At 63.9% G+C, this 57,671-nt stretch carries 43 protein-coding genes (1 of these 43 running past the window's edge); 21 read left to right on the top strand and 22 right to left on the bottom strand.

Features of this window, described 5'->3' with window-relative positions; translation table 11 throughout:
• From FHS94_RS06895 to FHS94_RS06885, 3 genes are all read right to left on the bottom strand, one after another.
• Positions 1-269, bottom strand: the beginning of a protein-coding gene (locus FHS94_RS06895) for an OmpA family protein (RefSeq protein ID WP_184056067.1). The gene continues 409 nt to the left of window position 1, outside the view; only the first 269 of its 678 coding nucleotides appear in the window; it begins with the start codon at positions 267-269; the stop codon falls past the left edge of the window.
• Positions 269-658: a YsnF/AvaK domain-containing protein gene (locus tag FHS94_RS06890; protein ID WP_184056065.1), complete on the bottom strand. Its 390-nt coding sequence runs from the start codon at positions 656-658 to the stop codon at positions 269-271. Before FHS94_RS06890 ends, FHS94_RS06895 begins: the two co-directional genes overlap by 1 nt.
• A gap of 305 nt (positions 659-963) precedes the next feature.
• Complete coding sequence (locus FHS94_RS06885) at positions 964-3,303, bottom strand: TonB-dependent receptor (RefSeq protein WP_425506167.1); 2,340 nt, start codon at positions 3,301-3,303, stop codon at positions 964-966.
• Positions 3,304-3,684: 381 nt separating this feature from the next.
• Between FHS94_RS06885 and FHS94_RS06880 the strand changes: the two genes are divergently transcribed.
• Entirely contained in the window at positions 3,685-4,623 is a 939-nt protein-coding gene (locus FHS94_RS06880; protein WP_246348418.1) for a 2-hydroxyacid dehydrogenase, read from the top strand.
• A gap of 131 nt (positions 4,624-4,754) precedes the next feature.
• Complete coding sequence (locus FHS94_RS06875; protein WP_184056061.1) at positions 4,755-5,105, top strand: MmcQ/YjbR family DNA-binding protein; 351 nt, start codon at positions 4,755-4,757, stop codon at positions 5,103-5,105.
• 160 nt (positions 5,106-5,265) lie between these two features.
• On the opposite strand, the gene FHS94_RS06870 is transcribed toward FHS94_RS06875, so the two are convergent.
• The 3 genes from FHS94_RS06870 to FHS94_RS06865 form a co-directional block, all read right to left on the bottom strand.
• Positions 5,266-6,849, bottom strand: a complete 1,584-nt coding sequence (locus FHS94_RS06870; protein ID WP_221234618.1) for a bifunctional AfsR/SARP family transcriptional regulator/alpha/beta hydrolase — start codon at positions 6,847-6,849, stop codon at positions 5,266-5,268.
• Between the two features lie 190 nt (positions 6,850-7,039).
• A complete protein-coding gene (locus tag FHS94_RS19130; RefSeq protein WP_221234617.1) occupies positions 7,040-7,216 on the bottom strand; it encodes a hypothetical protein in 177 nt (58 codons plus the stop codon).
• Positions 7,217-7,485: 269 nt separating this feature from the next.
• Positions 7,486-7,620: an entericidin EcnA/B family protein gene (locus FHS94_RS06865; RefSeq protein ID WP_221234616.1), complete on the bottom strand. Its 135-nt coding sequence runs from the start codon at positions 7,618-7,620 to the stop codon at positions 7,486-7,488.
• Positions 7,621-7,832: 212 nt separating this feature from the next.
• Between FHS94_RS06865 and FHS94_RS06860 the strand changes: the two genes are divergently transcribed.
• The 4 genes from FHS94_RS06860 (at position 7,833) to FHS94_RS06845 (ending at position 16,518) form a co-directional block, all read left to right on the top strand.
• The gene (locus FHS94_RS06860; RefSeq protein WP_184056059.1) at positions 7,833-12,098 is read left to right on the top strand and encodes a hypothetical protein; all 4,266 of its coding nucleotides are present in this window, start codon (positions 7,833-7,835) and stop codon (positions 12,096-12,098) included.
• A 336-nt stretch (positions 12,099-12,434) separates the two neighbouring features.
• Complete coding sequence (locus FHS94_RS06855) at positions 12,435-13,655, top strand: hypothetical protein (protein ID WP_184056057.1); 1,221 nt, start codon at positions 12,435-12,437, stop codon at positions 13,653-13,655.
• A gap of 68 nt (positions 13,656-13,723) precedes the next feature.
• On the top strand, positions 13,724-15,262 hold the full coding sequence (locus tag FHS94_RS06850; protein ID WP_221234615.1) for a Dyp-type peroxidase: 1,539 nt from the start codon (positions 13,724-13,726) through the stop codon (positions 15,260-15,262).
• Complete coding sequence (locus FHS94_RS06845) at positions 15,259-16,518, top strand: cytochrome P450 (RefSeq protein ID WP_184056053.1); 1,260 nt, start codon at positions 15,259-15,261, stop codon at positions 16,516-16,518. The genes FHS94_RS06850 and FHS94_RS06845 overlap by 4 nt, the downstream gene beginning before the upstream one ends.
• A gap of 9 nt (positions 16,519-16,527) precedes the next feature.
• Here the strand turns inward: FHS94_RS06845 and FHS94_RS06840 are convergent, their stop codons facing one another.
• From FHS94_RS06840 to FHS94_RS06810, 7 genes are all read right to left on the bottom strand, one after another.
• Positions 16,528-18,549 carry a M15 family metallopeptidase gene (locus FHS94_RS06840; RefSeq protein ID WP_184056051.1) on the bottom strand — a complete coding sequence of 674 codons (2,022 nt, stop codon included), beginning with the start codon at positions 18,547-18,549 and terminating at the stop codon, positions 16,528-16,530.
• Positions 18,546-19,739: a hypothetical protein gene (locus FHS94_RS06835; RefSeq protein WP_184056049.1), complete on the bottom strand. Its 1,194-nt coding sequence runs from the start codon at positions 19,737-19,739 to the stop codon at positions 18,546-18,548. Before FHS94_RS06835 ends, FHS94_RS06840 begins: the two co-directional genes overlap by 4 nt.
• 29 nt (positions 19,740-19,768) lie before the next feature.
• Positions 19,769-20,107: a hypothetical protein gene (locus tag FHS94_RS06830; RefSeq protein ID WP_184056047.1), complete on the bottom strand. Its 339-nt coding sequence runs from the start codon at positions 20,105-20,107 to the stop codon at positions 19,769-19,771.
• 15 nt (positions 20,108-20,122) lie between these two features.
• Positions 20,123-20,476, bottom strand: coding sequence for a hypothetical protein (locus tag FHS94_RS06825; RefSeq protein WP_184056046.1), 354 nt, complete (start codon positions 20,474-20,476; stop codon positions 20,123-20,125).
• Positions 20,477-20,863: 387 nt separating this feature from the next.
• The gene (nagA, locus tag FHS94_RS06820) at positions 20,864-22,000 is read right to left on the bottom strand and encodes an N-acetylglucosamine-6-phosphate deacetylase (protein WP_246348417.1); all 1,137 of its coding nucleotides are present in this window, start codon (positions 21,998-22,000) and stop codon (positions 20,864-20,866) included.
• Positions 22,000-23,037 carry an SIS domain-containing protein gene (locus FHS94_RS06815; protein WP_184056042.1) on the bottom strand — a complete coding sequence of 346 codons (1,038 nt, stop codon included), beginning with the start codon at positions 23,035-23,037 and terminating at the stop codon, positions 22,000-22,002. Before FHS94_RS06815 ends, nagA begins: the two co-directional genes overlap by 1 nt.
• Before the next feature lie 4 nt (positions 23,038-23,041).
• Entirely contained in the window at positions 23,042-23,782 is a 741-nt protein-coding gene (locus FHS94_RS06810) for a GntR family transcriptional regulator (protein ID WP_184056040.1), read from the bottom strand.
• Positions 23,783-23,972: 190 nt separating this feature from the next.
• Between FHS94_RS06810 and FHS94_RS06805 the strand changes: the two genes are divergently transcribed.
• Genes FHS94_RS06805 through nagE form a run of 4 tightly spaced genes read left to right on the top strand, consistent with a single transcriptional unit; the run spans position 23,973 to position 33,176 of the window.
• Positions 23,973-26,732 carry a TonB-dependent receptor gene (locus tag FHS94_RS06805; protein ID WP_343055202.1) on the top strand — a complete coding sequence of 920 codons (2,760 nt, stop codon included), beginning with the start codon at positions 23,973-23,975 and terminating at the stop codon, positions 26,730-26,732.
• A gap of 38 nt (positions 26,733-26,770) precedes the next feature.
• Positions 26,771-29,005 (top strand): family 20 glycosylhydrolase, encoded by a 2,235-nt coding sequence (locus FHS94_RS06800; RefSeq protein WP_184056036.1) that lies wholly within the window; start codon positions 26,771-26,773, stop codon positions 29,003-29,005.
• Positions 29,002-31,419 carry a phosphoenolpyruvate--protein phosphotransferase gene (gene ptsP, locus FHS94_RS06795; protein WP_184056034.1) on the top strand — a complete coding sequence of 806 codons (2,418 nt, stop codon included), beginning with the start codon at positions 29,002-29,004 and terminating at the stop codon, positions 31,417-31,419. Before FHS94_RS06800 ends, ptsP begins: the two co-directional genes overlap by 4 nt.
• Positions 31,416-33,176 (top strand): N-acetylglucosamine-specific PTS transporter subunit IIBC, encoded by a 1,761-nt coding sequence (gene nagE, locus FHS94_RS06790; protein ID WP_184056032.1) that lies wholly within the window; start codon positions 31,416-31,418, stop codon positions 33,174-33,176. Before ptsP ends, nagE begins: the two co-directional genes overlap by 4 nt.
• A 53-nt stretch (positions 33,177-33,229) precedes the next feature.
• Here nagE and FHS94_RS06785 read toward each other — a convergent pair whose 3' ends face one another.
• The 4 genes from FHS94_RS06785 to ahpC all read right to left on the bottom strand — a co-directional run bounded on the left by FHS94_RS06785 (position 33,230) and on the right by ahpC (position 38,711).
• Positions 33,230-33,988 carry a Crp/Fnr family transcriptional regulator gene (locus FHS94_RS06785; RefSeq protein WP_184056030.1) on the bottom strand — a complete coding sequence of 253 codons (759 nt, stop codon included), beginning with the start codon at positions 33,986-33,988 and terminating at the stop codon, positions 33,230-33,232.
• A gap of 212 nt (positions 33,989-34,200) precedes the next feature.
• Positions 34,201-35,343 carry an MlaA family lipoprotein gene (locus FHS94_RS06780; RefSeq protein WP_184056028.1) on the bottom strand — a complete coding sequence of 381 codons (1,143 nt, stop codon included), beginning with the start codon at positions 35,341-35,343 and terminating at the stop codon, positions 34,201-34,203.
• Between the two features lie 1,159 nt (positions 35,344-36,502).
• Positions 36,503-38,083, bottom strand: coding sequence for an alkyl hydroperoxide reductase subunit F (gene ahpF, locus FHS94_RS06775; RefSeq protein WP_184056025.1), 1,581 nt, complete (start codon positions 38,081-38,083; stop codon positions 36,503-36,505).
• A gap of 64 nt (positions 38,084-38,147) precedes the next feature.
• A complete protein-coding gene (ahpC, locus tag FHS94_RS06770; RefSeq protein WP_184056023.1) occupies positions 38,148-38,711 on the bottom strand; it encodes an alkyl hydroperoxide reductase subunit C in 564 nt (187 codons plus the stop codon).
• A gap of 64 nt (positions 38,712-38,775) precedes the next feature.
• Between ahpC and FHS94_RS06765 the strand changes: the two genes are divergently transcribed.
• A complete protein-coding gene (locus tag FHS94_RS06765) occupies positions 38,776-39,579 on the top strand; it encodes a hypothetical protein (protein WP_184056021.1) in 804 nt (267 codons plus the stop codon).
• A gap of 530 nt (positions 39,580-40,109) precedes the next feature.
• Here FHS94_RS06765 and FHS94_RS06760 read toward each other — a convergent pair.
• On the bottom strand, positions 40,110-41,609 hold the full coding sequence (locus FHS94_RS06760) for a DUF4153 domain-containing protein (protein WP_184056019.1): 1,500 nt from the start codon (positions 41,607-41,609) through the stop codon (positions 40,110-40,112).
• Positions 41,610-41,964: 355 nt separating this feature from the next.
• Here FHS94_RS06760 and FHS94_RS06755 point away from each other — a divergent pair, with 355 nt between their 5' ends.
• Both FHS94_RS06755 and FHS94_RS06750 read left to right on the top strand, forming a co-directional pair.
• Positions 41,965-43,662 (top strand): PQQ-dependent sugar dehydrogenase, encoded by a 1,698-nt coding sequence (locus tag FHS94_RS06755; protein ID WP_184056017.1) that lies wholly within the window; start codon positions 41,965-41,967, stop codon positions 43,660-43,662.
• A 359-nt stretch (positions 43,663-44,021) separates the two neighbouring features.
• Complete coding sequence (locus FHS94_RS06750) at positions 44,022-44,801, top strand: TSUP family transporter (RefSeq protein ID WP_184056015.1); 780 nt, start codon at positions 44,022-44,024, stop codon at positions 44,799-44,801.
• Positions 44,802-44,893: 92 nt separating this feature from the next.
• On the opposite strand, the gene FHS94_RS06745 is transcribed toward FHS94_RS06750, so the two are convergent.
• Positions 44,894-45,898, bottom strand: a complete 1,005-nt coding sequence (locus FHS94_RS06745) for a LacI family DNA-binding transcriptional regulator (RefSeq protein WP_184056013.1) — start codon at positions 45,896-45,898, stop codon at positions 44,894-44,896.
• A 100-nt stretch (positions 45,899-45,998) separates the two neighbouring features.
• Here FHS94_RS06745 and FHS94_RS06740 point away from each other — a divergent pair, with 100 nt between their 5' ends.
• The 7 genes from FHS94_RS06740 (at position 45,999) to FHS94_RS06710 (ending at position 53,111) form a co-directional block, all read left to right on the top strand.
• Positions 45,999-47,240 carry an MFS transporter gene (locus FHS94_RS06740; RefSeq protein ID WP_184056011.1) on the top strand — a complete coding sequence of 414 codons (1,242 nt, stop codon included), beginning with the start codon at positions 45,999-46,001 and terminating at the stop codon, positions 47,238-47,240.
• Positions 47,237-48,298: a sugar phosphate isomerase/epimerase family protein gene (locus tag FHS94_RS06735; RefSeq protein WP_184056010.1), complete on the top strand. Its 1,062-nt coding sequence runs from the start codon at positions 47,237-47,239 to the stop codon at positions 48,296-48,298. Before FHS94_RS06740 ends, FHS94_RS06735 begins: the two co-directional genes overlap by 4 nt.
• Entirely contained in the window at positions 48,298-49,434 is a 1,137-nt protein-coding gene (locus FHS94_RS06730) for a Gfo/Idh/MocA family protein (RefSeq protein WP_184056008.1), read from the top strand. Before FHS94_RS06735 ends, FHS94_RS06730 begins: the two co-directional genes overlap by 1 nt.
• 95 nt (positions 49,435-49,529) lie before the next feature.
• A complete protein-coding gene (locus FHS94_RS06725; protein ID WP_184056006.1) occupies positions 49,530-49,916 on the top strand; it encodes a c-type cytochrome in 387 nt (128 codons plus the stop codon).
• A gap of 84 nt (positions 49,917-50,000) precedes the next feature.
• Positions 50,001-50,564 carry a gluconate 2-dehydrogenase subunit 3 family protein gene (locus tag FHS94_RS06720; RefSeq protein WP_343055200.1) on the top strand — a complete coding sequence of 188 codons (564 nt, stop codon included), beginning with the start codon at positions 50,001-50,003 and terminating at the stop codon, positions 50,562-50,564.
• Entirely contained in the window at positions 50,561-51,403 is an 843-nt protein-coding gene (locus FHS94_RS06715; protein ID WP_184056004.1) for a sugar phosphate isomerase/epimerase family protein, read from the top strand. Before FHS94_RS06720 ends, FHS94_RS06715 begins: the two co-directional genes overlap by 4 nt.
• Before the next feature lie 22 nt (positions 51,404-51,425).
• The gene (locus FHS94_RS06710) at positions 51,426-53,111 is read left to right on the top strand and encodes a GMC family oxidoreductase (RefSeq protein ID WP_184056002.1); all 1,686 of its coding nucleotides are present in this window, start codon (positions 51,426-51,428) and stop codon (positions 53,109-53,111) included.
• 24 nt (positions 53,112-53,135) lie between these two features.
• Here the strand turns inward: FHS94_RS06710 and FHS94_RS06705 are convergent, their stop codons facing one another.
• Positions 53,136-53,396, bottom strand: a complete 261-nt coding sequence (locus tag FHS94_RS06705) for a hypothetical protein (RefSeq protein WP_184056000.1) — start codon at positions 53,394-53,396, stop codon at positions 53,136-53,138.
• Positions 53,397-53,667: 271 nt separating this feature from the next.
• On the opposite strand from FHS94_RS06705, the gene FHS94_RS06700 reads away from it, so the two are divergent.
• Positions 53,668-54,504 carry a hydroxypyruvate isomerase family protein gene (locus FHS94_RS06700; protein WP_184055999.1) on the top strand — a complete coding sequence of 279 codons (837 nt, stop codon included), beginning with the start codon at positions 53,668-53,670 and terminating at the stop codon, positions 54,502-54,504.
• Positions 54,505-56,122: 1,618 nt separating this feature from the next.
• Here FHS94_RS06700 and FHS94_RS06695 read toward each other — a convergent pair.
• Entirely contained in the window at positions 56,123-56,827 is a 705-nt protein-coding gene (locus FHS94_RS06695; RefSeq protein WP_184055998.1) for an anti-sigma factor, read from the bottom strand.
• On the bottom strand, positions 56,817-57,398 hold the full coding sequence (locus tag FHS94_RS06690; protein ID WP_246348416.1) for a sigma-70 family RNA polymerase sigma factor: 582 nt from the start codon (positions 57,396-57,398) through the stop codon (positions 56,817-56,819). The genes FHS94_RS06695 and FHS94_RS06690 overlap by 11 nt, the downstream gene beginning before the upstream one ends.
• Between the last annotated feature and the right edge of the window lie 273 nt (positions 57,399-57,671).

Raw genomic sequence — 57,671 nt, 5'->3', positions numbered from 1 at the left:
CTTGAGTTTGAAGTGCTCGCGACCATCGAACCCGCATTGTCCGGTGACGGGGCAACAACAGGCCCGGCCACTGCGGCGTCGTTGGTAACAGCGGGCGCAGTCGCTTTCCCGTCATCTCGATCGCAGCGGCTCAGCGCGAAAAGCAGCGCCAGAATACCGGCCAGCAGCGCCAGCCAGGCAAGCCAGTTCACGCCCTTACTGTGGTGCTCGGGGCCAACATGGACCTGCCTGGGCCGCGCGCCCTCATTGGGTCGGTCGGGGTCTGCCATCAGTGGTCCTCCTGTGGGTGGACGGCGTCGCGGTTCACCTCGACCCGGGTCCGCTTCAGCGTTGTCGGTACTGCAACCTCGGTCCGCTCGACCTGGCGATGGAGGTGGAGTTCCTCGACCAGGAACAGCCGCTTTTCGACAACCAGTCGCTCTTCGACAACTGGCACAATGGTGACGTCGCCCTCCGTCCGGATTGCCGGCACCTCGAAGATTTCGCGGTCTACTGCCACCCGGACCACGTCGACATGCTCTCGGCTCAGATGCTCCCGGACGATGACGTCCTTTTCTTCAGGCCGAGTGCGGACCGTCACGCGTTCGGTATCGACCACGCGCTTGGTGACGCGGGCCTGCTCCTCTACGATGGGTATACGTAGGACGTCGTCGGACATGACCAGCCTAGCAGTAGGCAGGTCCAACGTGACCGAATCTGGAAGTGTCCCATTGTTGCACACCCGCAATGACGGGGGTGCTAGTGCGGGACTACCACGCCCACAGGTGCTCCGCTTCCTAGAGCGGCTCATGGGTGCGCGATAAGGCCGTCGTTCCGCCTCGTCGAGAACCCGGCTGCCCGGGCGACGGAGCGGGTCACGAGTGAGAAGCCAGGCCGGCAGCCTAGTGCAGATAGCCCTCTCGCCTCAGCGATGGGCATGGCTCTGGGCTGGGGCGGAGCAATGCGCCCCGCCCCTGTTCGTTCTTATCGAATCTTCCCGGACAACGACACGCCGATCACACGCGGTTCGTTGAACACAGCCGCCATGTAGTTCTCGATGACGCCTTTCAGGTTCTTCTCGTTCGTCAGGTTGCGCGCGAAGGCCGACACCTCCCAATCCCCGCCTGGCGCTGCGTAGCCGACACGGAGGCCAAGCTCGAAGTTGCCGTCGGCGTAGAACTCACGCGTCTTATAGAGCACGAAATTGGTATAGCCCTGGATGTTGCCGTCGGCCGCCAGGAACACACTGCTGTCGTCTTTCAGCGGCAGGTCATAGCGGGCTGTCGCGTCGAGCGTCCATTTGGGTGCGTTAGGCAGCGGATTGCCGTCAATCGACGCGAAATAGGTCCGGCCCGTCCCAGCGCCGCGGGTGAAATACGGGTCGAGCACGGTGCACACAAGCACGCCGTTCAGGCCACATGCCTGGGCGTAGACGCGCTTGTCCTTGATCTTGCTCCTGAGGGCACTGGCCCCGGCGGTCAGAGTCAGGTTGCGGAATGGGCGGTACTCCGCGTCGAGTTCCACGCCCCAGGCGCGCGCCTTGTCCGCGTTGAACAGCACACCGTTTCCATTGGTGTCGTTGCCGTTCAGCTGGATGTCCTTGACCGTGTAGGTGAACAGGGCTGCATTCAAGCGCAGACGATTATCGAAGTACGTGCCCTTCGACCCAACCTCGTAGGACGTGATCGTTTCACTGTTCGCGGTCGTGAAGTCGGCGTTGAACACCGCCGAGCGGCCCTGGATCGTCGGACCTCGGAAGCCGCGAGCAACACGGGCGTAGACGCTGTTCGCCGGATCGACCTGATACAGCGCCGACAGGTCCCAGCTTGGCGTGGTGTCGGACAATCGGACGTGGCGGCGGCCGGTATAGGTGGCCAGATTGGCGGCCGTGTTCGCCGTTTTCACAAGGTCGGTCTTTTTGGTGTCGTCCGTCTCACGCGCGCCAGCGGTGATGATGAAGTCGGGCGTGATCTTGAAGCTCGCCTGACCGAACACCGCCCAACTCGTGTTGGCGTCATGCAGGCGGACCCAGTTATTCGGGTTCCGTGCGGTGCCGGTCAGGAAGAAAGCGCGCTGATAGAAGTCGGTGACGTCTGTCTGGTTGAAATAGAAACCGCCGACCTGCCATGTGAAGCGCTGATCAGCCGGGCTCGCGAGCCTGACCTCCTGGGTATATTGGTCCAGATCGCGGATGTTGCCCTGGCTTTGGCCAAAGCCGTTCGGCACGCCGTTGAACGGGAAGTTGGCCGCTGCACCGCCGTCCGTGTCGCCGCGCGAATAGCCCGACGTGGTCTCATAGGCACTGATGGACGTGAGGGTGACCGGCCCGAAGTCGATGCTGGAATTCACCGATCCGCCATAGGTGTTGTACGCTTGAGGGTTGTTCTGCGCTTCATCATAGGCGACGCGATCGCGGGGCTCGGCAGACGCGTCTTTCGAACCCTTCCGCAACGCATTGCGATGGAACAGGGTCGAGGTGCCGTCATAGTCACGCGCATGGGCGGAGACGTTGACCGACACACGGTCGCTCGGCGTCAGCAGTACCTGCAAGCGCACGTTCCGGTCGTCAAAGCCGCCCATTGCCTTTCTGGCCGGGGCCGCAGTGCCGTCGGCGCTTACACCCGAGAAGCTGTTGTCGATCCAGTTCTCGCGATGCTGAACCAGCGCGGACAAGCGAACGGCGATCTTGTCGGCCACAATCGGACCGCCAATGCCGGCATCGAACGTCGCGGTGTTCAACTCGCCGTACGAGGCGGTGGCGCGCCCTTTCAGGGTTTGGGACGGGCGGATCGTGTCGAACTTGATGATGCCCGCCGTGGTGTTGCGTCCGAACAGCGAGCCCTGCGGTCCGCGCAGCACTTCCACCTGGTTTACGTCGAACACCGGGTTGGACTTCAGCACGACGTGTTCCAGCACGACATCGTCCTGGATGATCGACACCGGCTGCGACGCGCCGAGGTAGAAGTCGACGTTACCCAGGCCACGGATATAAAAGCGCGGGAAGATACGGCCGGTCGTCGTTTCCGCATAAAGGCCCGGAACTCGGCCCGACAGCGCAAGGATGTCCTCGCCCGCCGCCTGGAAACTGCGCAAATCGCCGCCGCCGACCACTGCGACTGACACGGGAACGCGCTGCAAATTCTCTGACCGGCGCTCCGCGGTCACGACGACGTCCGTCAGTTCGCCGGTCTGGGCATCGCCGGTGGCTATATCCTGAGCCTGGGCATGGTCGGGTCCGGGCTGGGCGGTTTGCGCGGCGGCCATCGACGGCAGGGACGCTATGCCCAGCAGCAGGACGGACTTGAGCAACAAGGTCTTCGGCACAGAAATTTCCCCCAACAACGACAGGGGGGTAGCCGCGGCGGCATGGTGCCACGACGGTACGCGGCTTGCGACCGGCAAACGCTTCCCCCTTGGCTCGGCGCGGTAGCCACGCTTTGTTTCGGTTTTGTGATACTAGGTTTCCAGCGCAAGCGCTCCTAGCCGGACGTTTCCGTTGTGGATTAGCGACCTGACGTGGTCCGCGACTACAGCAGTTATACGTTGGTCCGCCTAAATCCTCGGGACATATGCACCCCGCGAGTGGCCAGCGCGCGTGTAGCTGATGTACTTGGCTGGCGCTCGACTCTGGCCAGTGGTGCAAGAACCTGCGTTCCGCGCTAGATGAAACCGGTGCCCCAAGCCCAGATCCTCATGCCCTCGCCCATGCCTGCCAGCGTTATCGCAGCACTGGAGGAGCGGTTCGTCCTTCACCGACTTTGGGAGCAATCCGACCCCGACGCTTTCCTTGCAGCGGTCGGACCGGACGTTCGGGGCATGGCGGCCAGCACGCTTGCCGGCACCATCGACGCGAGGTGGTTCGACCGCCTGCCGGCGTTGGAAATCATTGCCAGCTTCGGTGTCGGTTACGACAAGGTAGACGCAAACGCTGCTGCCTCGCGCGGCATCGTCGTGACAAACACTCCGGGCGTTCTCGACGAGGAAGTTGCCGACCTTGCCGTCGGGCTGTTGCTCGCGACCCTGCGGCGTATCCCGCAGGCCGACCGCTTCGTCCGGGAGGGACGCTGGCCAGCAGGCCACTTCCCGCTCTCGCCCACGTTGCGCGGCCGGCGGGTCGGCATCCTTGGCTTAGGCGCGATCGGCAAGGCGGTAGCACGGCGACTTGACGCGTTCGGAGTGCCGGTCGCCTATCACGGCAGATCGCCGCAGAAGAGCGTGAGCTACGAATACCACGCCACTCTACCTGCGCTGACGGCCGCGTCGGACGTCCTTATCGCTGTCGTGCCCGGTGGGTCGGGAACGCGGCACCTTATCGACGCGACGGTGCTGGAGGCGCTGGGAAAGAATGGCGTGCTGATCAACATCTCCCGCGGCAGCGTGGTGAACCAAGACGCTCTGGTCGCCGCGCTGCAAGCCGGCACGATCGGCGGGGCGGGCCTGGACGTTTTCGATGATGAACCGAACGTACCAGAGGCACTGATCGCAATCGAGAATGTCGTGCTGCTGCCGCATATCGGATCCGCTTCGGACGCAACGCGCACAGCGATGGGCCAGCTGGTCGTGGACAACCTGCAGGCCTGGTTCGACGACACACCCGCGATCACGCCTGTACCGGAGTCCCTGCATCTGGCTCGTCGACGGTAGAAAGCAGCAACATCGTTTCAGCGAATATCAAGCCATGACTAGGCGCCCTCGGCTGGCCCGCACACATATGCGGGTGTGGTTGGAAGCCGGGCGTTCATCCGGTAGAATTAGAGCCGGTCGGGCGTCAGGAGATGGCGGTGAAGGACTGGGAAGCCGTCGTGCATGCATGCGCCGCCCTGCACGGGGTTGAACAGGGCACCGCCTACGGCAAGCCCGCGCTCAAGTTTCGCGGCAAGACACTCGCGTCGACGACCGCGCCCGATCCCAACAGCTTCGTTCTTCACGTCAGCATCGAAGACAAGGAAGTGCTGACCGAAACGGACCCGGACACCTTTTGGGAAACTGACCATTACCGCGGCTGGCCCGCCGTCCTCGTTCGCTACGGCAGTGCCAGCACGGACCGGATAGCGCTCATGCTGGCCCGAACATGGTGGGACCGGGCTACCGCTGTCCAACGCTCGCAGTTTGGCGAGCGGCCTTGATCATTGGCGCGCTTCGATCAGGAGGTGGTACGCGTAGTGCATGACGGCGCCCTACTTCACATTCGCGGGATGGCTTAATTGCGCCGGCTGCGACCCAACGTGAAAGTACAAGGTCAGACGGCTAGATGCAGGTTGGTGCAGAGCCCATCCCGGCGCGCGATCAGTCTATGAACTGGCGGACGTGGGCGACGAATTCCTCGGACGCAGCTTCCCGGCCAAGAAGAATGTGATTGTCGCTGTGGAGCATCACGAACTCTGCATTCGGGATGCCTGCAGCGAGTTCCAGGCCGGTCGTCACCGGAATGCGTCGGTCACCCTGCGAATGCATCACCAGGGTCGGCGCTGCGACACGGGACAGCAGCGGGCGGACGTCGATCCCCCCAAACACCTCGAGGAAGCGCGCGGCGTTGCGTGGAGAAGTTGTCCGGCGCTGAAACTCGTTGAACCAGGTAAGCTCCTCCGGGGTCGCTGCTGGCATGAACGTAGCGGAGAAGATCTGGCGGTAGACGGGATCGTCTCGTCCCCAGCCCTCCCGAACCAGCGTGATGACGGCCTCCCGCTCGGCCCGCACTTCCTCGCTGGCGCCCGCTCGCCAACCCGCGGCATAGCCGCCCATCAGGATCAGGTGGCTGACCCGGTCGGGATTGTGAACCGCGTAGTCAATCGCGACCGCACAGCCCTGTGATATGCCGATCAAGGGAAAGCGCCCGAGCCCTGCCGCGTTCACGACGGCCTCAAGGTCGCTTACGAATGCTGGGAAACTCAGGTCTGAAACATTCCAGTCCGACAAGCCGTTGCCGCGCTCGTCATAGCGGATGAAGCAATGATCGCGCGCCAGTTCCCGGAACAACGGCGCCCAGATTGGCGCATCCCAGTCGAGTTCCAGATGATTGAGCCAGTTTGCGGCCTTGACCAGCGGCGGTCCACCGCCGACCGAGGCATAGGCAATCCTGGCGCCATCGCTTGCGGTGCAGAACGCTATCTTTTGGCGCTGGAGTAGCTGCCTGTTGTGGTCGGACGGGCGGGATGGCGGGTGGCCCAGATCATCAACCGACGTCGCATCGACCCCGGCAGCTGCGGCCGCCGCCTTGAACGCGGCCGCGAACTCGCTCGCCTCACCAGCCTTGCCCAGCGGGACTAGCGCGTGGACGAGGGCGCTGGCTGCTATCGCGCTGAGTGGCTCGCACGACACCCACTCACGACACCACGAAAGAACCTGTTCGGGGGCATCCTTTAGCCGGTCCACGATCGCCGCCAGAAAACTGCAGCGCAAGCGCTCGACCTCATGCCGCTCCGCGACAAGCCACGCCTGATAAGCATGATGCTGGGGCAGATCGAGCCCGGCGAGCATCGGCTGACGCAGCAACGCTGCGCCATGTATCAGCTCCGCAAGCGTCGCCTGACCCAAGTTGCTTCCGAGTTGTTGCAGGGCATGCAAGTCAACGTCGACTGATGTCAGATCAAGCGAGACACGCTCACGATCCGCGACTAGTCGGGCATGAGCATCGTCGTTGACGATGCCGCGCAGCTTGCTGAGGGCCCAGCGTAAAGCGCCCCGTGGATCGTCGGGGATATCCCAGAACAACTCGCACAAGCGATCGCGCCGTTGAGGTCGACGGGTTTCGATCAGGAAGGCGAGTAGCGCCCGGGTCTTCTTCGAAGCTGGCAGGGCGATCGGCTGGTCACGTCGAACCTGAAGTTCGCCGAGCATGTTGATTATCAGCGATCCTTGTACCGCCGCCATGACGAAGCTCCGATGGGAGAGCTGCGATCAGCATCGATCGCGACGATCCTCTCGCATCGTGGCGGCAAAGTCTATCGGGAGCGCGCTATGCCAGCGCCTTCCCGTCCGGGACGGTCACACGCCCACCCAAGCGCCCGGAACAGTTGCCTCGTTCGGGCACCGCGTTCCAGGCGCTGGCGGTTCGCGCAGGTCACGCCGCGCGTGCGATCGCGGTCTGCGGAGACGCCGACCCATCGTTGAATATGGCGGTGGTTCCGCCCAGCACTGAACAGGTGCAAACGAAGGAAAGGAAAGCGGCAGCGAACGGGCGATCGGTCAGAGGCTTGCGTGCGACCTTGGGCGTTGGAAAGAGAGTCTTGAGGAACATGGGTCAACTCCGATGAACGGTGCGCCAGCCTGGCGCATGGAGTTGATGGACCTCGTACGTGGATGTCAGCGTCGTAGAGACCGTGGAATCAGTCGCTCGAAACGTGGAATTTGAGGGCTCGGCTGCAAAGGATCGTATGCCTTGACGGCGTACGTTCAGCCCCCGGCGGTGGAACTGGCCGGCACCTAAGCCATGGCCAGTTCCACCGCCGTCTTTGCCTCGCCCCCGTATGGAGGGCTGATGACCTTAGAGTGTCGGTCCTACCTGCCCTATTTGCCGTCTGTCGACTTCTCGACGGACTTGCTAGCGGAGTTTACGTCTTCCTTGGCCCCACGCATTGTGTTGCACGCCGACAGCAGCACTGCCGTCGCCAGCATACCGGCGATCGCTACCTTGCGAATCATTGAAACCTCCTGATCTCGCTTGAGGCGAGACAATGCCAATGCTCTCAGGGCACCAGTGTTCCGACTACGTCATGAGCCGGGTGGCACAAGAATCCGTCACATCGGCGCCTCCCTCCGTAGATCACCCCGCTGGGTGGCGTGGGCCATGTCTCTTATGATCGGCTCAGGGCCCGGTGGCGAAAGGCGCAGCGCGGCAGTTCTGGAGCGGCACCATGACGGGACAGGGTCAGGTCCCCGCGCCGGCCGCGAGCCCATCCGCAAAGCGAGCGCCCTCACGCTGGGCTTCCACCATTCTGATTGGCGGCGCTGCCCTGTTCGCCGCGTTTTTGTTGTGGACGCTTCTCCTCGGCCAGCGAATGAGCGCGGGCGAACATCGGCGCAACACCCACGACCTGGAGATTGTTGCGCAAAGCGTCGCTGCATGGCCGTCGAACATGCGGACCATTGCGCGGGCTAATCTGATGGCTTCGCGCCTGGCCGCGCCGCCAGCACTCGAAAAGTCGGAAGGCTGGCAGGGGCGCAGCACTTCTTACCACCCCTTGCTCGGCGATGTAGTCGTGGATTACGCGATCGCCCCTACCGAAAGTGCCTGCCCCACGCCGAGAGCGGAGGAGGCTGCGATCCTGAACGGCGGCGGCCTCCATGTCAGGGGATCGATGCGCCTCGATGGTATCCTGTTCGAGGACGCCCGCCAGCGGCCTGGCGGCGAGCCGGCGTCAACCGCTGCCGCTATCGTCAACATCCTGAACAGGCCAAGGCCCGCACGCGCAGCGCTCACCCTTCCGCCCGGCAAGTTGACAGACGCGGTGCTGTGTTACCGCACCAATCTAGACCTCGGGGACGTGGTGGATTTGGGACAGGCAGCGCCGCGTTTCCGTCACGTTCTGTTTATGCGCTCGGACGGCGTCATCGTTGCTCAGCTTGGACGCGAACACCTGCCGGTCAGAACGCTCAGGGACCTTCGACCACCGGACTCGGTGATCAGGGCTCTGAGCGCCGCGTTAGGAAAGGGAGGCGCGGCGGCGGTCAGCCCGCAGGTGGACGCTGGTGTGGAGTTGGCCCCCTTTCGCATAACGATAGGTGGCCAACGTTTTGTCGCGTACCAGCGGCCACTCTTCCCCGCAGGGATGCGGTACCGGCCGCCAGAAGAGCTGAACGCGATCGGCCTGGTTCCCGACACTGCCGGGGCCGGCGGCCTGCGCTCGCTGCCCCAGGCCGGCATCACCGCCTTTGCCCTGATACTCGGGATTCTACTAGCACTTGTGCCTGTCCTGAAGCTGCGCCTGATCGGGCCAGGTGAGGCAATCACGCGGGTTGAGGTTTGGGCGATCGGGCTGGGGCTGATCGCCGCCACGGCGACCGCGACCATGGCGTATCGCTTCGCTTGGACCACGGCCGCCAATAGGGCTGCCACTGATCGCCAGGCTGAGGTCACCGCGAACCGGATCGCGCACCAGTTTCGCCGGGAGCTGTGCCGGTCACTGTGGTGGACGAACAGGTCGATCGAGAGCGGCTCTTTGACCCCGGCGGTAAATCCGCTGGACGTCTCGCCTGTTCCCCGGCGCATGACCGTTGCGCCAGAGACGGCGCCCGACGGCAAGCGCGTTCGTTTCCCGTTGCCGCCACTCGAGTCCTTGCTGGTAGCCGATCAGAGCGGCCTTATGGTGCCGGGAACGCGCGTAACTGTCTGGCGCGACGACGCCGGCGGACGCCCGCAGATCGCCGGGCGGACATATTTCAGGCAGGCGGCGCGTGGCGAATTGCTCGAAGGCTATCTCTCGACCGGTAACCCTCCCACTTTCAGGGTCGGCGACACGCAATGGCGTTTCGTGCCCGGCTACGCGCTGGAGCAGGTGCGCTCGCAAGCTGATGGCATCTCAAAGACGATCATGGCCTTCTCCGTCGTTCCCGACGTAGCAGACCCATCGATCGCGGCGAGGAGTGATGACAGCGTGGCGCGGCCGACGGTTGCGACGGCGGTCACGGTCCTGCCCTCGCTGGTGTCGCCGGTCCTACCCCCGCCCCTCCAGTTCGCGATCGTCGACGCCGCTCGGCCTGGCTGGCCCGTGATCTTCCACTCCAATCGCTATCGGGCAGGAGTGGAGCAGCTTCGCGACGAGCTCAATTCCCGCACCGCCGATGTAGCGCTGAACGTCTTGGCTGCCCGACCTGCACCTCCGCAATCGTGCCACGACCGCTACAATGCGCCAGCACCGGTCAACTTCGGCGGCCTGTACGACGGACGGCGCTGGAAATTCACAGCACAAACGCTGCCGGGGACCTCCTGGGTCCTGATTGTGTCCGCGGACCTAGCCACCCTTGATCGTACTGCAGCGCGCACGGTGCAGTTTGCGCTAGCCCTGTGGTTCGGCATCGTCATCCTGGTCTTGCTGATCGTTCTCCTGTTGCGGCAACCGCTGTCTCAGCTGCACCGGCGTGAGGACGTCCAGCGCTTGATGCCGCGACGCAGGTCCTATGAGCGACCCATCATCGTGGCGGCAGCAGGACTGGCGCTGGCGCTACTCGTCTGGCTCGTGCCCTCTCCTGCGATACGGATCATCGCCACGCTCACGGCACTGCTGATCGGATTGCGCGCCGTGATCTTCTCGCTTCCCAGGCGGTTGGTGCAGCCGCTTCTCACCACCAGTGCGCCAGCCGGGGGGCAAAGGGCGGAGCGCCGCCACGCGCGCTCCGCCATCGCGGCGCTGATGCTGGTAGGCGTCGTTCCCGCCTCTGCTCTTTACAGCGATGCTGCGGCCTTTGTCGCGAACCAACGCGCGGTGGACGACACGCTGAAAGCAAAGGAGGACGCTGCGCGAAGCCACTCTGACCTCGCCGCCGCCGTGCGGGCGTTCGACGTCGACTACCGGCGCAACCGTGCAACCGTGGACTGGGGACGCTGGCCGTGCCAACCCGGCTTGCCCGGCAGGGCCGGTAGAAACGGCAAGCCGTTCGAGCCGGGGGTGCCCGGTATCTTTTTGGACACGATTTCTCTGCCTTCTCACTCCGGCGGACCGGCAGACGGAGCACTAACCCGAACCGCCTGGCATTATCTTCGGGACAGCGCCCAGCCGCCTGATAACCCCTGCACCTCCGCTGTCGGGACCGCCGCCGCTGTCACTCCATCGTTATTCCTGCTTCCTCCACCACGCCCGGCCACGCCGCCCCTTCCCTGGATCGCCTTGCTGCTGGTCGTCGGCTTGGTACTGGGCCTGATGCTATGGACGGCGTCGCATGTTGTTCTGCGGGACCTGTTCGGCTTCGGCGTGCCGCACGCCGTGGTTCCTTATCCGACGCTTACAACAGACGCGAACGGCCGAGCGAGGCTTCCGCCAGGCCAGCTTACCATGGTCGTCGGTGCTCCGCTGGGGCTGCAGCAGGACCTGCTCCGCCAATGCCATGCCGCCGACATGTCAGTGGCGACTGACGCTGATGTCGACCAATTGCGCCGGGCGATTGGAAACGGCGAGGTCGTGACCTGTGGCGTTGCCGTGTTCAACCTGGAGATGACATACCGGGATCCCGTGCGTCGTCGCCAGGCGCTCGGGTATTTCGAGCAGCTGGTAGCGGCCTTCGATACGGCAAACGACGTGCCAGGCGCGCCGCCAATCGCATTCGTGTTCCTAGTCGAATTGGCGCCGCTGGACCGATTGCTCCAGGCCTACGAACGAGAGGAAGACGACTTCTATGCGAGCCAGGGGGGCAGCCCCGCAGCGGACGGCGACCAGGCCCGGGAGAGCGCCAAGTTCCGGGAAGCCCTGCGCTGGAGCAGACTATTGGAGCGCTTCCATACCTACATGTTTCGGGCGGAACGCCACGTGACGCCGCTTAGCGCCCATGCTTCTCCAGGCGAGCGTACCGCGGTCGAAGAACTCGCCTTCATGCCCGAGCATGTCATCGCCTCCCTGCTCGAAACACCGCCCGTGCCGCCCCGCCCAGCACCGGGCGGGCCTTATCGACTCAGCCAGTCCGATTACGCCCGCGTCTATGACGAGCCGGTCAAAAACTGGGCTGCCGGTCTTAGCCGCTACGCGCCGTCTGACATCATCGACTTCCTCCGCTCGCTGCTGGTCGAGCACTATGAGTATCGGTGGGCGGTTTCGAGCTGGGCTGAGCGGCTGGTCCTGCACCACCTTGCTCATGGCCGCTTCGTCAATGTCAGCCAGGCGACCGCCATCGCCTCGCTGGTGCGGCGGGGATTGGTGGTCCTGCACCCGGCACCCCGGCTAGTGAATGATAGCTTCGCGCTGTTCATCCGGCAAACCGAGAAGCCCAAGGCAATCCAGAGGTGGCGCGCGAACATGGGCCAGGATGCCTGGCGATTTGCGCGCTGGCCGGTACTGGCCGTGGCCGGGGTAGCGGTGCTGGCCCTGACCGTGGTCCTTATCCGCTCAAACGAGCCCCTGCTGCCGCTGTTGCCTTTGTTGATCGCAGCCGGACCCGCCTTGCTCCAGATGCTGGGGCTGACGAAACGTTGATCGTTCACGGCACTTCATCGCCAATATGTGGCCCTGCTAATCAGTCAGGCTTTTCGCGCACCAGGATTACCCGGACAGTATTCCACACCTTGAGAAGCAGGGCCCCAAGCTGAACAACCTTCACTGACATGCTTGCCATCGTTTGGCTTGTGCTTGGGGGGGGGCGGGTTCGGAGTGAAACAGGTCACACTCTGTGTACCGCTTGAGGTTAAGCCGGAGTCGTGCAGCAGGCTGACTGCAGCCATCGAAGACCTGAAACGGCAGGAAGACAAGTCGGCCGATCCGAACTCCCCAAACTTCTGGCGGCTGCGCGAGCGTATTCCGACGCTGCATTTCATGTCGATCAGCGTCTTCCCGGCGCACGACTATGATCCAGTATTCATCCTTGAGGCCAATTTCGACGGGCCGGAAGGCGCTTTCTGGAACGATCTGACGGCGGTCGTGGGGGAAGAGCTGCGGGTGATGATCCGTTGCTGCAAGCGCCCGAGCGATGGCACAGGGGCGCTGTATGACGCGGTGACGGCGCTGGCGTCAAAACGCAGCGTTGCACCGTACTTTGAGGCGCGGACGCAGCGGCCCAGCGTCTTTCACCACGGGAACCGCGGCTTGGCGTGCCAGCAGATCCTGCGCGATCACAGCGTCTTTCTTGAGACGGTGGAAGAACTCGACCGTCGCGCACCGCAGCTTTATCGCGGAGAGGCGCCCGCCAAGGTTCATGCTGACCTTCGCACCGCGCTCCTCCCCAACCACCGCTGGCTTGACGATCAAGCGCCTGAGCGCATTTCGCCGGCTGAACGCATTACGGACTGGGCGGCTTTGACCCTGTTCGTCCTGCTGCTGCTGGCCGTTGCCGCTGCACCCGGGCTGCTGCTGGCTGGCCTCGGAGTAGCGCGTGACCATTTGGTCGCGATGGCGCTGGCGAGCGTGGTTGCAACGGCGGCGGCGCTGTTGTTCTGGGTTCGCCATCTGGAAGTGCGCGACAGCTCACATGATCGCCCTCGACAGGACGAGCGGATGCTACGTGAGATGATCCGGCGTGAGGACTGGATCACCCAGAACCACATGGGATCAATCGTCCTCATCAAGCCGGGTGTCCTGCGTACCGTCATCGTCCGCGCGGGGCATCGGGGCCTCCACCTCGCCCTGCGTGCGCTTCGGGCCTCTCGCGCCGGCTACCTTGGCAGCATGCGCACTGTTCACTTTGCGCATTGGGCGTTTCTGAACAACCATAGCCGGCTGCTGTTCTTTTCGAACTTTGACCATAGCTGGGACTCCTATCTCGATGACTTCATCGAGAAGGCGCATGGCGGCCTGACCCTGGCCTGGGGATGCGGCGTCGGATTCCCGACCACACGTTATCTGGTCGGCGAGGGTGCCGAGCATGGTCGTCAGTTCAAGGCCTGGGCTCTCGCCAGCCGGACGGTGAGCCGCTTCTGGTACAGCGCCTATCCCGACCTGACTGTGGATCAGATCGAGCGAAACCACCGCATTGCCAACGGACTGCGCAACAAGTCGCTGGACGACAGTGCAGCCGAAGCCTGGATGCTGGACCTGTGAGCACCTCTAGATCGTCGTCGAGCTGGAAATTGGCACCTGATGCTGCGGCCAAGACGCAAGGTCTGGTCGTGAGCGGCTTTGGCGCCCTCCGCTTTGGTCGCGCGCTTTGCCTGAGCTTCGGGCCTGACCTGACCGGGGGAAGTTGGTTGTCCGTGCTGGAGCGGGTCGCGCCCGTCACGAATGCCGTGCCGCCAGGCAAGGGCGAGACGGGATCGCGGGCTGCGGCGCTGGCACTTAGCTGGTCCGGTCTTCGGCAGATGGGCCTTGAGGAAACGGCGCTCGCCTCCTTCTCCCGTCCCTTCCGAGAGGGGATGTTGCAGGAAGACCGCTTGCGCCGTTTGGGCGATCGTCGTGGCGACGATTGGGAGACGACCGTGGTTCCGGGCGGCCCGGTCTGGAGCGCGAACACCCCCTTGCGCGCCAGCGCCGCCGGCCTGCGAGGCGGGTTCGACGTGCCCGACGGAACGGCGGCAGAGGCGCACGTCACCACCGCCTTGTCCGTCCACGCGATGTTGCTGCTCTACACCGGCAGCGACGAGGATGCTTCGGCCTGGTGCGCCGAGGTGGAAGCCGCGCTGCGACCTGTCGGCGTCACGGTGGCGCGAAGCCGCTCGCTGTTCATTGATCCGGAACATCCCGAACAGGGCAACATCAGCCGCGAGCATTTCGGCTTCGCCGATGGTCTATCACAGCCCGACCCGTATGATGTCGGCGGCGCGGTAACGCTGGACGACGTCCCAGTCACACAGCCCCGTCCGGTGCAGGGCGTACCACTGGGCGACTTCCTTATCGGGTACCGGAACGGCCATGGCGAACCATCGCCCGGCCCCGTTCTGCCGGTGCCACCCCCCGACGACGACGGGCCGGCTCAAGCGGGTCTCGTCCGGCATCCCACGGCAGAGGGCTTCCTGGATCTGGGCCTGAACGGCAGCTACATCGTCGTTCGTGAACTGAAGCAGGACGTGGCCGCCTTCTGGCAGTCCATGGACGCTAATGCGGACCGCATCCGTAGACACGACCCGAAGCATGCTTCGCATGTCACCGCCGACTGGATTGCGGAACGGGTAATCGGCCGCAACAAGGACGGGCACCTGCTCTGTCCCAAGGGCACGCTACCGCCCGTCAATGGCGCGCCGAACAATGATTATCTGTTCTGGAAAGACGACCGCTATGCGCATGGTTGTCCGGCCGGCAGTCATGTTCGCCGCGCAAACCCCCGCGACGCCCTGGCGCCCGACGATGCCTCCCGCCCCAGCTTGCTGGAAGCGGCGAACCGACACCGCATCCTACGACGGGGCCGCAAGTACGGAACGTCCATCGCCGATCCACGGCAGGATGACGGACAGGAGCGCGGCCTGCTGTTCATGTGCCTCAACACCGACATCGCCCGACAATTCGAATTCGTGCAGCAGACGTGGCTGCTGAACAGCAGCTTTGCCATGCTTTACGGCGAGGAGGATCCCCTTCTCGGCGCACCGGGGCCGATGACGATCCGGGAAAAGCCGCTACGTCGGATCGTCCAGGTGGAAACCTATGTGCAATTGGTGGGCGGGGACTATTTCTTCCTCCCGAGCTTGCCCGCGCTCCGCTACTTCGCGCTGCTATGACCCCGGCAGTCTCGGGCCCGATCTACCGTTGGGAGGTGGGCCGGAAGGGGCAGCTGGCCGCCGCGATGCTCCAGCTCGCTCCGCCTGTTATGGCCCTGCTGCGGACGGTCAGGCCGCTGCTCCGCCTGGGCAGCTTCTGGGTCGTGACACGGTATGATGACGTGCTGGAGGTGTTCGATACGGACGCGGTATATGGCGTGCCTTATCAGCCGAACCTTCAGGTCATCACCGCCTCTCACCCATTTTTTCTCGGGATGCCCGACGGCCCCGAGTACCAAGCCCAACTTGCGACGATGCAAGCGGTCGTGTTGGCGAGTGACCTGCCCCACCTGGGTGACGAAGCGGAGCGGTTGGCGGCGGCAAGGATCGGCGCCGCGAATGGCCGGATCGAGCTGGTCTCCTTCGTGCGTGGCGTCGCGTTCGACCTGATCGCGCGCTACTTCGGCATCAGCGAGCCTGCGCCGGGCAGCTTTGCGCTCTGGGGTTCACGCCTTTTCGAGTTCCAGTTCACGGGATCGGCGCAGGACAAGGCTTGGCGGGCCGAGGCGGAAGAGTTCGCGGTCAATTTTCAGAAGCATATCGACCGCGCGATCGCTGCTAGGCGGGAGGTCGTGGCCGCTGGCGTCAGCCCCGATGATGTCCTCGGCCGCTGCCTGGCGCGCCAGGCGGCCGGCGCACCCGGTTATAGCGACGTCGAGATCCGCACCGCGATCCTGTGCATGATCGTCGGCGGCCCGCCACAGCCCCCGATGGTGCTGCCCCAGGCGATCGAGCAACTCCTCCGACGTCCCGCCTGGTTCGCCGCCGCACAGCAAGCGGCACGGCTCGACACGCCCGACAATAACGACCGCCTGCGCGCCATCATCACCGAAGCGATGCGCTTCGATCCCCTGGCTCCGGGCTTCAAACGTGTCGCCCTGAGCAGCCACGAACTGGCCAGCGGCACCCCACGCGCGCGTCGCATCCCGGCCGGCGCCACCGTGTTCGCGGCCACTGCGTCGGCGATGATGGACGAACGCCGCGTTCCCCAGCCCTCATGCTTCGACCCGGACCGGCACGCGCATAACTATCTGCATTTCGGGCACGGCCTGCATGAATGTTTCGGCCGCTTCATCAATCACGCGACGCTCCATCGCATGGTGAAGCCGCTGCTCGCCCGACCGGGCTTGAGGCGAGCAAGGGGCAGCGCCGGGCGGCTCGAAAAGCGCGGCCCCTTCGCCCACCGGCTGGAACTGGTCTTCGACGACGATGCCTGAAGCAACAGGTCAGGCGAACTCGTTCGTCGCGGCAACATAACGCTTTCGGCCCAGGTGCCCCGCGCTTTTGAGCGCCCTTAGCCGGCCGGACAAAGTCGCGATCCGCTCGGGATAGCTGACACTCCCGATCGCAAGCAGCGCTGCTTCCCGATCAGCCTCTCTTGGCTCGGCCATCGCCGCCCTGACGACGTCTACCTTGGCGCGACCTTGGTGATGGATATCGGCTATGAGCGCACAGACGGTGTCGAGCTGTCCATCCAGGCGGTAGCGAGGGTGATAAGTACGCGCCATCTTGCGGCCGAGGATCCGGGCCGCCACGCGAACCTGAAGCTTACTGGACTCGCCGTCCTGGTTCGCCCACCAGATCAGGCGCGCGGCCTGCAACACTTCCTGCTCGTCCACCAGCTTCCGATTTGGGTTGAGGAACGCCATGAAGCGTTGAAGCTGCATCTCTCCGCTGGCCGGGTCCAGGATGCCGGCCTCCAGGTCGGTTGCAGTCCCATCGGGGCTGACGTTGAATACGCGTCCTCCACGCAGATCAAGCTCGGGAAACAATCGCCTGAACTCGGGATCGGCAAGCGCCTCGCGGAAGAACAGAATAAGGTTGTCGTCGGGTGTGTGCGCAGCCAGTTGATAGAAGCCGAAGGTAAAGCGTGCCCGGTCATAGGTGTTGACCAGGTTCATGAAACCCCGGCTCTCGCATGCCGCCGTGAGATCGAGAAGATACGCCCATTGGCCGATCACCCCCGCATGATCCTCGGGAGCAAAGACCGGGCCGTAGTAGCGCGCTACGGGGAAGAAGAGGCCGAAGAAGCCTTTTGCGGGCTGCTGGATCTCCACCCCGGCGAGAAACGCCTTTCCAGCGTCGTCTTCGGCCCGCCGTGCGATCCAGTCCTTCTGATCACGCCTCAGTTCAAAGGCGATCGTTCCTTCCGACACTCCTGCCTGTCCCGACGGATCAACCGCGAGGACCAGGTCGCTATGGGGAATTTCGCCAAAGAAGAGCGCCTGATCGCCCGCGTATAGACGCTGGAAAGTGTCCAGGAACTCTCCGACGGGCTGGCTCGTGACTCGGTCGAGGGTGTTGGAATAGTGGTAGACGATGCCGTCGCGGACGATCCCGACATGCTTCTGCGGGATGTTGCCCATCGTCTTGGTCGCGATCGACACGACGTCCCGGCGCGTCACGAAGACCAGTTGCGTACGGCTCTGATCTGCATCGGCCCACAACCCGACGCGCGGGCACTCGGCGAAGATCTCGTGTACGCGCAGGTTCGCGCCTGACGCCGAGCCACCGACATGGGCGCGACATGTATAGCCAAAATCCAATCCCAGGGCGTGTGCCACAAAATGGGCGCAGTGGTTGGCGCGATCATCGGTGAAGCCGTTTCGGCACAGTTCGGTAATGCTGCGGCCGACCAAAGTCTCGACCTCCAGCACGTCGACATCCCCGCCGTCATTCATATGCGGAGCGGCGGGCCGCATCGACGCCGGCTCCGGTTCCGCCGGCTGGTCTATGTCAGGTAGGTCGGCGCCAACCTCCGTCCAGACCGCCTGCACACCACCGCTGCGGATCAGGCTGCGGGCATGATCGGACGGGCTGGCCCGGCAACGACCCCATTGAAAGTGCGGCAGGTCAGGCGAGGTCCAGTTTCCACCCCATTTGCACCCGTGCCTGGCGAAAACGGCCGCGACGTCTCGGAACCAGTTCTCGCCCCGGCCCGGCTCCCACAGCTGGGTCGCATGGATCACATCCACCGCCAGACCATAGCCGTGCCAACTGAATTCGTTGGTCGGCGCGTTGGTAACGGTGTGCCTGGGTGGCTTTACCGTGCGGCCGCGCTGAAAATAGATCGCCTGCAGTTCCGGGCTACGGAAGCCTTCATAGACCATTGCGTTGAGCGGCCCGCCCGGCCTCCCCTGGTCATTGCAGTCCAGGATGGCCGCTTCCACGGCCGCCCGGAAAGCTGGGGCGAGCAGATTGAGGTCGCGGCTGACCTTGATGGTTTTCGCTTGCGCTCCTGAACTCATGCGACTCCCTCCTCGACACCGTCCGCCCAGTTGTTGGGGACGAAGGGAAAACCGCCGGGCGTAGCGGCGCTGCTGGCGCGCGGCGTCGGGCCACCCGCGGCTATGTCCGGAAAGGGCGCATGCGGCGCCTGGGGCGCAGCTCTATCGTCCTGCGTGTCTGCGGGCTGGCGAGCCTTTGGCCGATCCTCCGACCCTTCCTCAGGACTCTTTTCTGTCGGTTTCACCGTTGAACGGATCACCATCAGCCGATTGAGCGTATCAAACCAGAATGGCGCGCCGAGCATCATCGCCGCCGCTGTGATCAGCCAACCGATCAACATCTGGATGATCGCACCGGGAGTCAGGACCTCGACACGGCCGCCAACACAGCCCGGCGTTGGCGCGGAACAGGCGCGGGCCTCCATCTGTGCTGCGGGCCGGCCCCTGCGCCAGCCGATAGGCAGGCCGTAGCTTTCGATCTGCGCGGCAAGTTCCTCCGGTCGCGCCCCGATCGCTCCGGAGGGTCCTGAACTCCGTATCGTCGCCTGCGCCTTCTCGACTAGCGCGTTCCGCAGGACCTTGTTGCTTTGCAGGCGCTGGGCGATGGTGACCGCGTCCACGTTCAGCACCACGGCCAGTGTCAGTCCGATCAGAAACAGGATCAGCTGGGTACGCCGCTTGTACCAGCCGGAAACCCGATCCATCGTACCGTCGAACCAGCTTTCCAGATTGCGTCGTGCCGCGTCCAGGTCTCCCCTCGCCTGGTCGATCGCGAACAGGACGGCGCGGCGGACCTGAGGATTGGGGAACTGTGCCGCTGCCTCCCGGAGCGATACCATGGTCAGTGGCGGCGTAACCGTTCCGTATGGTGAGTAAGCCGCCGAACCCTGATGCACCATGTCCATCAAAGCGCGGGCGAACTGGTTGGCCGGGATGTAAGACGGTAGCTTGCCTCCCCGGGCGATCAGGGCCTTGCTGTTGGGTCGCTGGTAGTCCCCCGCAAACAGGGAATAGACCAGGGGATGCTGGTAGAACCGCTCCGTCAGTACGCCATCTTCCTGGAAAATCTGGCGAACGCCCCGTTCCAGGTCGGACGCGCGCGTCTTCATGACCCCCTCGATGGCCTCGCGCAGCGACGTGCAGAGCAAGCTCATCATCAGGAACAGCAGGGCGAGCCCGATCGCCACGTCGATAGTGTCAAAGGAGAACATCGCTCACCCCCTTTTGCCCGGGTTCACCGTCAGACCCGGACGAATGGCACTCCGAGGCTTGTACTCACGGCGGCCAGTGCAACGGAGATTGCCGCGTTCACCGCGCGCTCTGCCGTGACGATGCCGATGCCTTTCACGGCCATCAGCACGGCCCGAGACGCGTTCTTCTGGACGTCGAGGTGAAGCTCCATCTCCTCTTCATCGATGACACCCGCCGCGCGGAGTTGCCCGATCTCCGCGATCGAGACGGCGATCTTGGCGGCTTCTGCCCGAGCAAAGGCGTGTACCTGCCCGCTGCCACTTCCAATCGCGGTGGTCATCGCGCCAAGCACGTCCTTGGTCACCTGCGCCAGATCGATGGAGGCCACGCCGTTTCCTTTCCGCTACCGGCTTTGCGAACCCGCCGGCTTTGCTCGCTCGATCTCCAGGATTGAGGCGAAGCTCGTGTCGATGCCGCGCGACAATGGGGAGAGTTCGGCCATCGCAAGGCAGCGCCCGCTGGCGCTCGATCGCTTGTGCAATTCCTCAAGGCTAGCCAGCGAGCTTCCGAGTCCCCGGACCTGTTCAATGGTCGGGTCGTTCTTGGGCTGGGAGACTACGCGCCGTTCCAGCGCTGCGACGTCGTTCTTCTCCTGAGCGTAAAAGGCGCGATGCGCTTCGTGGAGGCACGCCGGCGCGGTTTCGCCGGCAAGTCGCTGCAGATGATCATTCGTGGTAGCACGAAGCGCGTCAGTCATGCTTATCGTTTCGGTATCGCGACGCGCGATCAGGTCAACCGCACATCCCGTTACAAGAAGCGCCAATGTTATCAGGATGACCAACGGCCCGCCTCGGTCCGCGGCATAGAGGCGGGACTCGTGGAACATCATAAGCCCGAACCCCCGGCGATCATCTTTATTGTTCAGGAGGTATGGTATGGGATCATCATCGACCGGTCACCGCGGCCTTTAATCGTACCGGCTTTTACCCGATGCGCTGCGCACGGGGGCGCTCGGTTACACCTGCTGACCACATGGGGGTTCCGCGCTCGTCGCGCCTCAGAGGGTGAACACTAGCTAACTGCAAACCCGGCAATCGGGGCGACAACACTAGTGGCCGGGCTGCAAGCATGGCCCCGCAAGGACTTATTCGACCTCCGAACCGTTGATCCAGCGGCGGAGGATCGTCAGGTCGGTGTCGAGCGCCAGCAATGACGCGAGCTGCCCCGCCGCGATCCGGCCGACCTGGTCCCCTAGCTTCAGGAAGTCGGCGGGATGCGTGCTCCCCATCGCGACTGCTTGAGCAAGGGGCACGTCCAGCATGTGATGAGCGTTGCGGACGGCCGCGATCATGGACAGGTCCGCGCCGGCCAGCGTTCCCTGCTCATCGACCAGCCGCCCGTTTTCCGCCCGGATCCACCGCCCGTCGAGAGCGAAACCGTCGGCCGTTCCTCCGGTGGTCGGCATGGCGTCACTGACGAGTAGAAACCGGTCGATCGGCTTACAGCGCAGCGCCAGCTTCAGGGTGATGGGGCTGACATGCACGCCGTCAACGATCAACGAGCACCAGACTTTTTCGTCGAGGAGCGCCGCCCCCACGGCCCCCGGCTCACGATTGCCTAATTGCGACATCGCGTTGAACAAATGCGTGAAGCCGGTCACCCCCGCGTCGATCGCCTGGTTGATCGCCTGATAAGAACCAGCCGTATGGCCAGCGGCTACGATGATACCGCTTGCTGCCAAACGTCGGATCGTTGCTGCGCCAACAAGCTCCGGCGCCAGCGTGACCAACGTCCTGCCGCGGCGCAGTGAGCAAAGAACGGCAATGCCGTCTCCGTCCAGCGACCGTATCTTGTCCGCGGCATGAATGCCTTTGCGAGCGACGTTGATGAATGGCCCTTCGATGTGGATGCCGAGCACGCCGGGCACGCCCTGCTCGATCGCGTGCTCCACGGCGGTGACACCGGCGCGGATCACGTCGAGGTCGTCGGAGATTAGCGTGGGCAGGAAGCCGGTCGTGCCGAACCGTGCGTGCGCGGCCCCTATCCTTCGGATCGTGTCCACCGTCGGGGCGTCGTTGAACAACACGTCCCCGCCGCCATTCACCTGTGTATCGATGAAGCCTGGAACCAGCATCGCGCCGGCAAGGTCGACGCGCTCGGCCGCCACAGGCACGTCGGCAGAGTCCAATACCGCCGCAATCCGGTCGCCATTGACCAGCACGGCGAGCCGTTCGGCGAAGTTGCCGTCCACCAGCACCCGGGCATTCAACAGAGCGCGCATCAAACGGTCTCGGTCACCTTGTGGAGATAGGGCGGTTGATCGGGATCGAAGCCGCGGCGCACGGACAGGGCGCTTGCCGCGCGGTAGAAAGCCTGAACTGCGAGAATGGATGCCAGCACCGGATCGGTGGCTGGCACCTTCAGCCATGTGGTACCGGCTGCGCTCGGCCGATCGCTCGCGACGACCACGCGCGCGCCTTGGGCGAGAGCATCCTCGATCAGTCGGTCGGTTCCGTCCGCCGATCCATCGGCCTGGCGGAACACCAGCAACGGCAGGTCCGGCCCGACCAGCGCCAGCGGTCCGTGGCGAACCTCCGCCGCGCTGAACGCCTCTGCATGAAGGCCGCACGTTTCTTTCAGCTTCAGCGCTGCCTCTTGAGCAATCCCAAGACTAGGACCTCGCCCGATCACGTACAGCCCGCGCGTGTCCGCCAGCTCGCCAACCAGGGCAGCCCAGTCGCACTCCCAAGCTTCGGCAAGCAGCTCGGGCAGGCCGGCGAGCGCGTCGCGCAACGCGTCGTCATCCGCCCATTCGGCGACGAGGGAAACGGAGGCGGTCAACAAGGCGATAAAGGACTTGGTCGCCGCGACGCTCGTCTCTCGTCCCGCCTGCAACGGCACAACAACGTCGACCGCGTCAGCTAGCGGCGAGTCGGCGGCATTCACCAACGCTAGCGTGCCAGCACCAGATGCCGAAACGGCGGCCATCGCAGCAAGAAGATCCGGGCTCTTGCCAGACTGTGACAGGCCGATCGCGAGCATCCCGCGAGCCATGGGTGAGCTGCGGTAAATGGACGCGATCGAAGGCGACAGGGATGCCACCATCACCCCCACTCGCGTTTCGACCAAGTGCTTCAGGTACGTCGCGGCATGGTCGGAACTGCCCCGAGCACAGGTCAGCACCGTGTGGGGAGCCCGGTCGCGTAGCATCTGTCCCGCCGACGCCATGACGTCGCGGTTGAGCGCCAATTGCCGCGCGACAACCTTCGATGCTTCGCCAGCTTCGGCGAACATCCGGCTATGGCTCGGGTCGACCATGGGCTTATCTGGTCGTGAGCTCGGCGACGAAGTCATAAGCGTCCCCTCGATACCAACTTTGCGTCGCTTCGATGACGCGGCCGTCATCCAGGAAGCCGCGGCGTTCGATGAACAGGCCGGCGGCCCCCGCCTCCACGGTCAGCAACTCGGCCTGCGCGGCATCGAACAACACCGCCCGCAGCCGCTGCAGTGCCCGGACCGGGCGATTGCCGGTCTTCTCCAACGCCTCATACAGGGAGGCGTCGACCGCCTCTGTCCCGGGCAGGGCAAAAGCGGGAATGGTGCTGCGCTCGATCGCCATCGGCAGTCCGTCGGCGCAGCGCAACCGATGGAAGCGATACACCGCCGCGCCGGGGCTGAGCCCCAGGGTCATCGATTCGTCGGGCGTCACTACGCCTTCGCTCTGCAGCAGCCACTCGCTGGTGACGGTGCGACCCCGGGCGGCCATGTCCTCGGTAAAGGACGACAGCTTGGCAAACTGCTTCTCGACGCGGCCGGTGACAAAGGTGCCGGCTCCATGCCGCCGCACCAGCAGCCCGTCGGCAACCAACGAGTCGAGCGCCTTGCGCACCGTGATCCGGGACACTTCAAAGTCGGAGGCCAGATCGCGCTCGGCCGGCAGCGGCTCCTCCGGCCGGATCACCCCCTGCTCGATCGCGTCGCGCAGCCCTCGCGCCAACCGCTGGTACAGCGATCCCCGGCCGGCATCGTCCAAAGGCCCGATATGGGTAGCTAGGTCAGTCATCCATTCCCCTCCAGGCCTATGTAGAACCAATTCCGTACCACTGCCAAGAGCGACCGGGAGAGCAAGCTCCCGATCCCGTAAAAAAGATGCTTGACGATGCCCGTGTTCAGCAAGATGGTATCGGAATTGGTATGTCACTGGTACGGTAATTAGCCGCCCGGTGCAGCCGTACATAATGGGGGAGTGCAACGTGGTCAGACGCCTTTTCCTCGCCGCTTCGGTCAGCACGGCAGCCGTTTTGGCAGCCACCGCCGCCCACGCGCAAACGACGCCCAACACTCCCACCGACACCGCGCCATCCGGCACGATCAAGCCCGCGCCCAGTGACAATGGCAGCACCGGCGAGGCCGCGGGCCAGGACGACGTGGTCGTGACCGGCATCCGCGCATCGCTTGAGGCGTCGATCGAGGCCAAGCGCCAGTCCTCCGTTATCGCGGACATCATCTCGGCCGAGGACATCGGCAAGTTCCCCGACAAGAACGTGGCCGAAGCGCTTCAGCGCGTGCCCGGCATCGTCATCAACCGCGAGTTCGGCGAGGGGGAGCGAGTGTCACTCCGTGGTACCGCCCCCAACCTGACCAAGACGTTGGTCAACGGCCACGGCATCGCGACAGCGGACTGGTTCATCCTGGACCAGCAGGCCGCAACCCGCTCCTTCAATTACCTGACCCTGCCAGCCGAGATCGTCGGGCAGCTGGACGTCTACAAGTCGCCCCAGGCCGATGTGGAGGAAGGAGGCATTGGTGGCGCCATCAACGTCCATACCCGACATCCGCTCGACCTGCCGCGCTGGTCGATCAACGCCGCTGCCCAGGCGGTCTATTCGGAGCGGTCGGACAAGTTTGATCCGCAGGGCTCGGGACTGATCAGCTGGAAGAACGACGCCGGAACGTTCGGCGTCCTGGTTGGAGGCGTGTACCAAAAGCGTCGTATCCGCCGCGACGGTGCCGAGGTGCTGGGCTATCAGGCAGGACCAGCCAATGTCGGGGGTGCGCAAATCCCGTCGCTGATCGGCTCGGCGCTCTTCCAGCAGGAGCGTGAGCGCTATGGCGGCAATGTCGAACTCCAGTTCAAGCCGTCGGACAACCTTGAGATCGTCGCGACCGGCCTTTATTCGCGCTTCAACGCGTCAAACTTCAACCAGAACTTCATGGCGTGGGGATCGAACGCTCTGGGTGGCGGTGGCACGGTCACCAACGCGACCATTGTCGACGACACGGTGGTGAAGGGAACGGTGACATCCAGGCCAGCCGTCGACGCAAATGGCAACCGCACCGACCGCGCGATCGTCTATGACGCGATCTATCGCGATGCGTTTGCGGAAACATGGTCTGGCGACCTCGACCTGACCTACACCTTCGAAGGCGACGGGGTGCTTCACCTCAAGGGAGGGCTGACGCGCGCACGGGGCAAGACTGCAAATCAGCCCTTCTACGAAGGGGGCGCCGCTGGCAGCTTCACATTCGACATCACCGGGCGCGTTCCGCAGGTCAGCTTCACCGGCGCTGATCCGACTGTTCCGAACAATCTGAACTTCGACTTTTCTTCGCTTCACCAAGTCGGCAACACCGATAAGGAGAAGTACGCCTATGTCGACTTCGAGCAGCCGGTCGGCGGCCCGATCTCGTCCATCAAGGTGGGTGGCAAGTACACCGACCATGATCGTAACGCGTATTTCTGGGCGACCACCTATGGCGGTTTCTACCTGCCCCTGGTTTCCACCGGTTGCGCCGGGCGCCCGTGCCAGTCTGTCGACTTCGCCGGCGGCTCCTTGCCCGACGACTTCCTAAGCAACCTGGCCCTGCCGGGCACGCTGACCAACTACTTCAACGTGGACACTGGCAAGCTGCAAAGCATCCTGAACGGCCAGCCGGCCGAGACCCGCGCCCACGTCCTGAACCCGCCCGAGAACTACTCGATCAACGAGAAGACCTATGGCGGCTACATCATGGTCAAGGTCGGCGAGCCGCAGGTCCAGGGCTTTCACGCCAATATCGGCCTGCGCATGATCCACACCGAGCAGACATCACGCGGGAACCAGCTGGGTGTGCCGGCGGCGACGCCTGGCGCAATCGACAACCCGTTCGGCACCTATCTGCCGATCACGGTCAAGCGCGAATACACGGACTTCTTGCCCGCCGTGAACGTCTGGTTTGACCTGACCCAACAGCTGATCTTCCGCCTAGGGGCGGGCCGCTCGATTGCTCGGCCGGACTATACCGACATCGTACCCCGCGTCAGCCTGAACCCAGGCTCGCTGACGGGCGACGGCGGTGACCCCAACGTCCAGCGCTATGAGTCGGACGACTATAACGCCAGCCTGGAATGGTACCCGGATCGCGAAACGATTTTCGCCGCCGCGCTCTATTACAAGAACATCGCGAGCTACATCGTGAACCGCACCGACCAGGAGATCTTCCCGGTCCAGACGGGTACACCGAACCTCGCCCGCTGTTCGCTCGTCAATGCGGGTCAGCAGCTGTACAATTGCTTGTTCGACATCAACCGCCGTTCGAACGGATCGGGCGGAAGCAACTTTGGCGTGGAGCTACAAGCGTCGCGGCGCATCTGGGGGCCCTTTGGTGCCGTCGTGAACTACACCTATTCCGACGCAAAGTCGGACAGTGGCGACCCGATCCCCGGCAACTCCAAGCACTCGCTGAATCTGACCGGCTACTTCGAGAACGACTGGCTCAGTCTGCGTGCGTCATACAATTACCGCTCGGCCTTCTTCATCAACATCGACCGCGCATCGCCGCTGAACCAGGGATCAACCGACTCGCTCGACGCCTCGGCCAACCTGAAGATCACGGACTATCTGTCATTAACAGCGGATGCGGTGAACCTGACCAACACCAAAATTCTGCAATATGCCGGCACGGAAACTCGATTCCGCGCGCGCTACGACAATGGCCGCATCTTCTTCGCAGGCATTCGGGTGAAGTTCTGACCCTTTCCCATCGCGAGCGAGACCGGCAAGATAGTGCCATGCGTGGACTGATTGCGTGGCTGGCCCTCCTGGCCGCTTCCCCGGCTGCGGCCCAGGCGCCGGCTCTGCTGCCGACACCTGCGGCCATGCGGACCACCGGCGCTGGGTTCGTCCTGACGCCCGGGAGCGTGGTGGTCGCGCGCGACGCGGGCGAGCGGAACGCGGCCGCGCGATTTGCCGAGCTGATGGCGGTCGGGGGCGTACGCGTCGCCACCGTGCGCGCAAGCGCAACAGGGACGGCGGTCCGATTCCTTCGCCGGCCTGGTATGCCTGCGGAGGGTTACCGGCTTGAGACCGGCCCGGGGGGCGCCACGATCACCGCTTCCGACAATGCCGGGCTCTTCTACGGCGCGGTTACGCTGTGGCAGCTGGCGAGCGCCGGTGCGGATCACCGCGTTGCAGGAGTGACCATCGACGATCACCCCCGGTTTCGCTGGCGGGGCCTGATGCTCGACAGCGCGCGGCACATGCAATCGCCCGAGTATGTGCGCAACCTGATCGGGTGGATGGCGGCCAACAAGCTCAATCGGCTGCACTGGCATTTGGTGGATGACCAAGGCTGGCGACTGCCGGTTCCAGCCTATCCCAAGCTGACGAGCATCTCCGCCTGGCGGCGCGGCGCGACCGCCCCCGGTGCTCCACCGCTTCCGCTGGAAGGCGGCTTTTATAGGCCCGAGCAGATCCGTGACCTGGTTGCCTATGCCGCGGACCGCGGCATCACGATCGTGCCGGAGATCGAGATGCCCGGGCACGCCCTTGCGGCGATCCGCGCCTATCCAGAGCTGGGCATGGGTGTGCCGATCCCGCCCGGTGCCGAGTCCGATTACGGTGTCTTCCCCTGGCTCTACAACACCGACGAGGGAACCTTCCGCTTTCTCGAAACGGTGCTGACCGAGGTCATGCGCCTGTTCCCCAGCCATGACATTCATATCGGCGGCGATGAGGCAACCAAGGAACAGTGGCTCGCGTCGCCCAAGATTCAGGCTCAGATCAAGGCGCTCGGGTTGAAGGATGAGGACGCACTCCAGGGCTGGTTCACCGCGCGGGTCGGACGCTTTCTGGCCGCGCATGGTCGCCGGCTGATCGGCTGGGACGAGATTCTCGACGGCGGTGTCCCGGCCGATGCGGCGGTCACGTCGTGGCGCGGCGTCGACGGCGCGATCAAGGCGGCAAGGGCCGGCCATGACGCTGTGCTCAGTCCCGCACCAACACTGTACATCGACAATCGCCAGGGAACCGGCCCTGCGGAGCCGCCCGGGCGCGGCCGGCTGATCACGCTTGCCGACATCCTCGCCTTTGATCCCATTCCGGGCTCCCTCAGTGCCGACGAGCAACGACATATTTTGGGCCTGCAGGCGAACCTCTGGACCGAGCATGTCCGGACGGACCAGCGCGCTGCCTGGATGATGTTCCCCCGCGCGATGGCAATTGCGGAGATCGGCTGGGCGCCCGCTGCCAAGCGCGACGTGGCCGGCTTCTCACGCCAACTCCTGCCGCAGATCGACAGGCTGCGGCCTTTTGGGCTCAAGGCCGCTACTAGCGCCTGGGCGGTCACGGTGGCACTCGATACGCGGGATGCCGTCAGCGCTCTAGCGACGCTCAGCACCCAATCCGGGCTGCCGATCCACTACACGCTGGACGGCTCAGCGCCGGGCCTGGCGTCGCCTCTCTATGGCAGCGCCGTCAGCGTGCGCGCTGGCCAGCAACTGCGCGCTGCGAGCTTTATCGACGACCGCCGCCTGCCCGGCGCTTACACGCAGCAGCTTGACGAAGCCGCCCTGCTCAGCCGCACGAGCCATGAGCTTACCCTGTGCAGCGACGGAGTAGCGCTGGACCTGGAGGACGACTACCCCGCCCAGGGCCCGCGCGCGCGTTTCCTGCTTGACGTGTTCAACCCATGTTGGCGGTGGGACAGGGCGCCGGTGGCAGTCGCACGCTCGGTGGCGATCGACGTCGGTCAAATCCCATTCAACTTTCAGGTCGGCGCCGACCGCGAAAAGATCCACTTTCGCGCACCCGCCACGCCTGCGGGCGAGTTCCAGGTTCGCAGCGGCGGGTGCGATGGCAAGTTGATCGCCAGCCTGCCGCTCGCGCCGGCGGCGAACCGACCCGGGGTGACACGCCTGACGGCTCCCCTGCCTAGATCAACTGGTACAGCCCACCTTTGCTTCACCTACACGGCCCGCGGCGTGGATCCGCTCTGGGCGATCGAGCGGGTCGCGCTGCTCCCATGACGGGGATCACCCTGCACGCCCCCTTCGCCGGTTGGCTGGGGCCGCTGGACGAGGTGCCCGATGCGGTCTTTGCCGAGCGCATGATGGGTGACGGGTTCGCGATCGATCCGACGGAAGGCGTGCTCCGCGCGCCTGCTGATGGCGAGGTCGTGTCGGTCCCCACCAGCGCCCACGCGATCACGCTGCGGCTGGAGAATGGCGCCGAGATCCTGCTCCATATCGGCCTGGAAACAATAGCCCTTGGTGGCCGTGGCTTCTCCTCGCTCGTGACTTCGGGTGAGCACGTGTGCCGTGGACAATCGCTGATCGAGTTCGATCTCGACCAGGTCGCGCGCGATGCCAGGGACCTGATCACGCCCGTGGTGGCCGCGAACGGCGGGTCGGTAAGGATCATCAACCCCGGCCGACTGGTCGCCGCCGGCGATCCCGTGGCAGAGGTGGCGGCGAGCGGCGCATCGGACACAGAAGCCGTCGTCATCGAAGCCAGCCGGGTTATCACCGTTATGGCCCCCCATGGCCTTCATGCGCGCCCGGCAGCCCGCATCGTTCAACTGCTCACCCCCTTTTCTGCGACCGTGAGGCTGACGCACGAGGACAAGCAAGCGAATGCTCGGAGCATCGTCGCGCTGCTGGCCCTCGGCGCGGCGCAGGGCGCACAGGTGCATGTAGCCGCGTCGGGACCTGACGCCGACGCCGCGCTCGACGCACTGGAGCAGTTCGCGTCGGAGCGCTTCGGCGACTCCGGTGACGGACTTCCCCCCCCTCCTCTCGCCCGCAGCGGGCCGGTTTGCGCGGTTCCGGGCATTGCCATCGGTCGTGTGTGCCAGTTTCGCCCTGCCACCATCGACGTTGCGGAACAGGGCGCCGGGGTCGAAGCAGAGATTGCGGCGCTCCAGAATGCGATCAGGGCGACCGGGGCCAGCCTTGGCACTGACGATCTGGCGCAGGCGCACCGCATGATCCTGAGCGACCCTGACCTGCAGGCGTCGGCGAGCCGCTTCATTTCGGAGGGCAAGAGCGCGGGATGGGCCTGGCGCAACGCGACGAAACGCGCCTCGGCCTCGCTACGCGGGACGGGAGACGTCCTGCTGGCCGAACGCGTCGCGGATCTGGAGGACGTAGAGGCGCAGTTGCTAGGCCATCTGACCGGCCGCCCAATGCGCGCCCCGGTGATCGAGCCGAACACCATTCTCATCGCCCCCGACCTGCTCCCCTCACAGTTTTTGGGGCTCAACCTCACCAATCTGGAGGGCATCTGCACCGCGGCCGGCGGCCCGACAGCGCACGTGGCTGTGCTCGCGGCCGCTGCCGGCATTCCGATGCTCGTCGCGGCAGGACCGGGCGTGCTGCATATAGCGGATGGCGATCCGGCTATCCTCGATGCCGAGAACTGCCGTCTGACGGTAAACCCGGACGCATCGGCGCTGGACGCGGCGAGTGTCGTGATCGCCAGCCGACGCGAAGCCCGCACGGGGGCGCTCCGTGCGGCGCAACAGCCCTGCACTACTGCCGACGGTACCCGGATCGAAGTGTTCGCGAACCTGGGTTCCGTGGACGATGCCGCCGCAGCCGTGCGCGCCGGGGCGGAAGGATGCGGGCTGCTACGGACCGAGTTCCTGTTCCTCGATCGTGCCGAGGCGCCAACGGAGGCAGAGCAGCAGGCGCTTTACGCGGCCATCGCTACCACGCTCGACGAGCGGCCCTTGATCATACGCACCCTGGACATTGGCGGCGACAAGCCAGTCCCTTACCTGCACAGCCGGCCGGAGGAAAACCCGGCACTTGGCCAGCGCGGCGTGCGCCTATCGCTAGCGAGGCCCGACCTGCTCGAAACGCAATTGCGCGCGATCCTCGCCGGGGTGCCGGGCGCGCAGTGCCGCATCATGCTGCCCATGATCGCCGACATCGGTGAAGTCGAGGGGGTGCGTGCGTCGCTCAACCGGGCAACGCTCGCGATCGGGCGGACGGATCCGGTCCAGCTCGGCATAATGGTCGAGACGCCCGCCGCAGCGATGATCGCGGACCACCTTGCCGCCAAGGTCGATTTCCTTTCGATCGGCACGAACGACCTGACGCAATACACATTGGCCGCCGATCGCGGCAATGCGGGCGTTGCTGCGATGGTCGACGCGCTGCATCCGGCGGTGCTTCGGCTGATTGCACGGACCGTCGAGGGCGCGGGACGGCATGGCCGGTGGGTGGGCGTGTGCGGCTCCCTCGGCTCCGACCCCCGCGTCGCGCCGTTGCTCGTCGGGCTTGGCATTACGGAGCTGTCAGCCGTCCCTGCAATCGTTCCGGAGGTGAAGGCGGCGATACGTGCGGTCACGATCGCCGCCGCACGTGCGCTGGCGGCACGAGCACTCGCGGCAACATCTGCCGCGGAGGTTCGGGCATTGCTGGAGGAACAGGCATGATCGGCCGTGGCGCGCTTGAACGGCTGCAACCACTCGGCCGCGCCCTGATGCTCCCCATCGCCGTGCTGCCCGTAGCCGCGCTGCTGCTGCGCCTGGGGCAGCCCGACCTGCTCGCCATCTCTTTCGTGGCCGCGGCGGGACAGGCGATCTTCGACAATCTGGGATTGCTGTTCGCTGCCGGTGTTGCGGTCGGGCTGGCGCGGGAGAACCATGGCGCAGCCAGCCTTGCCGGCATCGTCTGCTACCTCGTCGCAACCGAGGGCGCGAAGCCGCTCCTAGCCATTCCTCCCGGTACCGTCGCTGCCACCGACCCCGTCTATCGCGACATCGCCCTGGCCGCCTGGAAGGCGAAGGAGATCGCCAAACTGTCCGTGCCCGCCGGCATCCTGTCCGGGGTAATTGCGGGCGCACTCTATAATCGTTTCCACGCTATCCAGCTGCCTGCGTCGCTAGGTTTCTTCGGGGGTCGACGCTTCGTGCCGATCGTATCCGGCGTCGCTGGCGTGGCGCTTGCCCTCGCCTTTGGGGTCGGCTTTCCGGTGTTCGAGGCGCTGGTAGACGGGCTGAGCCACTGGGTGGTCGCAGCGGGGCCGCTCGGGCTGTTTTTCTACGGCCTGGCGAACCGCCTGCTGCTGATCACGGGCCTGCACCACATCATCAACAACCTGGCGTGGTTCCTAGTCGGTGATTTTCACGGCGCGACAGGCGATCTGAAACGCTTCTTTGCGGGCGATCCCACCGCGGGAGCGTTCATGGCGGGCTTCTTCCCGGTCATGATGTTCGGACTGCCCGCCGCTTGCTTCGCCATGTACCGTGCGGCCCCTCCCGAGCGGCGGCAGGGCGTGGCGGGATTGTACCTCAGCCTTGCTCTCACCGCATTCCTGACGGGCGTGACGGAGCCGATCGAGTTCACATTCATCTTCTTGGCGCCCCTCCTGTTCGCGGTGCATGCCGTGCTGACCGGGGTGGCGATGATGCTGATGAACGCCTTGGGTGTGAAGCTCGGGTTCGGCTTCTCGGCTGGCCTGCTTGATTATGTGCTGAACTTCGGCCTGGCGACCCGGCCCCTGCTGCTGCTGCCGGTGGGACTTGCCTATTCCGGAATCTACTACACAGCCTTTCGCTGGGCCATTCGGCGGTTCAATCTCATGACACCGGGCCGCGAAGCGGTGGCAGCTGCCAGTGCCGATGACGCCAGCACAGCGTCAGACGCACGGCCCGGCCGCTTCGTGGCTGCACTGGGAGGAGCGGCCAATATTGCGGAGCTGGATGCTTGTACGACCCGTTTGCGCCTCGTTCTTCACGACGCAGAGCTGGTCGATGCGCAGGGCCTCACAAGCCTTGGCGCGCGAGGGACGCTCAACCTGGGCCGTGGACGCGTACAGGTGGTGGTCGGGCCAGAAGCTGACCAACTGGCAGCGGCGATGAGGCAGATGACCGGGGCCGAGACGTCTGTCGCCCCTTTCTCGCCATCAAGAGCGGTTCCGGACAGAGCTACCTTGCCAATTCGGTACGATGACGAGCTTGGCCTCCTGGTTCAAGCACTTGGGGCCGCTGCTCCGGACGGGGCCCTCGCCCGTGGAAGGCGCCTCGTCCTGGAAGGGGTTTCGCAAAAGGTGCGCGACACTCTTTCTTCCGCGCCAGGCGTCAGGGCCACCGCTGACGGGAGCGGTTCCTTGCACTTGCTCTTGAACGGGGAGGCAGCTCCGGTGCTGGAAGCATGGCAACAGGCTAAAGCCGTTCGCCCGACTAGCTGATCGGGCGCATCATCCCAAAGCCTGGGCTTTCAGGATCCAGCCGGCACGGCCAGCTATGCCGTAACAAGCACCCTTTGAGGGCGCGCGGGCGAAGTGTCCGCCAGAAGGTACGCAGGGTCGAAATCCCCTGCGCGTGCCAACGCTCTCCAGTCGTGGATCTCAACGACGCCAGCCTTTATCGAGACAAGGTTACTGAGCGCTTTCAAGCAGCGGTTCACGTGAATTGAGGTTAGCGCCGCCGCGTCGCCGAGATGCTCCTGCGTTAGCGGTAGGGCGTAGCTGGTGGAAGCAGTTCGGTCCTCACCTGAACGTATCGCCATCTCGCAAAAAAGATGCGCCAGCCTGGTCTGCGCATCGCGACGGCCGACGTTGACCGCCCACTGCATCAACACCGCCGCGTCGAGCATGCAATCCCTCCAGAATGCTTCGGCTACGGCCGGGAAGCGTGCGGCCACTTGACGCAGGGCGGCGTGGGGCACGCGCAGAATCACGGTATCACTGATGGCGCTGACACCTCCAAGCCCGACCGCTCGTACGGTCGAGTGCAGATCCACCATGTCGCCGGGGAGGTAAAAGGCTGTGTACTGGCGCGCGCCGCTCCCGGTCTGCGCAAACCGACCCACCATCCCCGATGCGACCAGAAAGGCTGAGCCGGTGGCGTCGTCCAGTTCAACGATATCCCGACGCCTGTCATACGCGATCGACTGGCTCGGAAGAGAAAGGATCGCGTCCTGCTCCTGCCGGCCAAGGGCCGATCGTTTCATTAGACGATCGACGAAGAGTTGCATTTGGTCCTGAGACGAGGTGCTCATGGCCGCCTCCCTTATTGCAAGCGGGAGCGCGGTAAGCTGTCTCTCAGTCGCGGAAGCCTGCGGGCCTTTGATCGGCGATACTAACATAGCGCATGAGCGGCGGAGATGATCCGCCGAAGACGCGTGATTGGGCGAGCGGATCAAAATGTATTTCTTGCCGGGCCTGAGGCGGCGGCCGCCGGGTGTCTCCGGACCGTTGGGACATTCTCTCGCTAGTGTGCAGGTTGAGCTTGTGCCCCTTCACCGAGCGCCTGTTCCCCAGCCGGGGCAGGTAGGTTCGTCGGAGAAAGGGCGGGCACTGGTTGGGAAACGGGTGGTTGCTCCAGCATCGGCGGCTGGGCCGGCGGCACATGAAGCGCCCGCCACTTCGGACTATGGAGCCGATCGATCTCAGCCTTGCGCCGATCGAGATAGTGCTTGCGTGAAGCGGCGTACGAATCAGCGGAATTCTGGATTTCACTTAGCCTGTCATCGAAAGCGACGCGGTAGTCCAGCGCGCTGAGCACGCTTGTAGGGATCGTGTAATAGGCTTTGTTGAAGGGTGCGCCGACGGTTGTTGGCAGGACGAGACGGTCAACTGTCAGTCCGAAAAGGTCTCGCACCGTCGTCGGACCGATGATCGGCAGGAAGAGATATGGGCCAGGGCCGACGCCGTAGTAGCCCAACGTGTTGGCCAGGCTGTTTGGGCGATGGGGAAGGTTGAACGGCTTCTTCTTGGCCACGTCGACAACGCCGGCCAGACCGATCGTTGAGTTGATGGCAAAACGGCCCAGCGTCTCAGCAGCCTTGCCGGGTTTAAGCTGCAGCAGATAGTTCAGGAAGACGATCGGTTCTTGCACATGATCCAGGAAATTGTGGATGCCGCGTCGGATTGGCCTTGGTAAGCCCTTCTTGTACCCCCTAGCGAGGGGCGCGACGATCGCCCCGTCCACAGCCTGCACGGCTTTAAAGGACTGCACGTTAGCCCGCTCCAACGGGTCGGTGGCGGAAGAGCGGCGCCCTGAGACAACGACCTCGTCGGACGGCTCGGCGGTTTGGGTCGAAGGGTCACCAGACGTACGCTCAACTGAAGTCTGGGGAGCAGGCGCCTCCGGAACAGTAACGGGACCGGGGCCAGTTTGGAGCGCCCCGCGCAGAATGAGCGGCACGATCGCGCCGGATTTAGCCGGAGCGGGCTGTTCCTTCCAGCGGTCTGACGGGGGTAGTGCAGAGGCTGGAAAGAACGGCGGAGCGTCGCCTGTTGGCGAAGGGACCAGAACCATCGCTGCGGTAATCAGGCTGAAGCTCATGCTTGTTCCTTGTCGACCTGACGACCGACCTGCAATTGGCGTTTCCGGGCAAATAACGAACGTCATGGTCGCGGCAAAGCCGCCCTGACGGCCGCGGGCCGCGGTAGCGCGACGGTGACTGTGTCGCAGGGCGGCCAAGACAGATCGTTTGATCTTGGCATAAATTGGCCCCGCGTCCGCCTTGACTACATCGCCCCAGTTCAGTACCGAGCGGTATACAAGTCAGTCTTATCACCGAATAATCGCCTGTCTATACCTTACGCAGGGAAAACTCGGGGATACATCTGACTGGGCTGTAAGTCGCGGGAGGCGATGAAGCCGACCAGTCTGGATTAGACTCGGTCTGCGCAAGAACTTCCTTGGCGGGAGTGTCAGACGTCATGGGTACAAGTACAGAGAAAAGCCGGAGGTATTCCCTTGCCACGCGTGCATTGACGCTTTTCGCTTTTGTAGCCGCGCTGGCGCTCGTCTTTCGAGAGCTAATCTACTGGCTCGGTGGTGACGTTCTAGCGTCGATAATGATCGTGCTGATCCCACTACTTTTCTTTGTCCGCCTCTTCGCGGGCAGCAGAGATGGGACAAATGCATAAGCGGCCTGAACAGCAACCTCGCGGATTGTGCCAGGCTGATCGTGATCTGAAAGGTCACTGTCCCGAGCGGGAGGCCTGAATGCCCGGATCCAGATCTGGCTTGTTCTCCACCGAGTTGATTGACGTGATCGCCCAGGATCGGATGCCTAGCGTTCGAGAGCTGATTAAACTGGCTCGCCGGATCTGGGCTGATGCGAAGTGCCTTGATACAACGGCGGGGTGGAGCCGGTTGCCCCGCACTTCTCCCGAACGGGTCTGGTCGCTCCGCGCAGCATGCTTGGCGCTTTGCGGAGCAGTCGCTTCTGCACAAGATCCGGTAGCGGCAGAGCTGCGGCGAGCGCTCGCATAATTCGCCGCCATCGCCAGCTGGCGAGTAATCGATGCGTCGCCGCGCTCGGCCCCATCGAGCCGCTCCCTTAGTGCACGTCCTGTGACTTCCAATGCGAGGCTAACCAGGGTCACACGACGGTCTGAGAGCGTGTCTCTCTAGTGATCACTTCGACGGTCAGCATCATCCCGCGCCGCCGCCCCGACAACGCTCGACACTAACCTGCCACGGACATCTAGAAAGCCACGCGAGCTGGGCGAGAACCCCGAGGACGCACCCACATACGCGTCCTCGGGTATCTCTGAACTTAGGCTGCCACCGCCTCGCCTGCCGCCGGGAGGCGGATCAGGTGGTCGAACGCGGCCAGCGAGGCCTTTGACCCCTCGCCCATCGCGATCACGATCTGCTTGAACGGCGTGGTGGTCGCATCGCCGGCAGCAAAGATACCGGCGACCGAGGTGCGACCGTGCTGGTCCACCTCAATCTCGCCACAAGTCGAGAGCGCGACCGTGTCGCGGAGCCAATCGGTGTTGGGGATCAGCCCGATCTGGACAAACACACCTTCCAGACCCATCGAATGAACCACACCCGTAGTGCGATCCTTGTACGTCAGGCCGGTCACTTTGTTGCCGTCGCCTTCGACTTCCGTGGTCTGCGCGTTCAGGAGCACGGTGACGTTCGGCAGGCTGCGAAGCTTGCGCTGCAGCACGGCATCAGCACGAAGCTGATCACCAAATTCGAGCAACGTCACATGCGCGACGATGCCGGCCAGATCGATCGCGGCTTCGACACCCGAGTTGCCGCCGCCGATCACCGCGACACGCTTGCCCTTGAACAGCGGGCCGTCACAATGGGGGCAATAGGTCACGCCCTTGTTACGATAAGCGTCCTCGCCAGGTACGCCCAGCGAACGCCAGCGAGCGCCCGTCGAGAGGATCACCGTGCGCGCCTTGAGCGTGGCGCCGCTCGCGAGGTACAACTCGTGCAGCCCGCCGGGACTGCGAGATGGAACCAGTGCCTGAGCGCGCTGGAGAGCCATCACGTCGACGCCATATTCGGCGACATGCGCCTCCAGCTGCGCAACCAGCTTCGGCCCTTCCGTATGCTGGACGGAGATGAAGTTCTCGATCGCCATGGTGTCGAGGACCTGACCCCCGAAGCGCTCGGTCACGACGCCGGTGTGGATACCCTTGCGCGCCGCATAGATTGCTGCGGCCGCACCGGCAGGGCCACCGCCGACCACCAGCACGTCAAACGGCTCCTTCGCGGCGATCTTCTCCGCGGCGCGCGCTTCGGCCCCGGTGTCGAGCTTCGCCAGAATCTGCTCCACGTCCATGCGGCCCTGGGCGAAAGGCTCACCGTTCAGGTACACGGCGGGGACCGACATGATCTGGCGCGCTTCGATCTCCTCGCGGAACAGGCCGCCTTCGATCGAGATATGCCGGATGCGCGGATTGATCACGCTCATCGTGTTCAGCGCCTGCACCAGATCCGGGCAATTCTGGCAGGTGAGCGAGAAATAGGTTTCGAAGCTATAGTCGCCCGGAAGCTCGCGGATCGCGGTCAGCACTTCCTCGGACAGCTTGGGCGGGTGACCGCCGACCTGCAGCAGCGCAAGCACCAGCGACGTGAACTCATGGCCGAGCGGGATGCCGGCAAAGCGCACCCCAACCTCCGTGCCGACCCGCCGGATCAGGAACGACGGGCGTCGCTGATCATCGTCGGCCCGCACGGCGGACACGTCCGGGTGCAGCTCCGCGATCTCGTTCAGCAGCTCCCACGTGTCGTTCGACTTCGCGTCGTCGTCGAGCGAGGCGACCAGCTCTACGGGCTGGCGCACATGAACGAGATAAGCCTTTAGCTGAGCTTTCAGCGTTGCATCGAGCACGGGGGAACTCCGGATTCAGGAACAAGGATGGGGGCCGGCGCAGCGGCCGGCCCCGGTTCGCGGCTTAGATCTTGCCGACGAGGTCCAGTGAAGGAGCAAGCGTTTCGGCGCCCTCCTCCCACTTGGCCGGGCAGACCTGACCCGGATTAGCGCGGATATACTGCGCAGCCTTGATCTTGCGCAGCAGTTCCATCGCGTTGCGACCGACTCCCTCGGACGTCACTTCCATAAGCTGGATGACGCCGTCGGGATCGACCACGAACGTGCCGCGATCAGCCAGGCCCTGGCCCTCCCGCAGGACGTTGAAGTTGCGCGAGAGTTCGTGGGTGGGGTCGCCCAGCATCGCAAAGCGAATCTTGCCGATTGCGGGCGACGAGTCGTGCCATGCCTTGTGGCTGAAGTGGGTGTCGGTCGAGACCGAGTACACGTCCACGCCCATGCGAGCGAAGGTGTCGTGGTTGTCGGCTACGTCTTCCAGCTCGGTCGGGCAGACGAAGGTGAAGTCAGCCGGATAGAAGAAGAACACCGCCCAACGGCCGCGAACGTCGGCGTCGGTGACAGTGAGAAACTTGCCTTCCTTGTAAGCCTGCGCCGTGAACGGCTTCAGCTCGGTACCAATGAGGGACATGGATGCTCCTTTGTTGCAGTGCGGCATATAGGGCCTGCGCTCCAGCCGGGAACCCGCGTTCGGGATGGTTTTGCCGATCAGCCTGAGTGGCTGCTTCAATCACCAATTTCTATCTCAAGGGCCGAGCCTCGCCCTAGGTCGGTCTTTGCTCTATGTTTGGAGGATGAGGTTGCTACGTCGCCGCCTGACCCTGGCCGCTGTTCCAGGCTTGCTAGCCGCCTCCGGATTGCCGCCCTTTCCTGCTGTTGCTCAGAACCTGGACGAACGCCGTCAATCTCTGATCGGCATCTATGATGGCAGTCAGTCCGAGATAGCAGCAGGCATCGAATTACGCGCAGATGGCCGTTTCCTGTATGGATTGTCCTACGGAGCGCTCGACGAAGAGGCAGAGGGGCGCTGGTCCTTAAAGGACGGCGCCGTGCTGCTGACCAGCGACCCGGTTACGCCGCCAAGGTTCGTCTTGGTCGAGGAGCATGACGGGCCCTTCGGCAGCCTGTCCATTAAGTTGGATCTGCCCAAAGGCATGTCGGGGCAGTATTTCCGGGCCGCGATACGTTTCGCAGACGGGACGATCGCTGAACAGCAATTGACCGAAGAAGGAGAGCTCGCCGCGACCGGAGTCGCGCGCCGGCCCGTCAGCATCACATTGCACTTGCCCATTGCGGGCGTGAGCAGCGATCCAAGCCTGCTGTCAGGCGCGGATGGTCACCAGCTGCGTTTCCGCTTCGAGCCCCATGATCTCGGAAAGGTAGCTTTCGAGCAGACAGCGCTTCGGATCGAGGGGAACGACCTCGTGCTCGGCCGGCATGATCGCACCCTGCACTTTCATCGCCAGCGAGTCCCTGAGGTGCCTGGTCCAGGACTTTAGCCAGCTCCGAGACCGCAGATTGGAGCGTCGTCCCGCAGTAAAATCGGCCGCCAGGCTCGCGTTCTCGGGGCAGACCGGCTCGGCAGGACCAGGCTAAGGTTCAGGTAGCCCTGTGATCACCGGCTGGTACGAGGCCGTTCCCTGAGCGACTTCAATCGTTCCAAGTGCCGCTCCGCCAGCTCGTTATGAAGCGCACGGGTCCGTTCACTTGATGCTTGCGCAACTCGCGTCCGTTCCTGGAAAACACGACCGCCATGATAAGCTAGTTCGTCTGACATCATCTGCCCCACTTTGAGCTAGGATGCCCAAGTACCTCGGCCGCTGAGCTGCTCTGCGGCGCCAGCAGCTGACAGGATGTACATGACGTTTCTTCGTTGGCCTTTGATCCACATTATCACTGCCCGATCTATTGCCGATCTCACCTAGTCTTCTTTAGATAGAGTGTTGGTCGATCATACGAACGAGCGACTGCACGTGACATCTGAGTCGCTGCCCGCTGTTTAGGGCCACTTTAAAACATCCAAGCCCGGTCACCGCATATTGACCGCGCCCGCACAGGTTCGGCCATGGGGCGCGGCCGACGGCTGCCGTGGCGCGGATCCGATCACCCGGCGAGCAGCGGTGAGGCGGCGGGCGTTCCGCCATGTCCAGCTGTGCCAGTCACTTTGATCGCGCGACAGGTCGGCCATGATCCGCGAGCGGATGAAAGCCGCCTGGTCACGAAGGACCGGCCCCTGCGCCCGTCGCTCAAGTTCCATCAGCGGCAGCAGCGACGACGAGCCAAGACCATGGAGGTAGCAAAGATCCAGGTCGGCCGCTGTGCGGGCATGGCGGATGTTCCAGGCCGCCGCGACTGCGCCGTAATCAACGATGCTCGAAGCGGTCAGCACGACACCAGCCGTGACCGCATTGGCGTTGATCAGCCAACGCGCCGACCCGCCCCTCAGCATGCGCCAGCCGATCAGGACCAGCCCAATACCGACCAGCGCCATCCACGCGAGCGCTGCTATCCGGAGCCGGGTGAGCGAGTACGCATCGATATAGTCCAGCGTGCGCAACGCACTTGATGCGACGAGCAGCAGATTCTGCGCAATCCAGGCGACGAGAAGTCGGCGCACCATTGTACTCTCTGAACCGAGGCTGCCAGGGCGCGAGGCGACCAGGACGAACGCCCCGGCGAGCAAGGCGGTAACGATCAGGAGATAAGCGCCGCTATGGGCATAGTCGGCTAGCGTTACCCCGGACGGCAACGCGGCCCCACTCCACAGGAATGCCAGATCCAATCCGTTCTGGACGGCGAAGATCACGTTGAAGGTGAGCAGCGACAGCTTCAGCGTAGCGAGCGGAAGATCAGGCGCGGATGGCGCGATGCCTGCTACCATGCTGCGGCGGCTCGATACCGTGTTTCGCGGCCGGAAGTTGGGCCAGATTATCAGCGACATCGCAAGCCAAAACGCCAGGTGTGCGACCGCGCTCCACAGACCGGGAAAGCGGATCGCGCGAAAGGCGTCGCTGATCAGCGGGTTGGCATTGGCAAATAGGGCCAGGAACACACCGCCGCCGACCACTGGTAGCGCCAAGAGGGCCAACACAGCCCTAACGCTCGCCCGATCCGACTGGCGACCCACGATAGTAAGCCGGTTGAGATCACGAAGCGGACTTGCAATGCCGATGATGGCGTGGCGGATCAATCGGCCGCCCCAACTGATCGCATCGTTGAAGCGATGCTGAGGCAGCAACGTTGCCGATGCAATCGCCATCCAGAAAAGGCACGAACCGAGGAAGCTGGGATCGTCAAACACGATCACGGCAAAGCTGGCCGCCCCCGCCAGCGAAATCCGGGATGCCAGGCGCCGCCGTACGACCGGACGAACCAAGGCGAGTGCTCCCGCCCATGCAATCGCGAACGCGCCGATCGCGGCGCCAGGCGACCGACCATAAAGAAGCAGATCAGCCATGCCGATCAGCGCTGCGGCCGCGAGAACCTTCGCGATAAAGCTATACTGGCGTCGAGGTTGGGTGCGCGTCATGCCGATCTCCTTCGATCGGCTGGCCATGAGCAACGCAGGTCGACTCCGTACGCATGATTAGACGCGATAGCGTCTCGATCCTATGCAGAATCGATGACCCTCCACGGCCCTGCCCCATCCTCTTCACGCGCCGCGCGAAGGCTTGCGAGTCGGTTCAAGCGTACCGAAAAGCACAGCGCTGAAGGTGATGCTGAAAGCTGTTAATGGTTCGCCACCGTGAGTGGAGGGCATGATGCGACCTTTCCCGATCCTGCATGCTGGGCTTGCACCTTCATCACCAGAGGATCCGGTCGGCCTCACGCCATCGCTTGCATCGACCGCTGGTCACGGTGGGCTAACCTATACGGAGACTGCAATGGCCCAGCACCGAAGCGGGTCGGACGTCCTTTCTGGCGGCGATGGCAGTAACGTCCTGAACGGCGGCAATGGTAACGACGTGATCTACGGCTACGGACCCGAAGATCGGGACCCGTTATCGGGTTCGATCACGGCGACACTGGTCGCGAGCGGCCTACCGCCTGCGGTCTTTCTTCAATCCTCTCCTGCCGATCCCGACCTTCTGTTCGTGGCGACCTTGCCCGGCCTTATCTTTGTCATCGACCAGTCAAGCGGCTCGCCGGTGGTGAGCCCAGCGCCGGCGCTTGCGCTGCCGTTCGAGACAGGACAGCAACTACTCGGCTTCACCTTTGACCCGGAATTTGAGAGTAACCACCGAGTATACCTCGACTACTCGGCCGCGGACGGAACGCAGGTCGTGTCCCGCTTCACGATGCTGGACGCCAACACCGTCGACCCGTCGTCTGAGCAGGTGCTTCTGACAATTCCGTACCAGCCAGGAGCCGAAGTCGACCGCGGAGGCTGGCTGGGCTTCGGTCCGGATGGTGCCTTGTATATCACGACGGGCGATGGCGCCGCACCTTGGAACGCCGATCCGATCAATGGCGGTGTATCGCAATCGCCGACTTCGCTGATGGGGAAAGTGCTTCGCATCGATGTCACCAGCGAACCCGGCGCGGGCGCGGCATACGCGATTCCAGCGGACAACCCCTTCGCCAATGGCGAGGGCGGCGCACCCGAGGTTTGGGCCCTTGGACTGCGCAATCCATTCCGCGCCAGCTTCGACGACGCAGGCAACCTGTACATCGGCGATCCCAGCCTTGTGTCGCAGGAGGAGGTAAACGTGGTTTCGGCGACCGCCTCCGCCCCCGTCAACTTCGGATGGCCCCGCTATGAAGGGACGACCGAATTCGACTCCTCGGTCCCGCTTGGGCCGGGAACGCTCACTTTTCCGGCGCTGGAGCGTGAGGCGGGCTTCGGGCCGCTGCAAGGACGCGCGACCATCGGCGGTTATGTCTATGACGGACCTGGTGGCGCTCAGGGGCTCTACTTCTTTGGGGACTTCGTTGCACCCCGCCTGTTCACCGCCAAGATCGAGGACGGGGCGGCGAGCGAGTATACGAACCGCTATGACCAGCTGGTGTTCACAGGCGGCGACATTGGCACTGGCGACCTGATCTCCTTCTCGACCGACGCCCTGGGGAGGCTCTACACGACCGAGCTGGACGGGGAGATCCACCTTCTGACCCCGTCCGCCGCGGCGGGAGATGGCGCCGACGTGCTCGACGGTGGCAATGGTCAGGATCAGCTGTTCGGTGGCGCAGGAGCAGACCGGCTGCTTGGCGGCAACGGCAATGACCAGCTCTGGGGCGGACTGGGCAGTGACAACCTGGAGGGCGGCAACGGCGCCGATCGACTTGACGGGGGCTATGGCGCGGACACGCTGCGCGGTGGCAATGGCACTGACACATTCATTTTGACGCGCGCCGCCGCGGCATCCGGCATCGACACCATCCTGGACTTCCAAGGCCTGGGGCGCGCCGGAGGGGACACGCTCGTCCTCCAGGGCTTCTCTTCAACTGCGACGATCAGCCTGGTCGGCGTCGAGGACGGCACGGCTCGTTACCGAATAGCCGACGACGACCAGACCTATGACGTCCTGCTCGCAGGCGTAGGTGCAGCGCAACTTGCGGCGAGCGACTACAACTTTCTTTAGGCCCGGATCGCCGGAAGATCGTTGCCGGATCGTCGGGCCGAGTTGCCATCGAACCGTGACCGCCGGTGACCGCCCCCTTGCCTGGCAATCTGATCTATAGCCGCCGTCGGCGCGGGACTTCTCTGGGCTATAAGCGCTGGCACGTTGGTGCCGTTCCGCTGTGCCCGGCGGACTGCATGATGATGATAGCCATAATTGTCAGTTCACAACTATCTCATCCTCGCGTCAGTTCGTTGCCACGGACATCCTCCCATTGGATAAAAGGAAAGACGGTCATGTCGTGCGCACTTCGAGGGCGTGCTCAACCTTGAACTGGACAGCAGCGCAGGCGCCCCGTCCACTCCACGACCGGTCTGGCCGTGCATCAGATTGAACCACTCTATTCGCTTGCCGGCTTTCTGGTTGGCATACTTGTCGGGCTGACCGGCGTGGGGGGAGGCTCGCTGATGACGCCGATCCTGGTTCTCGCATTTGGCTTTCACCCGGCAACCGCGGTCGGCACCGACCTGCTATACGCGTCCGCGACCAAGACGGTTGGCACGGCCGTTCACGGGCATGGCGGAACTGTGGACTGGAGGGTTGTGCGCCGGCTTGCGACGGGCAGCATACCGGCGTCCGTCGCAACTCTGGTGCTCTTGGCGCGGATTGGGACTGGCGGCGGCGCGACCCAGCATGTGATCACGATCGCACTTGGCGTCGCGCTTATCGCGACGGCTATGGCGATGCTCCTGCGCCGGCGCATCGTTGCCCGTTTCGGCCATAGTCTTGATCGATTGTCAGACGGTCGGATTGCTCGCATGACTGTGCTGCTGGGAGCGATCCTGGGCGTGCTTGTCTCCCTGTCGTCTGTCGGAGCAGGCGCTCTCGGCATGACCGCGCTGCTCATTCTTTACCCCAAACTGCCTACCAACCGGCTGGTCGGCTCCGACATAGCCCATGCGGTGCCTCTCACATTGATAGCGGGGACGGGACACTGGATCGTCGGGACGGTGGACTTCGGCCTGCTCGCGTCGCTTCTGCTTGGTTCCGTTCCGGGCATTGTGATTGGAAGCATGGTCTCGACGCGGGTGTCTGACCGGGCGCTACAGCCCATCCTGGCCGGGACCTTGGCCATAGTTGGTGGTAAGCTGCTGTTTTGAAAGCCGACCGCCGGAGCAGGAAGCGGCAAGGTGAGCGCGGCTGCTGCGCCTCGCATAACCGCCTGCAGTCCGTGACTACTGCCGCAACCTTTCTATATTCGAAGGGCGCGCCTTGGTACCGCTTCGGTTGACTGACGCACCACAAGTTCATGTGGCAACTGCTCGGGCGCGGCCGCAGGCGACGTCCCGCGAAGCAGCTCGACCAGGAGCTTTACCGTGCGCCTGCCGATCAGTTCCTTGGGCTGGGCGATCGTGGTCAGCGCGGGCTGGAAGAAGGGGGCGAGCGGAAGGTCATCGAACCCGACAACTGAAACGTGCTCCGGGCAGGAAAGGCCTGCCGCACGCACTGCCCCGATCGCACCCATTGCCATAACGTCGCTGAAGCAGAAGATGGCGGTAACGCCTGAGGCGATCAGCCGCGCCGCACCGTCAAATCCTGACCTGGCGGAATAGTCGCCGTGCTCCTCCAGTAGCTCGAGCCCGCGCTGCTCCGCGGCCGCCCTCGCCCCAGCAAGCCTGTCGCGACTGGGCGGGCTCACGTCGGGACCGGTGACCACGCCTATTGCGCGATGGCCCAACTCGGCCAGGTGGACAATCGCGTCCGCGCCCGCCGCAGCATTGTCGATATGAACGCTCGGCACGCCCAGGTCTGCGCTGTACTCGCAGCCGTTGACGATCGGCGCTCGATCGCTCGCAGCCATGGCGCGCAAGCTGTCCGGCAGATGATGGCCCAGGAAGATCAACCCATCCACCTCGCGCCGAAGGAGCATGGCGCCGTATTGATCCTCGATCGCCCGATCATGCCGCGTGTCCCCGAGCACGACGCCATAGCCGGCATCCCGAGCGGCCTCCTCCGCGCCGCGAATAACGCTGGCGAAAAAGGGATTCGAGATGTCAGGCACGGTCACGAGGATCTTCGCGGCCCGCAACGTCCTCAATGAACGGGCGGCAACATTCGGCCGGTAACCCAGGGCTTCCACTGTCGCCAGCACGCGATCACGCGTGGCTGGCAGCACCCGTTCGGGGTGGCTTAGAACACGCGAAACGGTTGCGGTAGACACGCCCGCCGCAGTCGCGACGTCAATGATCGTCGGCATGCGCGTCCCCTCCCCGCTGTGCGAGATGTAATCCTTTACATCGACCTAGGTGCATCATAGTCAACGGTGCAAGCGAGCAAATCGCGCGGGAGGATGAGGGATGGCGACACTGGGCACGAGTGTTCCCCAGGGCACGTCGGGGCTGCTGACCGGCCGCCTGAGTGTGCTTATGTTTATGCAGTTTTTCGTCTGGGGCGCTTGGAACGTGACGCTTGGCCTCGTCATGCAAACGGCCGGGCTGGGCAACATGATCGCCAACGCCTTTTCGGTTGGGCCGATCGCCTCCATTGCGGGCTCCTTCCTGCTCGGGATGGCCGCCACCCGATACCTCAGCCCCAAGATGCTGATGGTGATCCTTCACCTCGTCGGTGGCGCGATCCTGTTCTACCTGCCGGCGCTGGTTACCCCCGAGCATGGCGGCGAGTTCGTCTGGCTGCTGCTCGGCTACATGATCCTTTACATGCCGACGGTCGGCCTAGCGAACACGATCGCGCTGAAGAGCTTTGGCGAGCGTGTCGACCGGTTTCCCTTTGTTCGCGCGTTCGGCACGCTCGGCTGGATTGCGGCCGGGTTGATCGTCGGCTGGGCCCAGCTTTCCGCCAGCGCCGATATCTTCCGCGTGGCTGCGGTCGTTTCAATCGCGCTGGGCCTGTACAGCTTCAGCTTGCCCAACGTCGCGGCGGATGCGCCGCCCGGTGGTAGTCTGATGCGCCAGGTACTCTGCGTCGAGGCTTTCGGCCTCATGCGCCAGCGCTCGTTCCTGATCTTCATTGCATGCGCGACGCTGATCTCGATCCCGCTGGCGATGTATTATGCCTATGCATCGCCCTATGTCGCGGCGGCGGGGATCAGCAACGTCGGCGGAACACTGGCGATCGGGCAGATGTCCGAACTGCTGTTCATGTTTTCCATGCCGATGCTCTACCGGCACTTTGGGGTGAAGCCGCTGCTGCTGGTCGGTATGCTTGCCTGGGCTGCGCGCTATGCGCTGTTCGCGATCGGCGATGGCGGCTCGTCGCTGTGGGCTGTGTACCTCGGGGTGGCGCTGCATGGCGTGTGCTACGACTTCTTCTTTGTCGCGGGCGCCATCTACACTGGCACTATTGCTGAACCAAAGGGCGTCAACGCGCAGGCGCAGGGAATGCTGACGCTGTTTACCTATGGCGTTGGCATGTTGCTGGGGTCGCAGATCGGCGGGTTGTTGTATGCGCAACTGCCAGCGGCGCCGTCGATCTCAGACTGGCACAGCATGTGGTGGTATCCGGCGATTGCGGCGGCCTGCATCGCGCTCCTCTTCCAGCTTACGTTCAAGGACAAGTCGCGGATGGAGGCACAGCCATGAAAGTGATGAAGGGCCCCGGCATCTTCCTCGCCCAATTCGTAGGCGACGCCGCGCCGTTCGACACGCTGGACAACCTCGCCGAATGGGCCGCTGGCTTGGGCTATGTCGGGGTGCAAATCCCGTGTGACCCGCGACTGATTGACCTGACGCTGGCGGCGAGCAGCAAGGGATATTGCGATGACCTGCGTGGGCGGCTGGCCCGGCACGGCATCGAGCCGACCGAATTGTCGACGCACATACAGGGGCAGCTCGTCGCAGTGCATCCAGCTTACGACGCGCTGTTCGACGGGTTCGCGCCTGCCGAGCTTCACGGCCGTCCGGCCGAGCGGCAGCGCTGGGCGGTAGAGCAGGTCACGCTTGCCGCGCGCGCGAGTGCCAACCTCGGACTCACCGCGCACGCGACCTTCTCGGGTGCGCTTGCCTGGCCCTATGTGTACCCATGGCCACAGCGGCCCGCGGGTCTGATCGAGGAAGCCTTTGCTGAGCTTGCGCGGCGTTGGACCCCGATCCTCGACGCTTTCGACGAGGCGGGCGTCGATTGCGCGTTTGAGATCCATCCGGGCGAGGATTTGTTCGATGGTGCCACCTGGGAGCGCTTCCTTGCCGCCGTCAACGGGCACCCCCGCGCGCGCCTGCTGTTCGATCCTTCGCACTTCGTGTTGCAGCAGCTCGACTATCTGGACTTCCTCGACCGCTATCACGACCGCGTCTCCTGCTTCCACGTCAAGGATGCGGAGTTCAACCCGACCGGTCGCACGGGCGTCTATGGCGGTTATGAAAGCTGGGTGGACCGCGCCGGCCGCTTCCGCTCCCTTGGCGACGGACAGGTCGACTTTGGCGCGATCTTCAGCAAGCTCGCCCAATATGACTATGCGGGTTGGGCCGTGCTCGAATGGGAATGCGCGCTGAAGCACCCGGAGGACGGTGCGCGCGAGGGCGCACCCCTTATTCGCGACCACATCATTCGGCGTACGGAACACGCGTTCGACGACTTCGCCGCGAGCGGTGCAGACGCGGGCGCCATTCGTCAGCTTCTCGGCCTGGGGGCTGACCGCTAATGTCGCGGCAGCCACTTCGCCTGGGAATGGTCGGCGGTGGCGAAGGCGCGTTCATCGGCGCCGTCCACCGTCGCGCCGCCGCACTGGATGGTGACTGGCGGCTAGTCGCGGGTTCGTTCAGCAGCGATGCGGGGCGCAACACCCGCACTGGTGACGCGCTGGGCCTCATCCCGCAGCGCGTCTATCCGACGTTGGACGCGATGATCGCCGGCGAACAGTCGCTGCCGGCCGACCAGCGCATCGACGCGGTCGCGATTGTCACGCCCAACTACCTCCACGCGCCCATGGCGATCGCGGCGCTCGACGCCGGCTTTCATGTCATGTGCGAGAAGCCGATGGCGATGAACGTGGCTGAGGCCGAGGCAATTGCCGCTGCCGTGGCTGACACCGGACGACAGTTCGCCCTCGCCTTCACCTACGCGGCCTACCCGTTGATCGAGGAAGCGCGGCTGCGCGTGGCACGGGGTGATCTCGGCACGGTTCGGCTGGTCCAGGTAGAATACCTCCAAGGCTGGTTGAGTCAATCAATCGACAAGGGCGGCAACAAGCAGGCCGAGTGGCGCACCGATCCCGCGCGAGCGGGCGCGGGCGGCTGTCTTGGTGATATTGGCACCCACGCCTTCCAGCTTGCAGAGCATGTCTCCGGCTTGCGGGCGGAGACACTCTGCGCCGACCTGACCACACATGTCGCGGGTCGCCGGTTGGACGATGATGTGAGTGCGCTGCTCCGTTTCACAGGCGGGGCACGCGGCGTGCTCAAGGTGACGCAGGTGGCTGCCGGCGAGGAGAACGGGTTGAAGCTCCGCATCCACGGCACGCGAGGCGGGCTGGAATGGTCGCAGATGGAGCCGAACACGCTGACGCTGCGCTGGCTGGATAGGCCGGCCGAGCTGGTGCGCGCGGGCGGTCCGGGACTGGACGAGAGCGTCGCCGCTCAGTTTCGCACGCCCTCGGGACACCCGGAGGGCTATATCGAGGCGTTCGCGAACCTATACCGCGGCTTCGCTGCGGCGATCCGTGGCGAGAGCCACCAGCGCTTTCCCGATGTCGCCGATGGCCTACGTACGTCGCGCTTCGTCGAGGCGGTCGTCACGAATGCCGCCTCGGACACGAAATGGTCCGGGATCGAGAACTGAAGATGGTTGGTTCGGGCAGAAACCCCCGGGCCTGCCGACCTTGCTTTGACACCATGCGGCGATAGACTTCGACGCAGAACATAGGAGAGGACCGAATGAAGCTGCTGTTGGCTTTGACCGGTGCGGCCACGGCGATCGGGGCGGTCGGCATTTTGACCGCGCCATCAACCGCACAGGCCCCCGCCGCTGGCGTCCAGGCATTCGGGCAATGCCGCGCGTGCCACACGCTCGAAAAGGGCGGACGCAATGGCATTGGCCCCAACCTCAACGGCGTATTCACCCGTCCGGCCGCCTCCGCCTCCGGCTTCAACTATTCGCCCGCACTGAAGAAGGCAGGGCTGACCTGGGACGACAAAACCCTGTCCGCGTACCTCGCCGGACCGCAAAAGCTGGTTCCCGGAACGCGGATGCCGATCGGCGTCGCCGACCCGGTCAAGCGAGCGGCGGTAATCGCGTATCTGAAGGCCGAAACGGCGAAGTAAGAGGAAGGCCGCGTGCCTACAGTGTCGTGACAGCGTAAGGCCGCAACCAGTCGGCAAGTAGAAGATGAGCCGGGAGAGAGAAGCGTGATCATCGATCGCAGAAGTGCGTTGATCGGCGTTGCCGCCATGTTCGGCAGCAACTTGTTCACGCCAATTGCGCGTGCGGCCGCGCGCGACGCTCAGCCGATCATCGACACTGGCAAGCCAAGCGTTCCAGTATTCACGCCGGTCCAGCACGCGACCATGGTTGCGCTCAGCGAGCGCGTGATCCCAACCACGGACACGCCAGGCGCAATTGCCGCCGGCGTTCCTGACTATATCGACAAGCTGCTCGCCGATTGGTCACTTCCCGAAGAGAGGATCCCGATCGTCGCTGGCCTCGACGCCGTCGAGGCGCGAAGCAAGGGCGATTACAAGATCTCGGCAGCGCGGGCGACGGTGGCGCAGCAAGATGCACTCCTGACCGCGGCAATGGAGGATCGCTTTACGGGCGGCGCCGACTTCTTCGACAAGTTCCGCCAACTCGTCATCACCGGCTACTACACGTCCGAGATCGGCATGACGCAGGAGCGCGAGTACCTGCCGGTGCCGGCCGAATATGACGGTGCCTTCCTCTACTCCAAGATCAACAAGGTGTATTCGGCATGATGATTGATCGACGCCGCGTCCTTACGGGTCTGGGTGGCACCGCAGCATTGGCAATGCTTGGCGGCGCGTCCGGCGCACAGGCGAAACAGGTCGGTGCGGTGGGCCTGCAACTCTACACCGTGCGCGACGTGTTCGAAAAAGACCCGGTCGGCACCCTCGAACAGATTGCCCGTATCGGCTACCGCGAGGTGGAATTCGGCGGCGGTGGTTACGACACGATGGACCACGCGATGCTACGCCGCGCGCTCGATCGGCTGCGCCTGAAGGCGCCGTCGGTTCACATTCCCTATACCATGCTGGCCGACCGCTTCGACGCGGCCGTCGCGATGGCAAAAGCGTTGGGGGCGGACACGGTCATTCTGCCTTGGCTGCCGGAAGAGCAGCGGACTGAAACGGGCTTTGAGCCTGTCCTTCAGAACCTCAATCCGCTGGCCACGCGGTTGCGCGCTGCGGGCTTGGGCTTCGCCTATCACAATCATGACTTCGAGTTCACAAGCCATTCCAAGGGCGCCCGCTTGTTCGACCGGCTGGTCGCGGAAACGAATCCAGCGCTCGTCAGGTTCGAGCTGGATCTTTACTGGGCGGCTCATGCCGGCGTGGACCTGCCCGGGCTGGTGAAGCGGCTAGGCAGCCGCCTCTACTCGTTCCACGTCAAGGACATGCGCGCCGATCGTTCGATGGCGGCAGTGGGCACCGGCACGATCAACTTCGCCTCGCTCTTTCGCCTGCCGGGTGCTGCCGGCGTGCGGCACTTCTTTGTCGAAAATGACCAGGCCCCGGCCCCTTACTTCCCCGACATCACGACAAGCTACCGCAACCTCGCTGCGCTGCGGTTCTGATCTCAAAAGGAAGGTACCAATCATGGCATCGACCAACCGGTTCGACGCAATCGTCATCGGCTCTGGCGTCAGTGGCGGCTTTGCGGCCAAGGAGCTAACCGAGAAGGGCCTAAAGGTCCTGATGCTCGACCGCGGCCACATGGTCGAGCATCAGGAGGGCTACACCTATGACGGTAAACCGGCCTTTGAGCTTCCCGCGCGCGGCACCGTCCCGCCACAGGTTGTCGCCAGCGACTATTTCATTGCCAAATACGGCTACGTGTCCACCAGCAACCTGCAATTCTACAATGATGACCGCCTGAATCCTTACGCCTTCGATGAGGGAAAGGAGTTTCGCTGGATTCGACCGGCAGCGGTCGGCGGCAAATCGTTGATCTGGGGCCGGTGGAGTTTCCGCTGGAGCCCCGACGACTTCGAAGCAAACAAGCGGGAGGGCGTCGCAAGCGACTGGCCGATCCGGTATGAGGACCTTGCGCCCTGGTACTCTTATGTCGAGAAGTACATCGGCGTGTCGGGCTCGCGGGAGAACCTGCCTTACCTGCCCGACAGCGAGTTCATGCCACCGATGCCGATGAACGTCGCGGAGAAGTGGATGAAGGGACGTCTGGAGGCGAACTTCCCCGGCCGCAAGCTGATCCATGCACGCTTGTCCAACATCACAGAGGACAAGCCCGACCAAAACCGGACCAAGTGTCAGTTTCGCAATCAATGTAGCAACGGCTGTTCGTTTGGTGCTTATTTCTCGACGCAGGCGGTCACCCTGCCCGCCGCCCGCTCAACAGGGCGGCTGACACTACAGTCCAATGCCGTAGTGACGAACCTGGATTATGACCCCGCAGCCAAGCGCGTCACTGGCGTGCGTTATGTCGACGCAAAAACCGGCCAGGCCCAAACCGTCCAGGCGAACCTAGTCTTTCTCTGCGCGTCCACAATCGGATCGGTTCAGATCCTGATGAACTCCCGCCCGTCTGGAAGCGAGCGAAGCTACTTCGATACAAGCGGCACGTTGGGCCGTTATGTCATGGACCATATCTTCCGCGTGAACGTGAGCGGCGATATTCCGGGTATGGACGAGTACATCGAGTATGGCCGGCGCCCAGGGCAGGTCTATATTCCGCGCTTCCGCAATATGGCGGGCACAGATGATCGTGTCGGCTTCAAACGTGGCTATGGCTATCAGGGTGGCGCGCATCGCCCGGTCGCAGAGCCCGTCGGCTTTGGGGCCTCGATGAAGAACGCCATGCGCCGATACGACGGTTGGAAGTTCAGCATGGGCGCGTTCGGCGAGTGCCTGCCCTATGAGGACAATCGTGTCTCGCTCCACCCGAGCAAGGTCGACCGGTTCGGGGTGCCGTTGTTACGGTTCGACGTCTCCTTCCGCGACAACGAGCTCAAGATGATGGCCGATGCTCGCGAACAGGGGGAAAAGATGCTGCGCGGCGCGGGGCTGACAAACGTAACCAGCAGCGAGGAGAAGCACGTCCCCGGCGACGCGATCCATGAGATGGGGGGCGCCCGTATGGGACGCGATCCGCGCAGTTCCGTACTGAACAGCTGGAGCCAAGCGCATGACGCAAGCAACCTTTACGTGACCGATGGCGCCCAGATGGCCTCGGCCGCTTGCGTCAATCCGTCACTGACCTTCATGGCGCTGACGACGCGCGCCGCCGATCATGCGGCCAGGAACTTTCGTGCGACGGCCGCTTAGGTCCAGCGGATCGCGAAAAGGGGGTCAGCGCGGCGTGACCGGCGTGCCCGGAATGGTGGGATTGCCAGTCCCTGGCGCTCCTGGCGGGACGACCCCGCCCGTCTCTCGCGGCGGTGGTGCCTGTGTTGCCGCAGGTGTGGGTCGTGGCTTGGGCCGGTCAACCGGGTGGACGGCGAAGTTCTTGTGAGTGTTGGTCGGTCTCGGCGAAGTGTCTGGCGCACCCGATTGGCCCGCCATGAGAGTTGCCGCCAGCAGCGCGCCGGCGGTGACGACCAGTTCCAGCATGCTCGCCTCCTTCGATGAACGTCGATCTTATGAACCTGAGACATCAATGCCGAACCGAAGCGCCAGGTTCCGGAGCCGGAGAGCGTCCGTTCTTTCGAACGCGGCCTGACCTTACGACCACAGCAGCGATTCGGGTCGCTGGAGTCAGGCACTTTCGGTCTTTCGGCTGCTCGTCGAAAGGGGAGCAGCCTCGAACAACGCGCGCGTTCGGTCTGCATCGGACCGCGGTATACATTGCCTTCATCGATATTTTCAGGGGTCGACAGGGATGATGACGCGCCGCCAACTCATCGGCTCCTCAGTCGCCGCATGGGCGGCAGCGGGATTGCCGGCCTCTCCCGCTCCAACTGGCCGACTGAAGCAGTCGGTGAGCCGCTGGTGCTACAAGGACATCCCTCTCGATCAGTTGTGCGCCGCCGCGGCAAGGATCGGGCTGAAGGGCATCGATCTGCTCGCGCCGGCTGATTACGACATCCCACGCCGACATGGGCTCCGCTGCACCATGGGCTATGCCGCAGACATCATGACCATCCCCAATGGCTTGAACCGACCGGAGAACCACGCCGCCATCGAGAAAGCGTTCCGCGTCGGCATCCCGCAGGCAGCCAAGTCGGACGTGCCCAATGTAATCGCATTTTCGGGCAATCGCCGGGGGATCTCCGACGAGGAAGGTGCCGCAAACACCGTTGCCGGCCTGAACCGCGTCAAACGCATTGCCGAGGATTATGGCGTAACGATCTGCATTGAGCTGCTCAACAGCAAGGTCGATCACCCCGACTACATGGCTGATCACACCGCCTGGGGCGTGACGGTGGCCGAGCAGGTCAACTCGCCGCGCGTGAAGCTCCTTTACGATATTTATCATATGCAGATCATGGAAGGCGACCTGATCGACACGATCCGGAGGAACATCAAATGGATCGGCCACTTTCATACGGGTGGAGTCCCGGGGCGTCACAATCTTGACGAAGCACAGGAGGTTAATTGGCGTGCAATCGCCCGCACCATCGCCGATCTTAAGTTCCAGGGCTATTTCGCACACGAGTTCGTGCCTCAAGGCGACCCGCTGCCGGCACTAAGGGATGCGGTGCGCACCTGCACGGTATGAAGCCGCGCAATAGAAACAAACGCGCGCGCATGTCAGCGACACTGAGGTAGTGGACTGCGCTTGCCGGCCCGCTTGTCGGGGGGCGGCACAAGGGCCCGAGCGGATTGGTGGACGCCGGTTCGGCTGGCGGCAACGTCGGGCCTATCAAGTTCACCTGTTCAGCGAGACGGCATTGTGCCCCTTTGCAGTCGCGCGATATGGCCATTCATGGTGCGGGCAGCCCATGCATTCGGCATCTGTACGGTGCAGTTTGGGCGCTGCCAAAGCGCGGCCGCTCTGAGCGCGGTGGAGTGTCATCCTTTCGATTGGGTAACTCCGCAGTGGTTGACGCGGAATATGGAAGGAGACCACGTCGCCAGTAGTAGGGCGTCTGCAGCGCTCACCACGATAGGCAGCCCCGGACTGTCGCAATCGCATTGGCCGCCCATAACACGGGATGGTTCGTCACCTACCAACTGTCGCTTGGGATCGTATACCGGACAACGCGACCGGCGGCTGCTGGTGCTCTGCTCGGCTACTTGGCTGTGATGGCTTTGCGAGCCTTAGGTTTCGCCGGCTTCATTTCACAAGGTTGCAGGTAGCCAAGTCCCAATCAAAACGACGGACTTCCTGCTCGCCTTGGAAGCGGCAATGGTCGCCCCCGCCTTGCCGACGACGGACTCTGCCTGATGTTAGATACGCGGCAGCGTCTGCGCCAAGTTGATGATCAACGCCATGCCGATCAGCGCGGGAGCGTCAAGACACTGGCGATAGGTGGCAAGACTCTGGCAACGAGATCACTACTATGCCGCTCCGGTCAGGTCGCACATGCGATCTCTACCGGGTCATGCTCCAGCAGCTGGCAAGGAGCAGATTGCGATCACTTAGCCGACGAGCACAATCGCAGTGGTCTCCAGTTAGGAGAAACCACTCAAAGCAGAAATGGCAAGGACTCCGGCCACCGTCGCACCCACAACGGGCGTAACCGCCGGGTCCCCCACGCTCCAACGCACTAGCTGAGGCTGCGGACGCGGGATCCGGTGCTGGCGCGCGGGGTGTTTGGAATGCGAGAAAGCCCCGGTCTGTTAGGACTGGGGCTATTGTGGTGTTGTGTATTTGGTTGCGGGGACAGGATTTGACCGCTGTAGAACTCGTTTTAGCCTTACCGATGCAGCTATCGTGAACAGGCCGATCATCGTCTTGGAACGGCATGAGGGTCGACCTGAAACCAACCGCCCTCGCTCACTCTAGAACCCTGACCGGCTCAAGACCGAGGCGCCCGAAAAGGGGGACAAATGAGACTCGAGCCGTCCGGCAGCTTTCAGGATCGTCGATGGCAATAGCTGTCGCAGACACACGATTTCTGCACACTGCATCCTGAACGGGTTGACGAACGTCGGCTTGCGACAATCATGCACCGTTAATCGGCTCGACCGATGTTACACTAACGGCATTCGATGCATGGTTCTTGATCGATCTGCGTGTTGCAGAGGTGCCTCATAAACGGCTCATATCGCAACGGATAATCGCAACACGTCGCGACGAGGCAACCAGGTGCGTTCTGATGTTGTTGCGGAACTTAGGAGACTAGCAACAAGCCCTAGCCTGGTCGGACTAGGAGCAGCCGACGCTTGCTTCCTCAACCACGGCTCAACACACCCGTAGCTACAACGGGCCCGGTGGGGGTGCCGGTCCGCGATCCGCCTAACGGCTCGATCGAGATCGCCAGTGTTTCGCCCAGACCCGGGCCTGTACGCGGCCGGAAAGACAGTCGAGTGGCCCTAGCGGCAGTCAGCAGCCCTAGGGACCGGGGGACGCCGTCTGCGCCAATCCGCCAGAGCTCGGCTACGCGCCCGCGTGGTGTTTCGATCGCTGCAACCCGGATGATCCGGGAGCCGGGATCAACCACGGCCGCCACGGGCGCTACCTCCTGGTCCTTGGCGGGCACCAGCGCGGCGACGAGTAACGGACCCTGAACCTGACGCTCGCTGCGAACGGGTGTTGGCACGGGGGTGGTCTGTGTCAGCACCAATGCTGCCAGCGACGCTGCAAGGGCGCCTCCTGCTAGCCCCCCGATCAACCAGGGCCAGCGCCGCATTCTTGCGGTCGAAGGTGTCACGTGGGCCTCGGCGTCGATCCTGGCCTCTATGCGGCTGGCAAGAGCCGCAGGTGGTTCTGCAGCTCCATACTCGGCGTGCAGTACTTCCAGCCGCGATCGCCACCAAGCGAGCTCAGCCGCAAACGCAGGGTCAGCGAGTACCCGCTCGAGCGCAGTGACACGCTCGTGACCCTCGAGCAGGCCCAGCGCTAGCTCAGCGGCGTCGATGCGTTCTTCAGGCGTCATCGTTCAGGCAGTCCCGGAGCCGGAGCAGCGCCCGACGAATGGTGCTCTTCATGGTCGCCAGCGGCACGGCTTCACGCTTGGCAAGCTCGCTGTAGGTGAGCCCGTCCAGGAAGGCGGCACGGATAGCCCCACGCGGCCGGTGGTCCAGCCCCTCCAAGCAACCCTGCAGGCGGGCCGCGCCTTCCTCCTCGATCATGGCACGATCAGCGAGCAGCGCATTGTCGACTGGTTCGCTGACGGACGTATCAGCCCCTTCCGACCAAGGTTCTGGAGGGGGTTTGTTGTTCGCGCGACGCCAGTCGAGCGCGCGATTGCGAGCTATGGTTGCAAGCCACGCGACGGGACTGCCGCGTGAGGGCTCGAAGCTCGGGGCACGCCGCCAGATGGTGAGATAGACCTCCTGCAGCACATCCTCCGCCGTCTGCCGCTCACCACAGATACGAAGGCAGATGCCAAACAGCTTCGTCGAGGTCATCTGATAGACCTGTCGAAAGGCGCGACGGTTGCCGAGGCCAGTGGCCAGCAATGCCGCCAACAGCGCCTCGCGCTCCTGCTGGGATCTGGCGATCAAAGCTCGGCCGAAGGCTCGCAACGGATCCGACCATTATATTTTGTCAGCCGCTGCATCCGGAGCCTCCCAGGCCACGTAGCTTAGACGCCCGCACGCAAAACACCATCCTACCCCTCGCGGGCTCATGGGAGGCGCCAAGTGACGACGCAGCAGGACGGTCTAATCGAGACATTCGACGCAAGAGCACGCCGACGCCAGGACCGTCGTGCCTTCTTCACCGCGGCATTGGGCGCAGCGGCCGTTGGCTCTGCCTTCGTCTACGCTGACGCCGCC

Origin of the sequence: Sphingomonas aerophila, assembly GCF_014199305.1 — a bacterium.
In the GTDB taxonomy this organism is placed as follows: Bacteria; Pseudomonadota; Alphaproteobacteria; order Sphingomonadales; family Sphingomonadaceae; genus Sphingomonas; species Sphingomonas aerophila.
The sequence above is the reverse complement of the archived record's forward strand: the minus strand, read 5'-3'. Positions and strand labels throughout refer to the sequence as shown.

Excerpts from the sequence above, each read along its gene's own strand:
- FHS94_RS06705 (WP_184056000.1), bottom strand. The coding sequence starts at position 53,396 with ATGCTGGAACTGGTCGTCACCGCCGGCGCGCTGCTGGCGGCAACTCTC.
- FHS94_RS06810 (WP_184056040.1), bottom strand. The coding sequence starts at position 23,782 with ATGACTGACCTAGCTACCCATATCGGGCCTTTGGACGATGCCGGCCGG.
- ahpC (WP_184056023.1), bottom strand. The coding sequence starts at position 38,711 with ATGTCCCTCATTGGTACCGAGCTGAAGCCGTTCACGGCGCAGGCTTAC.
- FHS94_RS06740 (WP_184056011.1), top strand. The coding sequence starts at position 45,999 with ATGGCGACACTGGGCACGAGTGTTCCCCAGGGCACGTCGGGGCTGCTG.
- nagE (WP_184056032.1), top strand. The coding sequence starts at position 31,416 with ATGATCGGCCGTGGCGCGCTTGAACGGCTGCAACCACTCGGCCGCGCC.
- FHS94_RS06880 (WP_246348418.1), top strand. The coding sequence starts at position 3,685 with ATGCCTGCCAGCGTTATCGCAGCACTGGAGGAGCGGTTCGTCCTTCAC.
- FHS94_RS06765 (WP_184056021.1), top strand. The coding sequence starts at position 38,776 with ATGGTTTTGCCGATCAGCCTGAGTGGCTGCTTCAATCACCAATTTCTA.
- FHS94_RS06780 (WP_184056028.1), bottom strand. The coding sequence starts at position 35,343 with ATGACGTTCGTTATTTGCCCGGAAACGCCAATTGCAGGTCGGTCGTCA.
- FHS94_RS06825 (WP_184056046.1), bottom strand. The coding sequence starts at position 20,476 with ATGACTGACGCGCTTCGTGCTACCACGAATGATCATCTGCAGCGACTT.
- FHS94_RS06865 (WP_221234616.1), bottom strand. The coding sequence starts at position 7,620 with ATGATTCGCAAGGTAGCGATCGCCGGTATGCTGGCGACGGCAGTGCTG.
- FHS94_RS06875 (WP_184056061.1), top strand. The coding sequence starts at position 4,755 with ATGGCGGTGAAGGACTGGGAAGCCGTCGTGCATGCATGCGCCGCCCTG.
- FHS94_RS06700 (WP_184055999.1), top strand. The coding sequence starts at position 53,668 with ATGACGCGCCGCCAACTCATCGGCTCCTCAGTCGCCGCATGGGCGGCA.
- ptsP (WP_184056034.1), top strand. The coding sequence starts at position 29,002 with ATGACGGGGATCACCCTGCACGCCCCCTTCGCCGGTTGGCTGGGGCCG.
- FHS94_RS06870 (WP_221234618.1), bottom strand. The coding sequence starts at position 6,849 with ATGGCGGCGGTACAAGGATCGCTGATAATCAACATGCTCGGCGAACTT.
- FHS94_RS06760 (WP_184056019.1), bottom strand. The coding sequence starts at position 41,609 with ATGACGCGCACCCAACCTCGACGCCAGTATAGCTTTATCGCGAAGGTT.
- FHS94_RS06890 (WP_184056065.1), bottom strand. The coding sequence starts at position 658 with ATGTCCGACGACGTCCTACGTATACCCATCGTAGAGGAGCAGGCCCGC.
- FHS94_RS06745 (WP_184056013.1), bottom strand. The coding sequence starts at position 45,898 with ATGCCGACGATCATTGACGTCGCGACTGCGGCGGGCGTGTCTACCGCA.
- FHS94_RS06845 (WP_184056053.1), top strand. The coding sequence starts at position 15,259 with ATGACCCCGGCAGTCTCGGGCCCGATCTACCGTTGGGAGGTGGGCCGG.
- FHS94_RS06730 (WP_184056008.1), top strand. The coding sequence starts at position 48,298 with ATGTCGCGGCAGCCACTTCGCCTGGGAATGGTCGGCGGTGGCGAAGGC.
- FHS94_RS06710 (WP_184056002.1), top strand. The coding sequence starts at position 51,426 with ATGGCATCGACCAACCGGTTCGACGCAATCGTCATCGGCTCTGGCGTC.
- FHS94_RS06695 (WP_184055998.1), bottom strand. The coding sequence starts at position 56,827 with ATGACGCCTGAAGAACGCATCGACGCCGCTGAGCTAGCGCTGGGCCTG.
- FHS94_RS06855 (WP_184056057.1), top strand. The coding sequence starts at position 12,435 with ATGTCGATCAGCGTCTTCCCGGCGCACGACTATGATCCAGTATTCATC.
- FHS94_RS06735 (WP_184056010.1), top strand. The coding sequence starts at position 47,237 with ATGAAAGTGATGAAGGGCCCCGGCATCTTCCTCGCCCAATTCGTAGGC.
- FHS94_RS06835 (WP_184056049.1), bottom strand. The coding sequence starts at position 19,739 with ATGTTCTCCTTTGACACTATCGACGTGGCGATCGGGCTCGCCCTGCTG.
- FHS94_RS06860 (WP_184056059.1), top strand. The coding sequence starts at position 7,833 with ATGACGGGACAGGGTCAGGTCCCCGCGCCGGCCGCGAGCCCATCCGCA.
- FHS94_RS06800 (WP_184056036.1), top strand. The coding sequence starts at position 26,771 with ATGCGTGGACTGATTGCGTGGCTGGCCCTCCTGGCCGCTTCCCCGGCT.
- FHS94_RS06755 (WP_184056017.1), top strand. The coding sequence starts at position 41,965 with ATGGCCCAGCACCGAAGCGGGTCGGACGTCCTTTCTGGCGGCGATGGC.
- FHS94_RS06840 (WP_184056051.1), bottom strand. The coding sequence starts at position 18,549 with ATGAGTTCAGGAGCGCAAGCGAAAACCATCAAGGTCAGCCGCGACCTC.
- FHS94_RS06815 (WP_184056042.1), bottom strand. The coding sequence starts at position 23,037 with ATGGTCGACCCGAGCCATAGCCGGATGTTCGCCGAAGCTGGCGAAGCA.
- FHS94_RS19130 (WP_221234617.1), bottom strand. The coding sequence starts at position 7,216 with ATGTTCCTCAAGACTCTCTTTCCAACGCCCAAGGTCGCACGCAAGCCT.
- FHS94_RS06785 (WP_184056030.1), bottom strand. The coding sequence starts at position 33,988 with ATGAGCACCTCGTCTCAGGACCAAATGCAACTCTTCGTCGATCGTCTA.
- FHS94_RS06715 (WP_184056004.1), top strand. The coding sequence starts at position 50,561 with ATGATGATTGATCGACGCCGCGTCCTTACGGGTCTGGGTGGCACCGCA.
- nagA (WP_246348417.1), bottom strand. The coding sequence starts at position 22,000 with ATGCGCGCTCTGTTGAATGCCCGGGTGCTGGTGGACGGCAACTTCGCC.
- FHS94_RS06725 (WP_184056006.1), top strand. The coding sequence starts at position 49,530 with ATGAAGCTGCTGTTGGCTTTGACCGGTGCGGCCACGGCGATCGGGGCG.